We start from the raw sequence: 57,671 nt of genomic DNA, 5'->3' as shown, positions 1-57,671 counted from the left end.
CTTATCCAGGGCTATCTTTTCACGCTTGTCCAGGTCACGGGCTAAAATAGCCTCCCCTAAACGAACCTCCTTAAAAGGAATATTCATTCTATTAAGAATTTCCTCCACGGTCATGATACATCGCTGACACACAACGTTACGTATATTGATCTTCTTTTCTTCCAAGGAATTCATATTAATAAGAACATCCAGACCAGAATCTATCCAGTCTGGATATTCTGAAAATTTATTCTATAGTTTCATCTACTCTACCACATTTCAGCATTTTATCACCAAAATACGGATTTCTGATCTCTTCTGAAGTTGAATACCAGTAATCTCCTTTACCTTCAAAAGCCATTGGGCAGAATTGCTTGTAGATCTTTCCTGAAGAAATTGCTTCTTTTAGTACGGGATCCATCGCCGCAGTTAATTCAGAAAACACTTCTCTTTGCTTGTTTACATCTTCTTCTTTAGCAATGTTCCCTGCAATTCCGGCAAGCTCTGGATTACTCGTTTCAAGATATGCCTGAAGTTCTTTAGCAGCCTCACCGGCAGCTTTAGCATCTGTTTGAACCAAAGCATCCTTTATCGCCAGGTAATCATCAAATGCTATTTTGATAGTATCATTGCTGAATTCAGCATTTGCTACTTCCTCAGTTTCCATTTCTGGAGAAGACTCGGTCATTTCCATATGATCTTCTGATACCTCCTCTTCATTATTTTTCTTATTATCTCCACAGGAATATACTAATAAACTTCCTGCAACTAAACTCATTGTAATTAAACTTCTAACTCTTCTTTTCATTTTTCCGATTATTAAATTATTGATTTTTGACGTATTTAAAGTGTCCTGATAACAGGTTAATTTTTATTCTTTTTAACTGGCTTAAGGATCTTTCTAACTGTTGGTGAAGAAATATACCATAGCAAGAAACCACTTAAGACGGTTATAAGTCCCATTAATGAAAAACCTCTCAACAATAGATTATTGAAATCATCTCTTCCCTCGTAATCCATGGTATGAGTCATCCATAGAAAATCGAACCATCGCCAGTCACGATGTCTTACCGTATTAAAATTCCCGGTGAGCGCTCCTACATAAGCCTTAAGATTCTTATCGGTATCATAGGAGATCACCCAGGCCGGAAGCAACCTTTCCCTGTATTCATGGTGTTTCCCGGTTTCAGTGATCCTTTCTATTCCCGAAACTTTCAGATCTGCTTTCATATGTCGGGAGGCTATATCAAGCGCCTGTTGTTCATTGATCTCTTCTATGATTTCTCCATTAAGGGCATCCATCAGGATCTTTTCATTCACATAATAAAACGGCTGTCCCGAGATCTCCTGTAACTTTACCGAAGTCACATTCAATTCAGGATGCAGTTTCGTGGGACTTTTTAGATCTGAAAATGATGATTGTATTGGTTCTTCTTTTTTGAACTGGTCTCCATGGATCTCATCAAGATCTGTCCAGCTAAAATAAAGACCACTTACCGTCCACATAATGAACTGCAAACCGATAAAGATCCCGAGATATCGGTGGGCTTTTCTAATATTTAAAGCGGTTTTTCTTTTAACCATTATTATTCAATTAAAATCTTATTGTTAATCCTCCTCCAGCACCAAAACGATTATCATAACTACCCATCAGTGAAAAATTCTTACTCAATAAATATTCAAAACCGGCATTCCAGACCTGTTCCTCTTCGAAATTTTTTCCAGGTTCCAAATCGTTCACCCAGCCAAAATCTGCTTGAAATTCATACTCTCCAAACAAGATCAGCCTTGGAAAGATCATGATCTCCCGCTCGAGGCTAATCTGAGGTCTTAATTTATTATCTAATCTCACATCAAGTTGAAACATATATGGAGTAAAATATCGAATCCCTCCAATTGCGGTAGTACTTAATTCATCCAGACTATCTTCCAGTTCGTTTTCCACATTTACCCCTCCAAAAAGACGCACCCAGTCATTGAGGTAATATTCATAAGTAAATTCTGCTTCCAGGTTCTGGTTCCAGCCATATTCGGCGTTGACCATGAACTGATTGCGAATATCTGAACTTGTCACGTTTAACGTGCTCATATGCGAAGCCGCATCCAGGGTTCCCCAGGTATAGAACTGGTTGGTTTCGGCAAGCAAGTGCGAGAGGGGGTACTCATCTAATCTGGGATCCCTATCAGTCTCATAACTCATCACTCTTGCCATTCCTCCCATCATGTGATAAAGAATATGGCAGTGAAAGAACCAGTCACCATATTCATTTCCGTAGAACTCGATCGTAATTTTCTCCATTGGCGGCACATTTACCGTATGTTTTAATGGAGAATATTCGCCATTTTCATTGATCACCCTGAAGAAGTGCCCGTGCAAATGCATGGGGTGATGCATCATCGTTAGGTTATTAAAGGTGATCCTGGTCACCTCATCTCCTTCGATCTTTATTTTATCAGATTCTGAAAGCGGCACCCCGTTCATACTCCAGATATACCGATTCATATTTCCGGTAAGATTCAGCAGTATATTATTTACCGGAATGTCTTCATCATACGTGGTCTTTTCAGGAGACTTTAAATAGTCATAATTATATTCTGAAAACATTTCCATACCATCCATTTTCATATCCTCTTGCATATCCATCCCCTCATGGTTCATCCTGGAATGATCCATTTCAGATTCTTTTTTCATATTCCCATGATCCATTTTTGAGTGGTCCATCTTCATAACAGAATCCTTCGGCATTTCCATTTTTGAGTGATCCATTTTCGAATGATCCATCTGAATACCTTCCATTTCCATTTCCATTTCTTCCATCTCCATTCCCCATTCTTCCATCATTTCCTGCGGATTTTCTTTCCCGGGATGAGATTTAAGTGCGGGAGCACCCATTTTCATATCCATGTTGGCCATTTGCTGCATCATTTCAATTTTATCTGGTCTGGCAATCTCAGGAGCTTTTGCGATTTCCCCTGTTCCCAGATATGCAGAAGCCGTTCCGGAACCATCCTGCGCCGTAATCCTGAACTCCAGCTTTTTATCCTGTGGAATTTCTACAATGAAATCGTAGGTTTCAGCTACACCAATAAAGGTTTTATTATGCTTTACTGGTACCACATTTAATCCGTCGGCAGCTATTAATGTTGGAGTTTCTCCTCCAAAGGTCATCCAGAAAGAAGTAGACGCCGAACCATCAATTATGCGAAGTCTTACTTTCTCTCCGGGTTTGAATTCAGGATATTCGATACTTTCTTCCCCATTAATTAAAAAAGCGGGATAGTAAATATCAGCGATATCGGCACCTTCCATCCGTTGCTTCCAGAAATTAAGCTGTGCTCCAAAGGCTCCTCTTGCTACCACCTGATTTAAAGGCGTGGAAGTTCCTTTTTTGATTCCATACCATTCTGTTCCCCTTTTCAGAAATCGCTGAACATCCTGAGGTTTCTCATTGGTCCAGTCGGACAGTACTAAAACGAGTTCTTTATCATAAACCACGTCAGGTTTCCCCTTTGGTTGAATTACCAGCGAACCAAATACCCCGCTTTGCTCCTGCAGCATGGTATGTGAATGATACCAATAGGTCCCGCTTTGTTTGATCTCGAATTCATATTTAAAGGTTTCTCCTGGTTCAATAGGTGGCGTTGTTAAATAAGGAACACCATCATAAAAATTCGGAAGTAAGATTCCATGCCAGTGAATAGATGTTTCCACATCCATCTTATTATGCACATAGATCACGGCGTATTCTCCTTCAGTAAAATCAAGGGTAGGACCGGGAATTGTTCCATTCACGGTCATTCCCATCACTTCTTTTCCTGCCTTATTCACCATTTCCTGATCTATAGTAAGCGTATACTCGTGTACCGGTAGATCATTTATATTTCCCTCCACAGAAGCTTCCTGCTGTGCCTGAACACTTATAGCGCTTAATAAAACCAGAATGACTGAATATATTTTGTGCATTTTAATTTTGTATCACTTATTGATAGGTTCTGGTTACTTTTTTTCGTTTTCCAGTTTATCGATCAGTTTCTTCATTTCTGCAATTTCCTTTACCTGGGCTTTAATGATTTCATCTGCCAGCTTTCTTACCTCCGGGTCATCTATATCTGCTCTTCTACTGGTTAGGATCGCAATTGAATGATGCGGTATCATTGCTTTCATATATAAAACATCCCCTATGATAGGACGCTGGGCCCGTACCAGACCAAGCGCTCCAACAAAAAGAATAAGACTTCCTGCATAGATCGCGATATTCTTTTTCCTGTTCTTATACATTTTCAGCATAAGCGAAAGCATAATTACTGCCATTGCCGCTATACCCAGACAGGTCATATAAAAACGAGTCAGGCTAAAATATACATGGTCTATTTCATAAGTATTTAAATACATGGTGATGTACATCGCTACGAATGATAACCCCAGCATTAAAAAGAATCTGGTATAATTGCTACCGCTCTTGTCTTCCTGTTTATCGTGTTTAGAATCCATAATTTTGGTTGGTTTTGGTTATGTTGATATTAAAATTAATACTTGCCTATTTTAAGCCTGTTAAAGCCATTATAAATAACACCTTTAGTCTATTTGTGCTGTCACTTCCCCACAAGTTAGCATCGCATCTCCGTAATAGGGATTTCTAACTTCTGAAGAAAGGCTTAGCCAGTCTGCTCCCTTATTAGAGTTTGCCATTGGGCAGTGCTGTATGTAAATTGTATTACCTATACTGTCGATATTGGCAGTAATAGCGATCATATTTTCAGACAGGATCACAAAGTGCGCTCTTTGATTTTCCAGATTCTGATTGGAGGAGATCGCCTCCAACATTTCTTTTACTTTTTTCAAATGAGCTCCTGCCATTCCCTGCAGATCAGCTTCAGGCATTGCTTTTAAAGAAACCTTTGCTGCATCCATAGCCTGGGCAGCATTAGAATTCACAAGAGCATCTTTAAGTTCAAAATAACCGTCCAGAGTTTTTACAAATTTCTTCTGAAAATCTTCCGGAAGTTCCATCTCCATATTCATAGCCTGCTTCTTCTGGTTCTCGGGATTGTTCATCATCGATCTTTTTCCCTGAAGCTGTGCCGCTGCATCTACGGTAAAGGTTCCATTAGTAACAATTTCTTCCCCGCTTTCCAGTCCGCTCAAAACCTGGTAGGTTTCGCCTGAAGAATTCCCCAGAGTAACTTCCCGCATTTCGAATACCGGTTCATTTGGATTTGTCTTCACGTAAACCAAAGAACGTTCACCTGTCCACATAACTGCACTTCTGGGAACCTCCAGAGTTTCCATGTTTGTAACCTGGCTTGTTTCTACTTCTGCCTGGGCGAACATTCCGGGTTTCAGTTTATTATCCTTGTTATTTATCACAACTCTAACTTCAACAGTTCTGGATTCACTATTCAAAATTGGATCTATAAAGGAGATCTTTCCCTTGAAGTTTTCATTGGGAACAGCGTTTACCGAAATATTTAGCGTTTGTCCTTCATCAAGATTTGATATCTGGGATTCATAAGCGTCGAAAACTGCCCATACCGAATTCAGATTTGAAACCTTTAAAATTGGCATTCCATCTACAATATGGGATCCTTCTTCAACCATGATCTGTGTTACGGTTCCATTAACATGTGAATAGATAGGAAAAGAGCTTTTCACATTACCGGTTCTTTCCACCTCGTCCAGAACCTCATTACTAATTTCCCAGTTCCTGAATTTATTTCTAACCGCGTTATATAGTCCCGGTTGGGAATTTTTCAATTTTGCAGCCGTGATCAGTTCCTGTTGTGCTGCAACGAGTTCAGGAGAATACACACTTGCAATTGGTTGTCCCATACTCACCCTGTCTCCTACGGTATTCACGTAAAGTTTCTCTATTCTCCCATCAAAATGAGCTGGCATTGCCGCGTTAAGGTCGTCATTCAACTCTATCTTTCCGGAAAGGGTGATCTTACCATCTATTCCATTACCTGTTCCTACCACCGTGGTTTGAATATTAGCAAGTTTCATGGCATTATCGGTCATACTCAATTCGTTCGCTGCCAGGCCTTGAGAACCACTTTCTGCAGGTATAAGGTCCATACCACAAATTGGGCAATCCCCAGGTTCAGGCTGCATGATCTGCGGATGCATGGAACAGGTCCACATCTGTTCCGTTTCAGCCTCCTGGTGTTCATGGGCTTCCTCAGTTTCATTGTTATTGAAAATAACATATCCCAGTACCAGGCCTGCGATAAGGATCAGTATATAAATTATATATTTTTTCATCTTATAAATTATTAACGGTGAGGTACTCCACGATGGCATCCTTTTTAAACCAGGTGCTTACCGCTTCAATTAAATTCATTTGTATTTGCAATTGTATTTCCTGAATATCCAGAACATCATCAAAATCTATGGTTCCGGTTTCATATTGTTTCAATAACAGGTCTTCAGCATCTTTCGCCTGACCCAAATTGTCGGCCTGGGCTTCAAACTTTATCCTTGCTGAAGCACGCTCATTTAAGGCAGATCTTAAACTGCTTTCCAGCTCATTCAGCCTTAAGTTCCTATTGGAAGATATCTGTTCCTGTCTAAGTTCATTCTGTTTAGTAACAGAGCGATATTTTTTATTGAATATCGGCACCGAAATGGACAGCATAGGCATAAGAATATCTTTTCCGTTATCCGAAAAATTCATGTCGGTCCTTTCTTGAACACTAATGTAATCCACTCCCAATCCTAATTTTGGAGCTGCTTCCTGCAGATTCACCTGCTCTGAAGCTTCAATGCTTTCTGCGAAACGGTCGAATTTCTGTAGTTCAGGATGGATAGAAAGATTTATATTCTCAGAACTTTCAATTGGTATTAGCAAAGTATCCTGCACCAGTATTTCAGCATCATCATTTATATTCAGAAGATTATTGAATTCTGTTTCCTTCACTTCTATATTTAGCTGGAGATTCTTTTTCTTTTCAACAAGGTCATTTTGCCTCATCTTAAGCCGAAGAACTTCTACGGCAGATGCTTTTCCAACTTCAACAGAATTCAAAGCCATGGTCCTGTAGATTTCGAGTAATTGTATATTTTCCTCCAGGACTTCAACCTTTTCCTGCAATTCATAAATTTCATAATACAATTGAGAAACATTCAGCCGCAATTTTCTTCTGGCGATCTCAAGATCGGCTTCTTCCACACTCACCATATAACCTGCATATTCCTTTCTGGAATCTATGGTACCAAACCAGGGCAGCATTTGTTTTACAGAAACCCTTAATTTCTGCGGACCTGTTCTGGTTTCAGGTTCACTTACAAAATATCCAAAACCAAACTCTGTGTCTGGAATCGAATTCACTTCGTTGATCCTTTCCCTGGCGATTTCTACAGAAGAGTTCATAGACTGAATTTCAGGATTATTCTGTAGGGCCTGGTTTTGGTATGTATCAAGGTTTTGAGCATTTACTGAATGAAAAGTGAAAAGTGAAAAACTAAAAACACATAATAAAATCAAGTGTTTTTCTAAGTGTTTACTTTTAAACCCTCCAAACTGATGAACCTCAATAATTTCTATTTTTGAACTTTTCATCTTATTAAATTTTAGACTTGGCTGTTTTTATGGTACTCACCAGCATTGCAACTAGCTCCTTACAATTACTATGAAGTCCTGCATAGACCGTATGCTCTATAAACTCTGAATCTTTCAATAAATCCAACCAATAAATAGTCTCATTTGCTTCTTTTAAAGCGATACTCATTTTATGTATAAAGTCCTTTTTACTTTCGGCAAACTCTGCCTCCCGAATTAGGGCTCCTATAGCCGTCCCACTTCTCAAAACCTGCTTGCTTAAGACAAATTCCTTCTTCTCATTAACAATGGATTTATACCTCTGAATAACTAAAAGGGCAAACGAATAACTTTTATCTCTTAAAATACTTACTCCCATGATTTCAACTTATCGATTATTCACTTTTAGTTTTTCACTTTTAACTTTCAACTGACTTTCCTTCCTCCAGCTAAACAATACGGGTACCACGAATAAAGTGATCAGGGCGATAAGCATTCCACCAAAGGCAGGAATAGCCATCGGGATCATAATATCACTACCTCTTCCCGTTGAAGTTAGAATTGGCAGTAAAGCAAGTATAGTGGTAGCTGTGGTCATTAAACATGGCCTAATACGCATTTTACCAGCTTCGATCACAGATTGTCTTATCTCCTTTTTATTATCGGGAGAATTAGCTTCGAAAGTTTGAGTAAGATAAGTAGCCATCACAACGCCATCATCTGTAGCAATACCAAAAAGCGCAATAAATCCAACCCAGACGGCGACACTTAAATTGATCGTTTTGATCTGAAACAGTTGCCTGATATTCTCTCCGAAAAGGCTGAAATCCATAAACCAACCCTGGCCATACAGCCAGATCATCATAAATCCTCCACCAAAGGCAACCGCGATTCCGGCAAATACCATTAATGATGTTGAGACTGATTTAAACTGAAAGTAAAGGATCAGGAAAATGATCAATAAAGACAATGGGACTACCAGGGAGAGTGTTTTCTCAGCCCTGATCTGGTTCTCATAACTTCCTGTAAATCGATATTTGATACCAGCCGGGACTTTTAGTTCTCCGGAATCTATTTTTTCCTGAATTAATTCCTGGGCATTCTCAACCACATTAACCTCAGCAAAACCATCCAGTTTATCGAACAGCACATATCCGGTCAAGAATGTATTCTCACTTTTTATAACCTGAGGTCCCTGCTCATATCTAATGTCTACCAATTGGCCTAGAGGAACTGGTGAACCGCCTTCTACCGGAACATAAATATCCTTGATATCCTGCGGGCTTCCACGAAGTTCTCTTGGATACCTTACACGAATACCATATCGTTCTCTTCCCTCAACCGTCTGGCTCAACTGCATTCCACCAACAGCGACCTGCAATATTTGTTGAACATCATCAATTGAGATCCCGTAACGAGCAAGGCTCTCCCTTTTTATATCGATTAGTAAATAAGGTTTACCTACGATCCTATCGGCAAAAACAGCTTCATCTTTAACTCCCTCAGCCTCCTTTAGAATATCTTCAAGCTTCATCCCAAAATCCTGGATCTGCTTCAGGTCCTGACCCTGGACCTTGATTCCCATTGGCGCTCTCATCCCAGTTTGCAACATGATAAGGCGCGTTTCAATAGGCTGTAATTTAGGTGCAGATGTTACTCCCGGAAGCTTTGTAACCCTGGCGATCTCATTCCAGATATCATCAGGAGTTTTGATCTCAGGTCTCCAATTCCTGAAATATTCACCATCATCATCAGGAATAAGTTGGGAAGGATTTAATTTCAATGGATTATTTACCAAAGAATCCTTGTACTGCTCTAAATTATCTACTTCTGAATTTGGATTGGCAGCAAGTTTCCCGTTTTTCAGAATAAACAAACCATCTTCATTAACACGGTATTCCTGTTTTTCTCCATCTTCATTCTCCATAAATTCAGTCTTATACTGAATTATGTTTTCGTACATGGATAGCGGTGCCGGATCCAGAGCAGATTCGGTTCTACCCGCTTTACCCACCACGGTTTCCACCTCTGGCAAACTCGCCACAGCCATATCTAACTGTTGTAAAACCCTTTTGTTCTCCTCCACTCCAGAATGGGGTAAAGAAGTAGGCATTAAGAGAAAGGATCCTTCGTTTAAGGAAGGCATGAATTCCTTACCAGTATTTTTCATTATAAAGAAGCCAAGGACGATAATTGCGGTAGGAATAGCCAGGAAAAGTAATTTATTTTCCAGGGTCCATGTTAGAATTCTAACATAATATCTTTTGAAAAGGTAAAAGACCGCCAATAGTCCAAAGGTGATCACTGAAACGAAAAAAAGATTCAAAAAAATACTGTTTTGAAGTCCCAGAGGCCTCCAGTATACAGATAGCAGCATTACGATTGTTGCTACTGAAATGATGATCTTGAACAATTTACTTTGCTTTTCATCAATCTTATCGAATTTCATGAGGAAGTCTATCGCTCCAAAACCAATTAAGGCGAGACCTATCCAGTATCCGAAGAAAATTGCTGCGATTCCTGTAAGGATCAATAATACAGGGAATATATAGCTCGTTCCTTTTCTGAAATTTCGTTTTTTGAATAAAATTGCTGCTATGGGTGGAATTAGAAATAAGGCTACCAAAATTGAAGCGGTAAGTGCCATGGTCTTGGTAAAAGCCAGAGGTCGGAATAACTTCCCTTCTGCTCCTACCATAGTGAAAACAGGAATAAAGCTAATAATGGTAGTTAATACCGCGGTTACGATCGCTCCAGAAACTTCAGCTGTGGCTTCATAGACCAATTGATTAATGGGCCGTTTATCTTTCATATCCAGATGCCTGATGATATTTTCAGACAGGATAATTCCCATATCCACCATGGTCCCAATAGCAATCGCAATACCGGAAAGAGCTACAATATTCGCCGCTACGTCAAAGATCTTCATCGAAATGAACACCATAAGAACAGCCACGGGCAGTAATCCGGAAATTAGAATGGAGGCCCTTAAATTGAATACCATAATAATAATGACCAGAATAGTGATCAAAATTTCCATCGTAAGGGCTTCGTTCAAAGTTTCAAGAGTTTCCTGGATAAGCTCTGTCCTGTCATAAAAAGGAACAATTGTAAGTTGGGATTCGGTACCATCGCTTAGGGTTTTTGAAGGAAGACCGGAACTTATTTCAGCAATTTCAGCCTTTACATTATTGATCACCTCCAAAGGATTGGCACCGTAACGGGCAACCACAACCCCTCCAACAACCTCAGCACCTTCCTTGTCCAGGATCCCACGGCGCGAAGCAGGTCCCATAGAGACGTTAGCAATGTCCTTGATCTTTATAGAAGCATAATCTTCTGAAGTCACCACTGCATTTTCGATGTCTTCCACAGATTTGACGTAACCCAGACCTCGAACCAGATATTCTGCCTGGTTGATCTCCAGAGTTTGCGCGCCTATTTCCCGATTACTTTGCTTGACCGCCATCACAACCTGATCCAGGCCAATTCCGTATTGGCGCATTAGTTCAGGTTTCACATCGATCTGATATTGCTGAACATATCCACCAATACTCGCCACTTCTGAAACCCCACTTGCTCCGGATAGTGCATATTTTACATAGTAATCCTGAATACTCCGCAATTCCTGCAGGTCCCATCCACCGGTAACATTTCCATCTTTATCCCGACCTTCCAGAGTATACCAGAATATCTGTCCAAGACCTGTAGCATCAGGTCCCAGGGTTGGGCTCACGCCTTCGGGTAAAAGGTTTTCGGGTAAAGAATTAAGCTTTTCAAGAATACGACTACGGCTCCAGTAGAATTCTACATCTTCTTCAAAAATGATATAGATACTGGAAAAACCGAACATAGAAGAACTACGAATGGTTTTCACTCCCGGAATACCAAGTAAACTCGTGGTTAAAGGATAAGTGATCTGATCTTCAATATCCTGTGGAGAGCGGCCAGGCCATTCGGTAAAAATGATCTGTTGATTTTCACCAATGTCGGGGATAGCATCTACCGCCACGGGATCATTTGGCAATATGCCGGTTTCCCAGTTGAAAGGTGAGTTCATGATCCCCCAACCAACGATCACCGCTAGTAATATAAAGGTGACCAGTTTGTTCTCGATTAAATATTTGATGCTTTTATTCAGCATTTTTCGGTAATTAAAAATTAGAAATAAGGCGCGTAACGCAAAAAGCCACTGCAAAAAATGAGTGGTTCAAGATCTAAATCTTAATTATCAAATAAGGAATACTTGGTCTTCCAGCTGTATATCTGTGACCAGTATGGGAGGAGAATAATCTTTAAATGGAATGATCTGTTTTGGTAAACTTTCAAACAGATCAAAATAGGCATAAGTGAAAGTAGTAATGAAAAGCTGTTGATGGAAATCGAAAGAATCAAAAGATAATTTTAATTCATCCTGACCTTCAACTGAAACTTTTTCATTGGTACAACAATGTGATTCCGCAGCCGCATTCATTTGCATCCCACAAGTCTTTGCCTTGGAGAAAACGGCTTTATCCACTAAATGACTCCCACAGAAATGCTTATCTACCGTAAAAGACATGGTAGATAACATCACCAGAAAGGCCATGGTCAAGGAAATTATATGTTGCAAAGCTTTTTTCACTGCTTACAAAAATACATATTTTTTAAATATCAGAGTTTTAGACCTTAAAGATCCAAAAACCTGGAGGTAAAATTAGAAAACTTATGGAGTCCATGGTTTCAATTTTCAGGAATAATCTTTCAAAAATTGAATTTTAAAAATTAATCATTTTATACGTACTTTTATGTAAATCAATCACTTAAACAATCATATAAAAATGGGAAATAAAAAAATTATTGCGGTCGTAGGTGCTACAGGATCGCAGGGAGGTGGATTAGTTCGTGCAATTTTAAATGACACGGATGGCGGATTCAAAGCAAGAGCAATCACACGAAATCCATCGTCAGACAAAGCTAAAGAACTTAAAGACCTTGGAGCTGAGGTTGTAGAAGCAGATATAGACAATAAAGAAAGTGTTATTAAAGCCTTCAAGGGCGCTTATGGCGCTTTTTGTATGACCAATTTCTGGGAACATTTCTCTCCGGAAAAAGAACTGGAGCAGGCCAAGAATATGGCTGAAGCAGGAAAAGAGGCAGGCTTAAAACATGTAATCTGGTCTACACTTGAGGACACCAGGAAATGGATTCCTTTAGACGATGACCGCATGCCCACTTTGATGGAAAAGTATAAGGTACCGCATTTTGATGCCAAGGGTGAGGCGGATGAATATTTCACGGCCAGTAAAGTTCCCTACACCCTTCTCTTCACTTCTTTTTACTGGGATAATTTTATCAATTTCGGGATGGGTCCACAAAAGGGCGAAGATGGTGAACTGGCAATTACGTTCCCGATGGATAAAAAAGAACTTCCAGGAATTGCCGCGGAAGATATAGGAAAATGTGCCTACGGAATATTCAAAGCTGGTGACAACTACAAGAATAAGATTGTTGCCATCGCGGGTGAACATCTTACCGGTAAGGAAATGGCTGATATTTTCTCTGAGGTCTATGGCAAGAAGGTAAAGTACAACGCGGTAGAGCCCGAGGTTTACAGGAATTTTGATTTTCCCGGAGCCGATGATCTTGGTAATATGTTCCAATTTAAGGTTGAACAGGAAGAATATTTCTGCACCATTAGAGATGTAAATGCAACCCGAAAATTAAATCCCGAACTGCTTAATTTCAGGCAGTGGCTGGAACAGAATAAAGACAAGATCGATGTTTAGATCCTACTTTTTATATTCTTTCAGTCTATAGTAATAAAAAGCCGGAAGCAGGATCAATAAAAAAAGCGGATGAATTAAAAACCTTCTTACATAAAAGAGGGCCAGATAATGTTCTCTTTCTATATTTAATACCAGAAAAATAAATACGATGGTTGCCAGTACATAAAGAATGGCATATAAAACCGCAGAAAACTTCAAGATATTGAGGTCTCTAAAACTTATATAGATTATAGCTAAAGATATAATTGTATTCAGCCAAAATCTAAGGGTAAGATTGAACATAAGTTTGGCCATGTCCATTGGTGGTATGATGTCCAGTAAATAATCAGATTTAAAGAACTGGATTAACGGATCATAGAACAATTCCTGCTCGAAAAATCTTATAGCCGCAAGCAACAGGACCAATAGACCAATTTCCACTATCCGATACCGTCTTTTTACTGTTTTTTCCATTTTGAATAAATTCTAACCCAGATCAACCAGAGAATTAAAACAGTCCCGTAAATAGCTAATGGGAAAAATATTGAATGCATTATGTTGGCATATTGCGGGTATTCATAAATACTTACCGCAAGTATCACTATTCTAAGAATATTGATCGAGTAAATGATGACCGAGCCGGCCAGAATATATAGTATGGTTGAAACAGTTTTTCCAAAGAATGCCAGAATAAAAGAAGTGAAAAGTATAATTATACTCGCTGAATTACAGCCTTCCACTATTCCGGCTAAAAAATAATCATTGACCATTAATTTCATGGACAAACCGGTATAATGCATCACTACCTCAACATTCTCATAACCTAAACCCTGCATTACTGTTCCGCTTTGACGCGCTACGAGCTGAGTTAAAGGATCTGGAACGGGATGTTCTGTATCGTACAGAATTAGAAATCCGCTATAGAGACTGGAAAAAAGAAAGTAACTACCCAGAAATATAAAGATGAATCTAAGAACAAGACGATATTTCTTAATTAAACTGAGCAAGCGATAGAGGGGTTTTTAACAAATTTATAGAAATCAAAGGCTCAGTTTACATGAGAAATTGAATACTTTTGCACTAAATATTGTTAATATGCCATTTCAGAAATTAAAACCAAGAGTTGAAGAGATCCTTAATAATGAGAATCTAAGCGTGGATAAAAGGCTTACAGAAGTATGTGAGCTACTTGAATCTAATATTCCATATTATGACTGGGTAGGTTTCTACTTTAAGAATGGAGATAAGGAAGAACTTAAATTAAGATCTTTTGCCGGAGAACCAACAGATCATGAAATTATCCCTTTTGGTAAAGGTATTTGCGGACAGGTTGCGGTTTCGAATAAAAATTTCGTGGTACCAGATGTGAAAGCTCAAAATAATTACATAGCCTGCAGTATTCATGTAAAGGCAGAGATTGTTATCCCTCTTTTCAAAAACGGAGAGAACATTGGCCAGATAGATATAGACAGTCATACTGAAGATCCATTCTCACACGAAGATGAAATTTTTCTTCAATGGGTAAATGAAAAAGTATCTGAGATCTTATAGAGGAAAACACATATAACAATAAAACCCTTAGGAGTTCCTAAGGGTTTTATCGTTTTTGGTATAGCTAGTTTTTAGTGATATTTCTTTTTCAAATCTATATTTGAAAGGCTATTGTAAAAAATAAAAGGATAAAAAATCCAATCAATTGTAGAATAGAATTCAAATAGTTTTTTTCAATTTCATTTCCCATTTCCATAGCTTTTGATTCAAACATACACAAGCTTTACCCTGGGAAACAGATCTTTAACGAACTTTAATTCTTTTTAGAATAATTTAAGCTAAAATTGAGGGTAAATGACAACGCATTTAACGAGACCTTTACATTCCAGTTCTAATTGCTTCAACAGGATCTAGTTTAGAAGCAGATATAGCGGGAATTATACCTGAAATTAATCCAATTACTGCAGATACGGCGGTTCCAATTAAAATATTCAGTGGAGAAAGGACGAATTCAAAATCACCAGTAAACTGGGAAGCTACAATAGAAACCAGCCAGACTATAAATAATCCAACCATTCCTCCAATTACTGAAAGTATAATCGCTTCAAATAAGAACTGAGAAAGAATGAACTTGTTCTTGGCCCCCAGGGATTTCTGAATTCCAATTAAGTTAGTTCGCTCTTTTACGCTCACGAACATGATATTTGCGATTCCAAAGCCACCTACCAGCAATGAAAATCCGCTGATGACCAAACCAATGATATTTAACTGTCCGGTAATATTGTCTATAAAATCTGCAAATCCCTGAAGTTGGTTCACAAAAAAGTTATTGATCTCCCCGGGTTTCAGTCCACGCATATTTCTAAGCTGTTGTTCCAGCATCGCTACAAATTCGTCATTATCTACTCCATCTTCTGGCTTCATGACTATTTGAGGGAATACAGTTCCTTTGGTGGTACCATAAACTCGTCGGGCAAAATTTGCCGGCACAAAGGCCTGGCCATCTCTTGAACCTGTAAACAAGGACTGCCCCTGCTTTTTAAGAACTCCAATTACGGTTGCCCGTCTTCCAAAGATCCTCACTTCTTTCCCTAAGCCATTGGAATCGCCAAATAAATTATTCGCGATCTCATGCCCCAGGACAATAACCCCAGAGCCGCTCACAGCTTCGGGTTCATTAAAAAACCTTCCTTCTTCCAGCTCAAAAGCTTCAATATCATAATATTCATGGGTCACTGCACCAATATCTACTCCAGTGCTGGTAACGTCCTGATATTTTATAGAAGAACCCCCGGGAACTCCCAGTGCAAAACTTATAGCTTCTACATCTGGAAGACTCTTCTTCAGATTCTGATATTCTTCATAGGTGACATCTGGAAACTGTTCTCTTTTCCAACGTGGAACTTCAGAAGGTCCAAAATTGAATCTCATAACGATAACCGTGCTGTTATCCAGTGCACTTAAACTTCCGGTAATATCTTTTTTCAGGGAATCTACGGCGGCAAGAACTGCGATAATTGAAAATATACCAATGGTAACGCCCAGCAAAGAGAGAAAAGTACGAAGACGGTTATTTTTAAGAGCGCTTATAGCGAAATTAAAGCTCTCCTTGAGTACGCGTAAATAAATTAGCATGGTATAAAATCAGCTGTTTTAGGTCGATTTAAAGATAGGACGTTCGTTCTAAAAATTCGTTACAAAATTTATTTAGAATTCAGGGATTCCTCCTTCAGATTTTTAGCTTAATTGGTTACTTTTGCAGCTTTAACAAACACAACACAATGAGCGAATTAAAACAAGCAAAATCTGCTTTAATTTCAGTTTTCAGTAAAGACGGGTTAGAACCAATCGTTGAAAAACTTAATGACCTGGGAATCAAAATATACTCTACCGGAGGTACCGAAAAATTTATCAAGGATCTAGGGATCGAGGTGATCCCAGTTGAAGATGTAACCTCATATCCTTCAATTTTAGGCGGAAGAGTAAAGACACTTCACCCTAAGGTTTTTGGTGGAATATTGAACCGTCAAGACCATGAAGGAGATGTAAAAGAACTGGAACAATATGAAATTCCGCAGATTGACATTGTGATCGTGGACCTTTATCCTTTTGAAAAAACAGTAGCTTCTGGCGCTTCTGAACAGGATATCATTGAAAAAATAGACATTGGAGGTATTTCTTTAATTCGTGCTGCGGCTAAAAACTTCAAGGATGTTACCTGTGTTTCATCTGTAGACGACTACCAAGAGTTTCTTGATCTCCTGAATGCAAAGAATGGAGAAACCAGCATAGCAGACAGGAAAAGATTCGCGACAAAAGCTTTTAATATTTCTTCGCATTACGATTCAGCGATCTTCAATTATTTTAATACTGAAGGAGAAGTAAATTCTTTCAAACAAAGTGAATTGAAGGGAAAAGAATTGAGGTATGGAGAAAACCCACATCAAAAAGGGACTTTCTTTGGAGATTTCGATGCGATCTTTGACAAACTTCACGGAAAGGAACTTTCTTATAATAACCTTTTGGATGTTGATGCTGCGGTTAACCTCATGAATGAATTCAAAGGAGAGGCTCCAACCTTCGCCATCTTAAAACATAATAACGCTTGTGGTCTTGCGCAGCGTGACACTATCCACCAGGCGTATGTAGATGCGCTGGCAGGTGATCCAGTCTCAGCTTTCGGTGGGATCCTGATCAGTAATGTGGAAATAGATGCCAAAACTGCTGAAGAAATCCACAAACTTTTCTGTGAAGTGGTGATCGCTCCTTCTTTTTCTTCGGAAGCGTTAGAAATATTGAAAGGAAAGAAGAACAGAATTCTTTTAATACTTAAAGATGTTGAACTTCCAAAGGACCAGGTAAGAACCTGTTTGAATGGAGTTTTGGTTCAGGATAAAGATCTAAAGACAGATAAACTGGAAGATCTTACGCAGGCCACGAACAATAAAGCATCAGATGACGAGTTATCTGACATGATATTTGCATCTAAAATTTGCAAACACACTAAATCGAATACCATCGTTTTAGCTAAAAACAAACAACTTTGTGCAAGTGGTACTGGTCAGACTTCAAGAGTGGATGCCCTAACCCAAAGCATAGAGAAAGCAAGGTCATTTGATTTTGACCTGAATGGTGCCGTTATGGCGAGTGATGCTTTTTTCCCATTCCCTGATTGTGTGGAGATTGCCGGAAACGCAGGTATCACTGCAGTAATTCAGCCTGGAGGATCAATTAAAGATCAGCTGAGCATCGATTATTGCAATGAAAATAATATCGCCATGGTGATGACAGGAACACGCCATTTTAAACATTAATTTTAGTACATTTACCCGAACCTCAATACTTATAAAAACACTATGGGATTTTTCGACTTTCTCATTGAAGAAATAGCAATCGACTTAGGTACAGCCAACACCCTTATAATACATAATGATAAAGTTGTTGTAGACAGCCCCTCAATAGTAGCGCGCGACAGAACTTCCGGCAAAATAACAGCTGTAGGTAAGGAAGCGGCTATGATGCAGGGGAAAACTCATGAGAACATCAAGACCATACGTCCTTTAAAAGATGGTGTAATTGCCGATTTTGATGCCAGTGAGAAGATGCTTACCATGTTCATCAAAGAAATTCCGGCACTTAAGAAAAAACTATTTACTCCTGCCTTAAGAATGGTTATCTGTATCCCGTCAGGAATTACTGAAGTGGAGATGCGCGCTGTTAAGGAAAGTGCAGAAAGAGTTAATGGTAAAGAGGTTTACCTTATCCACGAACCTATGGCCGCTGCCATTGGTATAGGTGTTGACATCATGCAGCCTAAAGGAAATATGATCGTGGATATAGGGGGAGGTACTACAGAAATCGCAGTGATCGCTCTTGGAGGTATCGTGTGTGACAAATCGGTGAAGATCGCCGGTGATGTTTTCACCAATGATATCGTTTATTACATGAGAACCCAGCATAACCTTTATGTAGGTGAGCGTACTGCGGAAAAAATAAAGATACAGATCGGTGCGGCTACTGAAGATCTTGAGGTGCCGCCAGATGAAATGAGCGTTCAGGGTAGAGACCTTCTTACCGGGAAACCGAAGCAGGTAAATATCTCTTACCGTGAAATTGCCAAGGCTTTAGATAAATCTATTTTGAGGATCGAAGATGCGGTTATGGAAACCCTTTCTCAGACTCCGCCAGAACTTGCTGCCGATATTTACAATACCGGTATCTATCTTGCAGGTGGTGGTTCAATGTTAAGAGGCCTGGACAAACGTTTATCTCAGAAAACAGATCTTCCGGTTTATATCGCCGAAGATCCATTAAGAGCCGTAGTTCGTGGTACAGGTATCTGTTTAAAGACATTGAATCGATACAAAGGGATTTTGATCAAGTAGGAGAAGATTAATTTATGCAGCAGATTTTCAACTTTCTTATTCGGAATAAGAATTCGATTTTATTCTTAATCCTGTTCGTTGTATCTGTATTTCTTACAATTCAAAATCACGCTTTTCATAAGAGCCGATTTATAAGCTCTGCCAATATTGTGACCGGTGGCGTTTATTCATGGTCTAATAACATCAATACCTATCTTCACCTGGACGAGTATAATGAAAGATTGCTTGAAGAGAACAACAAGCTTCGTAACATCATTTCAAATATTCACGACAGCATTTCAGTAGAAAAGCAACTGGATAGTACTTCTTTTGAAGGAGATTATTTGTTCAGGACGGCAAGGGTGATCAACAATAACTTCTCAAAAGTTGATAATTATCTTACACTAAACCGTGGAAAAAAATCTGGTATTGAACAGGAATTTGGGGTTATCACCAGTCAGGGAATCGTTGGAATCGTGGATAGGGTAAACGAGAATTACTCGAGAGTAATATCTATTTTAAATAGCAGATCGCGTATAAATGCGCAACTTAATAACACCAATCATTTTGGTAGTCTGGTATGGGATGGAAAAGACCCGAATATTGTACAATTGATAGACGTTCCGAGACAGGCGCCCTTGCAAAAAGGAGATACCATTATTACCGGGGGTAGATCTCTCATCTATCCAAAAGGTCTTCCCATTGGAAGTATTCAGGATTTCACTCTTGACCAAACCCAAAGTTATTATACCATCAACATCAAGCTTTTTAATGATATGACCAATATTGGTTATGTCTACGTGATAGAAAATGTGAACAAGGAAGAAATAGAGAAATTACAGGAGACCAATGAACAATAAGGTTTTTTCAAATATCGCCAGGTTCATCATCCTTGTTTTTTTACAGGTCCTAATCCTGAACAATATCAACTTTGCAGGATATATAAATCCGCATTTGTATGTATTGTTCATATTGCTGTATCCTTTTGCCGGAAATCAGAGTTTATTCCTGTTTTTATCTTTCCTATTAGGATTAAGTATAGATATTTTTGAAGATAGCGGCGGGATTAATGCAGCGGCATGTTTAGTAGCAGCTTTTGTAAGACCTAACTTATTGAGGTTCTCATTTGGAATAAGTTATGACCATCAAAACATCAGGCTTGCGGCAACTCCTTTTGGATCGAAATTAAGCTACGTTTTCTTAATGGTGATACTACATCATTTTGTATTGTTTTCCTTGGAAATGTTCAGCTTAAATCATATACTTCTAGTACTGAAAAAGACATTATTTTCCAGTATATTCACAGTTATCCTAACTCTTTTAAGCCTTACTTTATTTAGTAAAAAATATCGATGAGAAAGATTTTACTATACATAACGATCTTAACCACCGGTTTGATCTTCATAGGAAGATTGTTCTATCTCCAGGTGGTTGATACATCTCTGGCGATAAGGTCACAGGATAATGCGATAAAAGTAGTATATGATTATCCTCAGCGTGGTTATATTTATGACCGTAATGGGGAATTGATGGTTTCTAACCAACCGTCCTATGACGTCATGGTTATTCCTAGAAACCTGAAACCATTCGATACCACAGAATTCTGCCAGATCTTAAACCTCGAACGAGAAGATCTGGAAAAGAAACTGGACAAGGCAAGGATCTATTCTCCTATGTTACCCTCGGTAGTTATTCCTCAGCTTACCAAGAGCGAATATGCAATCCTTCAGGAGAAAATGAGGAAATACGAAGGCTTTTATATTCAGAAGAGATCTTTAAGGGATTACCAGGTAGATCATAGCGCTAATGTTTTAGGATACATAGCCGAAGTTAACCCGAGTATTGTAAGTAAGAATCCTTATTATATTTCTGGTGACCTTATTGGCCGTGCCGGGGTAGAGGAAACCTACGAAGAACTTTTACGCGGAGTAAAGGGTGTAAAATATATTCAGAAAGACCGTTTTAACAGGGATATTGGCCCTTATAAAGAAGGCATTTACGATACACTTCCAGAAAAAGGAAAAGATATTGCGCTAACTTTAGATGCAGCGCTGCAGGATTATGGAACCAAATTAATGAAAAACAAAAGGGGTGGCATCGTTGCCCTTGAACCGGAAACAGGAGAGATCCTGGCTCTAATTACGGCTCCAACTTATGATCCTGCGAAACTTGTAGGGCGTAAACGCTCCCCTAACTTCACCGAATTATATTACGATACTATTGCCAGACCGCTTTACGATCGCGGCCTTTTGGCTCAATATCCACCTGGATCCCCATTCAAGACTCTAAATGCCTTAATTGGTTTGCAGGAAGGTGTGGTGGACACCCAAGATAGCTTTTCCTGTAATCATGGGTACTCCTATGGTAGAGGAAGAAAGCTGGGATGCCATGCGCACAATAGTCCGTTATCCATGGTTCCTGGAATTGCTCAGTCATGCAACGCCTATTTTGCGAATGTTTACAGAAGGATTATCGAAAAATACCCAACTCCACAACAAGGAATGGATGCCTGGAATGCTCATTTAAAGAGCTTCGGTTTAGGGCAATATATGGGTAATGACTTAAGTACAGGTCAACCTGGAAAAATACCAGATTCAGATTATTATAACCAGATCTATGATTACCCAACATATAAGTGGTATGCCACAGCTACCATTTCCAATGCCATTGGCCAGGGAGAGGTTCTAATGACGCCTATCCAGCTAGCTAATATGGCAGCCACGATTAGTAATAAAGGCTGGTATTATACGCCGCATATTCTTAAAGAGATCGAAGGCGACCCTATAAAGGAAGATAAATTCACTAAAAAGAATTACACCTCTATCGAAGCAAAACACTTTGAACCGGTGATAGAAGGCATGCATGAAGTTTATAAAAGTGGAACGGCCTCTACCCTAAGAATTCCTGGTGTAGAAATCGCCGGAAAAACAGGTACTGCAGAAAACTTTGCAAAAGTAGATGGCATAAGAGTCCAATTAACAGATCACTCCATTTTTGTAGCTTTCGCCCCTGTGGAGAACCCAAAAATAGCTATTGCAGTATTCGTAGAAAACGGATACTGGGGAAGCAGATATGCAGGTAGAATGGCCAGCCTTATGATTGAAAAATATCTGAAAGGCACCATCACAAGAACTGATATGGAAAGCTGGATTTTAAGCCACAGCCTGGAAGACGAATATGCAAAACCATTAAGCGGAGAACCTTTTAGAATTAATCAGTAAATGAGTAAAAGCAGCGCAGGATTTGACTGGATAAGCATATTCATTTATTTAGCATTGATCTTTTTTGGCTGGGCCAATATCTATTCAGCCTCCCTGGGATCAAGTTCAGGTTCTTATTTAGACATGAGCCAACCTTACGGAAAACAGGCACTATTTATCGCCTTGAGCATTTTCCTTATTGTCATCATACTTTCTATTGAAGCCAAGTTCTACCAACGATTTTCCAGTGTTATCTATATAATTTCACTGCTCTCACTGGCAGGGTTATTTGTGTTTGGTAAAACAATATCAGGTGCCACCTCGTGGTATTCCTTTGGAAGCTTCGGAGTACAACCCTCTGAATTTGCAAAATTCGCCACCGCCCTGGCCCTGGCAAAATATTTAAGCGATATACAAACCAATATTAAAAGGCTTAGCCACCAGGTTAAAGCTTTTATCATAATTGCTATTCCAGCCATTCTTATTGTCCCCCAACCTGACCCCGGAAGCGCTCTGGTTTATGCAGCTTTCTTTTTTCCACTTTATCGTGAAGGACTATCAGGTTTTTATCTTGTAGCAGGTTTAACGGCAGTTTCAGTATTTATCCTGACCCTGGTTATTGGTCCAATTTGGGTAAGTGTAGCAGCTTTAATAATTGGATTATTGCTCTTCTTTAGAAAAAGAAAAAAACGGCCCGGCCGCGTCCTTATTACCTTATTCGCGCTTATTTCAATAGGTTTAAGTTTTTCTGTAAACTACATCTTTGAAAATGTCTTCGAACAAAGACACCGTGATCGCTTTAACATTGTCCTTGGAAAAGAAGTTGATTCCCGTGGAATTGGTTACAATACAAATCAAAGTGAGATCGCTATTGGCAGCGGCGGGTGGTTAGGTAAAGGCTGGACCGAAGGAACGCAAACGAAAGGTCATTTTGTACCGGAACAACATACAGATTACATCTTCAGTACGGTAGGAGAAGAATGGGGCTTTCTGGGAAGCGCTCTGGTAGTAATATTATTTGTCCTGTTATTAATAAGACTCCTGGTCCTGGCTGAAAGACAACGAAACCAGTTTTACCGGGTATATGGATACTCCGTAATCGGGATATTATTTATTCATTTCCTGGTTAATATAGGAATGGTAATAGGAATCTTCCCTACGGTTGGGATCCCACTTCCCTTCTTTAGTTATGGAGGATCCGGATTGTGGGGATTCACCATTTTACTATTTATCTTTATTAAGCTAGATTCTGACCGACTTTCCTATTAGGAGCATTTATCTGCCATTAAAAGAATTGCGGCTACAACTAAAATCAGAACCGGATAAACATATTTTCTTTTCATAATATCAAACATAAAAAAACCCGGAACCAAAGTTCCGGGTTTTTACTTTTATATATACTCTTAGTTCTTCACTTTATTCTTTCTCTCAACATCTGCCAGTTTATTCTTGGTGATATTGTTCATTTTAATATCTGAAAGCACATTGATCGCTTCTTCAATATAAACATCCTTGCTCAAACTTTCATACCATCTTTGCCTTTTCTCTTTCAGTATAGTGTCTGTAGCGAAAAGCTCTTCTTCATAAGGAAGCGAAGTATACGTTAGATCTGTCTTATAATCTTTAATTGCCTCAAACTGCTTCGCCATTTCCTGGTCTTTTTCAGCCTGTTTTGCATATTCATCATAACTCAATGGATAGCTGCTGTCTTCGCTTTGAGTTTTCACCCATTTAGCATTATCCTCAATAAGTTTTAGCTGATCATTTGTGTCCATCCTGGCTTTACTAGCCTCGATAGCTTCCTCGAAACCTACATATCCATTCCAGATATCATAATCTGCTGCATCTATCTTATCCCATGGTAACGGATTTTCCTGATCCTTTTCACCAATATCCACAAAACTATATCTGTCCGGAACCACTACATCACTCTTCACACCTTCAAGCTGGGTAGAACCACCATTCACTCGATAGAACTTCTGGGTAGTAATTTTAAGCGCTCCCATATCTCCCATATCATTATTTCTAAGCCACCTGTTAAGGTCAATCACGTTCTGCACTGTTCCCTTACCATAAGTTTGCCTACTACCAATGATGATCGCTCTTTTATAATCCTGCATTGCTGCAGCAAGTATCTCTGACGCTGAAGCTGAAAGTTCATTCACCAGGATCACTAAAGGACCATCCCAAACAACCTGAGGATCTTCATCTTTCAGTACTTCTTTACGCTGACCATTAGATTTTACCTGAACAATTGGTCCTTCTTCAATGAACATCCCTGCTATATCCACAACGGTTTTAAGAGATCCTCCACCGTTATTTCTAAGGTCAAGCACAAGACCTTCCATTCCTTCTTTTTTCAGTCTTACAATATCTTCTTTAATATCTGAAGCAGCATTACGATTATTATAGTCTTCCATATCGAAATAGAACTTAGGAAGATTTATAATACCGTACTTTTTACCATCTTTCTTCACCATTGAAGCCTTGGCGTAAGTCTCTTCGATCTCGATAATATCACGGGTTAAAGTAACTTCTTCAATATTCCCCATCACTTTCTTACGAACAGTAAGGGTTACTTTAGTGTCTTTAGGACCTTTGATAAGATCTACCGCATCATCAAGCCTCATCCCAACGATACTCACAGCCTCTTTCTCATCTTCCTGCTTCACCTTTAAGATCACATCACCTTCGCCAATCTCTTCACTTCTCCAGGCAGGACCCCCAGAGATCACTTCAGTAATAGTAATATCATCACTATCCTTGATCAAACGAGCTCCAATTCCCTCAAGCTTACCAGACATGGCTATATCGAACCTATCCTTATCCTGAGGAGCAAAATAGAAGGTATGAGGATCAAATTCCTCTACAATCGAGTTAATATAAACCGAAAAGTAATCCTCTCTCTCAAGGTCGTCTGTAAAATCATAGTACCTGTCTATATTAGAAAGTGTAGTTTCTCTGGCCTCTTTTTCCAATTCGGCATCGGTTTTCATTTCATAAGAAGCATCATCCTCTTTTTTCTGTTTTTCATCCTGCTTAAGATCATAATAAGTAATAAGGGTATTGAACTTCAATTGTTCCTTCCACCTTTTTCTCATTTCCTCTTTAGAGGTAACATAATCCAGACTATCATAATCTGTATTAATTTTTTCATCCTCACTAAAATCAAAAGGAGTAGCTAAAATTTCCTTATACAGAGATCTGGCTTCTTCCATACGTTCGCCAAGACGGCCATAGGTAAGGTTGAAAAATTCTATATTCTTCCCTTTGATCTGGTCGTCTATCTTATCTTTAAAAGCATCGAATTCCTCAATATCCCTGGCATAGAAAAATCGTTTTGAAGGGTCTAAACCTTCAAGGTAATCTTCATATACATTTGCTGAAAAACTGTCATTAATTTCCTTAGCATCATAATGTCCCTGGTTAAGCACATACGTAATGAGATCTATAAGAAGTTTATCCTTGTTGGGGTCTTCGAATTTCTTGGTAGTAAAACTACATGAGGCAGCAGCCATTAGAAGAACGACTGCTAAGATCTTAATATTCCTTTTCATAACTCGTTTTAATTTCGTCATCGTTTGGTTACCATAATTATAGTAAAAACTGTGCCAATAAGTTAAATCACCTGCACTAATTTGTGATACCACTAATATAAGCTTTCCTTATTTAAATTCTTATTTTAGCAGAACCAAATAATTATGCATGAATAAGAAAAAACCCCTGATCCTGGTCACTAATGATGACGGGATAACTGCACCCGGTATCAGGACACTGGTAGAGGTCATGAAAGAGCTTGGAGATGTTATCGTGGTCGCACCAGATAGCCCTCAAAGCGGAATGGGACATGCGATCACCATTAGTGATACACTTTTCTGCGAGCAGGTAACCATCAAAGAATCCTACAAGCATAAAGAATATAGTTGTTCTGGAACTCCAGCTGATTGTGTGAAAATTGCCACTCAGGAAATACTCCACCGCAAACCAGATCTATGTGTAAGTGGAATAAATCATGGATCTAATTCTTCCATTAATGTCATTTATTCAGGCACCATGAGTGCAGCGGTAGAGGCTGGTATAGAAGGTATTCCTGCCATTGGATTTTCCCTGCTGGATTATTCACTTAATGCCGACTTCGAACCAACTAGGAAATACGTAAAAGCGATCACTCGTAATGTTCTAAAGAACGGACTTCCAAAAGGTGTTGTTCTAAACGTAAATATCCCAAAACTCAAAGCTGAAGAAATTAAAGGCATCAAAATTTGCAGGCAGGCGAATGCCCACTGGGAAGAGGAGTTCGACAAAAGAACTAATCCTCAGGGTCGTGAATATTACTGGTTAACAGGAAAGTTCGTGAATAAGGATGACGGTGACGATACAGATGAAAAAGCATTGGAAAAAGGCTATGTATCTGTGGTTCCTGTTCAATTCGATCTTACGGCCCATCATTTTATAAAAGATTTAAGCAGCTGGTCTCTGAATGATTAAACAAAATTTACTCACCGGATTTTTAACAGGAATAGCGGCAAACATCGCTGGGGTAATTTTATATATCACACTACTTTCAGAAGCCGATATAGATACAACTCTTAAGAATGCAGTCGCGAACGATTATCTTGGAAAGATAATAGCTCTTGGAGCCATCCTGAACTTCATTCCATTCTTTGTTTTTCTGAAAAAGAAACAGAATTACCATGCAAGGGGAGTATTACTGGCAACCGTATCTGTAGCAGTTGCCGTAGCAATCTATAAATTCATTTAACATGAAATATTACATCATCGCTGGCGAAGCTTCCGGAGATCTACATGCCTCCAATTTAATGAAGGCACTTAAGGAAGTAGACACTAACGCTGAATTTCGCTTCTGGGGCGGTGATCTAATGCAGCAACAGGGCGGGACCCTGGTAAAACATTACAGGGAACTTGCCTTTATGGGATTCTCTGAAGTGATCATGAATCTTAGGACCATTTTTAAAAATATCAAGTTCTGTAAGGAGGATATTAGCGGTTTTGATCCCGATGTGATCATTTTTGTAGATTATCCCGGCTTTAACATGCGTATCGCTGAATGGGCCAAAAAAGAAGGAATAAGAACCCATTATTATATCTCTCCACAGATCTGGGCCTGGAAAGAGAACAGGATCAAGAAGATAAAGCGCGATGTTGATGAAATGTATGTTATCCTGCCTTTTGAAAAGGATTTTTATACCGAAAAACACGATTTTCCGGTTCATTTTGTAGGTCATCCTCTCCTTGATGCCATAGATAACCGGCCTCCTGTTGATATAGAATCTTTTAAAAGAAATAACGGTCTGGATTCAAGACCAATCATTGCTTTACTTCCGGGCAGCAGGAAACAGGAGATAGAAAAAATGCTGAAGGTAATGCTAAGTATCACTTCAGATTTCGAAGATTACCAGTTCGTGATTGCCGGCGCTCCAAGCCAGGAAGAAGAATTTTATCAGACTTTCATGAAAAAATCCAATATCAAACTTATCATGAACAAGACCTATGATGTTCTGGGTATTTCTCATGCGGCACTGGTCACTTCTGGAACTGCAACACTCGAAACGGCCTTATTCAAAGTACCGGAAGTTGTATGCTACAAGGGTAGTTATATTTCTTACCATATCGCAAAACGTATAATTAACCTTGATTATATTTCGTTAGTAAACCTGATCATGGACCGGGAAGTGGTAAAAGAACTAATCCAGAATGAATTCAATGCGAAAAATTTAAAGATCGAACTGAAAAATATCCTTGATGAAAAGAAACGGAAAAAGATCTTTGGAGATTATTTTGAACTGGAGCAGAAACTTGGCGGGAAAGGAGCCAGCAAGAAAACCGCTGAACTCATCTATGATAAGATCTCTGAATAAGAGAAATCAATTAATTGACCTAATCAGATGAAAACAAAGAGTCTTTTTAAATTTTCGATCATTCTGTTAATGGCAGCTTTTCTCACTTCCTGTGGATCTTCCAGAAAAAGGGTAATTACAACCAAAGAGGAATACAACAAAACTGAAGGAAACGCCCCTGTTTATGAGCGTACTGAAAAGGCTGAGCCTGAAGATAAAAGAGCTTCCAAGGTTGTTCGCACCGCTAAAAAATTTGAAGGTACCCGCTATAAATACGGCGGAACCGATAAAAAAGGTATGGATTGTTCAGGCCTTATTTATGTTTCCTTTCTGGAAGAAGGCATTTCACTTCCAAGAACCTCCAGGGATATGTCTTTACAAGGTGAAAGATTATATCTAAAGGAGGTGAATGTGGGTGATCTCCTTTTTTTTGAGACCAATAAGAACAGGAAAGTCATTAATCATGTAGGCCTGGTAGTGGAAGTGAATAAAGACGGGATCTATTTTATCCATTCTTCAACATCCCGGGGAGTCATTATCTCTTCACTTTCAGAATCTTACTGGTATAATAATTTTGTGATGGCACGCAGAGTCATCTGATTTTTATCTACCTTCAGAAAGTAAATCACTTCGAGTGAAAAACTTTCAATTCATTTTCCTGCGCTTATGCATTTACCTCATTGCAGGTATATTTTTGGCATTCTACATTAATATTAGTTTTGAAATCCTTGCAATATCCGGCGCGGTTATTTTATGCTTTTTCCTTTTCTCCTTTTACCGTTCCAGAACACGTCTTTTCCCAGATGCCTTGCTCGGAATAGCTTCCTTCTTACTGATCTTTTACCTGGGATTTTTATCCACTTTCTTTAGTATTCCGAACAATCAGTCCAATAATTATTTAAATAAAAATATAGAGCCAACCGATAGTTGGATTATTTCAGGCAAGATCTCAGAGGAATTAAAACCAAAAGCTTTTTCTGAAAAATTTATTCTTGAAGCCGAAAGTCTAATTTTGAAAGATTCAAAACTTGAGACACAAGGAAAAATACTATTAAACGTTTACCATGATTCCCTTCAGAAATTAACGCTAAGACCAGGAACCCGGGTCATGCTTACATGGACTCCCGAAATGATCAAAGAGCCTTTAAATCCTTTCCAGTTTAGCTATAGCAGGTACATGAAACAATTGAAGGTGGAACGCCAACTAACACTGGGGCCTTCAGAAATTTTAATAACCGGTTATGATCCAAACTTAAGAGAGTACGCCTGGAATTTAAGGGAGCAGCTAATTCTTAATTTGAAGGAGTATGATTTTGGCAATAATGAATTGGCCGTTTTTCAAGCGTTGATCCTAGGGCAACGTAGGGATATTAGTAATGAACTTTATAAAGATTATGCTGCGGCTGGAGCTATTCATATCCTGGCTATATCAGGTCTGCATATCGGGATCCTCCTCCTCTTCCTGAATTTCTTGCTTAAACCAATAGAAAACTTAAAATATGGGAGGTTTATCAAGTCCGTTTTAATAATAATTCTTCTTTGGAGTTTCGCTTTTCTTACTGGACTAAGCGCTTCAGTAGTTAGAGCTGTATTCATGTTTTCGTTCCTTGCAGTAGGCCTTCAGCTAAAAAGAAAGACGAGTAGCCTGAACAGTTTATTTCTCTCATTATTCTTTTTACTGCTCCTTGATCCCTATTATCTGTTCCAGGTTGGATTTCAATTAAGCTATTTAGCAGTTTTCAGCATTATCATTTTCCAGCCGTTGATCTACCAGTTATTTTTACCAGGGAATAAGATCATTGATTATTTCTGGAAGATTATCTCAGTGAGTCTAGCCGCGCAGATTGGAGTTATCCCTCTAAGCATTTATTATTTTCATCAATTTCCCGGCCTGTTCCTGTTCAGCAATCTTGTAGTACTACCCTTTTTAGGAATTATCCTGGCTATTGGTATTTTTGTTATAATCCTGGCAGCATTTCGGCTACTCCCGAATATTTTAGAAGAGTTATTTGGAAGCATTTTACAAAGCCTAAATATCTTCATTGAAAAGGTAGCGACCATAGAATCATTCGTAGTGTCGAACATTCAGCTAAGTCTGCTTCAAACCACCTTATTATATCTGATTATTCTGGCAGGACTATTCATGATCAGGAAGATTGATTATCTCCGGATCAGCTTTCTCCTTATTACAATAATTCTATTTCAGGTTATAACTCTTTACTCCAAGGCAGATATTCCAGCTACGGAAGCGATAGTTTTTCACCGGTCTAAACACTCTGTAATAGGAATCAAAGAAGAGGGAATTTTTCGGGTTTATTCAGGCGAGAAAGTTGACTCCACTTTTTTGAACGATTACCTGAGGGAAAGAAACATTCAAAAATTAGAAAATCATCAGATTTCAAAAATCATGAACTTTTCTAACCGGCTGACTTTGGTCATAGACACCTCCGGAAATTATAATTTAAGGGGGTTTGACCCTGAATTTCTAATCCTGAGAAATTCCCCAAAAATTAACCTGGAGCGTCTTCTTGATTCGATCTCACCAAACCATATTATCGCCGATGGTAGCAACTATCATAGTTTTATTAACCGATGGCAAAAAACAGCTGAAAACAAAAAAATCCCTTTTCACTATACAGGCGAAAAGGGAGCTTATATTTTAGAAAAGAAAAAACTGGATTAGCTTGAAAAGGTACTTTCAAATTCTTCCTGGTATTTTTTCCAATCTTCGTCGGTTTTTACCTTCTTATAATCGTCTGTTGCAAAGATCTTGAGGAAGATCTCTAATTTCTGGGGCGTTAAATAACCTTTTACAGGGGTAAGAAAACCCGCATTCTCATCAAAGAAAACCATGGTTGGATATGCCGAGACTCCCATAGCCTGGGTGAATTGGTGAATGGCATTCCTACCCTTTTTTTCAGGATCATAACCAGGATTCTTAAAGACCTTATCTTTAAAGTTTATCACCTCATTTCCTTCGGCATTGAACTTAACAGCATAATAATGCTTATTAATATAGGCCGCAACATCTTTATTTGAAAAGGTATTTTTGTCCAGCATTTTGCATGGCCCACACCAATCTGTATAGGCATCCACAAATATTTTCTTTGGTTCCTTCTCTTGGGCTTTCAAGGCCTCGTTCATACTCATCCACTTGATTTCCTGAGCCTGAATAGCGGAAACAGCAAAAACAAATAATATAAGAAATAGCGATTTTTTCATGATATAAATTTAACTAATCCCGGTTAAATCAAAAAGCGTTCCTAGATTTTGGGAACGCTTTCTATTTTTTATTTGTATTACTATCTAATGCCGTGCATCAATTTCTTTAAAATTGGATTCAGTAAAGCTACCAATACACCTCCTGCGATAGGCACTATAGTAAAGATCAGGAAGAAAGTTGATAGATCATATTGTCTGGTAACCTCTTCGATCATTCCTCCAAGAGACCCGGCAAGTTTATTACCTATGGCAATCGCCAGGTACCACATTCCAAACATAAAAGCGATCATTCTTGCCGGCACCAGCTTACTTACATAAGATAGACCCAACGGCGATAAACAAAGCTCTCCCAGGGTATGTAGCAAATAAGCCAGGATCAACCAGATCATACTTACTTTTGCTCCTTCTGCAACGCCACTTGATCCAAGGGCAAGTAATCCAAAGCCAAGTCCTAAAAGAATTAGTCCAAAACAATACTTGAAAGCCGCAGATGGATTGTATTTACTTTCCCACCATTTAGAAAAGAACGAAGCAAATACAATTATAAAAAAGGAGTTCAGTATGCTAAACCATGAAACTGTGATCTCGGTGGTATCTGCTGAAAACTCTCTGACCAGCATCCATATTACCAGCCCCCATATTCCAGCGAAACAAATACCAAGAATAATATTAGAACCCGGAATTCTTGCAAACGTCTGTTTCCATAATAAATAAAGCACCCAGGTAATGATCGCAAGCGGAACTACAGTTAAGAGAGCATTTACAACATTGAATATATTAGCCGAATTACCAGTTAATATCCTATCTACATTATCACGGGCAAATATGATTAGAGAAGAAGCTCCCTGCTCAAATGCCATAAAAAAGAACACCGTAAAAACAGCAAATATGATCACGGCTATAAGGCGGTCTCGTACGATCTTAGTATATCGGGAGATCCTTGAAATAACGAGTATTAAAAAGAGGATAAGACCTAATACAGCCATCCCTATGGGACCAGAAAGTGGATCACCACCAAAGTCAAACGGCATTACTACCGGTAATAGATTGATATCAGCGATCTTTGACATAGGATCATTGATGAGATAAGCAAAACCAATAACTGCAGAAGCTACCACTAGTATCTTATCAAGAAGGGTAAAGGGATTCGGTTTATGAGAAACTCCAGTTTCTTGCTCTTCTTTCAGATGTTTAGCCTCAAGTTCCTTATCTGGCACCCCTCCTATTTTACCAAACAGAGGTTTTGCCAGCCAGAACTGCAAAGTTCCAAGAAGCATAAAGATCCCCGCCAGACCAAAGCCCCAGCTCCAGCCTATCTTTTCAGCGAGATAACCACATAGCATCATTCCGAAGAATGCACCTGCATTAACCCCCATATAAAAGATAGTGTAAGCCCCATCTTTCTTATCTGGTTTTCCCTCATACATTTCAGAAATGATAGAGGTAATATTTGGTTTGAAAAAGCCCGTTCCTATTACGAGAAGTCCTAATCCAAAATATAAAGACAGCTCTGTTTCCAGGGCCATGGAAGCATGACCAAGGGTCATGATCGCAGCACCAATAATTACTGCCCAGCGGTATCCCGTAAGCTTATCTGCAATTAAACCACCTAAAATTGGAGTTAAATATAGAAGCCCAGCATAAGTACCAAATAGCGCACCAGCATTCTCGGCAGACCAGCCCCAACCGGGGTTATCTACACCAACGATGGCCATGGTAAGGAAATTAACTAGAAGAACCCTCATCCCGTAGAACGAGAACCTTTCCCACATTTCGGTAAAGAAAAGAACAAATAACCCAGCCGGATGGCCAAAAACTTTACTTTTAAAAAAATCTTCCTGAACCGGTGTTGATCCTAACGCACTCATGTTTCAAAAAATTAATTTTCAACATCAGCAAGTTCATACTCTTCCTGCTCTGGCAGATCAGACTCGTTATCCTCAACACCATGAGTAAGTCTTTTCAATGGCTTCAGAAGCAAAATAACTATGAGCCCAAAAGCCGAAGTAAAGATAGTGATACCCCAGAAAGTTTTGTATTCCATATCTGTTTGCACTTCTTCGATGATAAAATCTCCGCTAAAACCGCTATTATCTTCTGCCTGTTTGAAATCTATCATCACATGATAAGGATCTGATGCTGTAACACCTTCCTCTTTAAGCGTTTCAACCACTTCATTAGCTCTCTCTTCATCTTTAAAATTGATGAAATCCAGAACAGATTCTTCATTGTTGAGTGTCTTCACATGAAGCTCTCCATTTTCCTGGTATACATTTCCGCTGAAACGGAAATCTTCATTATTAGAAACCACAGAATCATTGATCTGTAAGTTTTGAGTAAGCTGATTGCTATCAGCGTTCAGGTTAACCACCAATGGTTCTCCCTGAGAAAATTCTCCAATCTCTCCTGCCACTTTATTTCCAAGACCGGTAGCTGCAAAATATACACCCATCATTAAGGAAGCGTATTTTGCAGGAGCAAGCTTTGTAATAAAAGATAGTGCCACTGGAGAAGAACATAACTCCCCGATAGTATGTAATAAATAAGCCAAAACCAGCCAGTACATAGCCGATTTGTGATCGTAAGGAACATAACTTTTAGCAGCCATGGCCATAAAAACGAAACCAAGACCCATAATGATCACCCCTGTAGCCATCTTAAAGATAGAGGATGCTTCTTTATTTTTTAGTTTTCTCTTAGCCCAGAAATTAGCAATGATAACCCCAAAAATGATAATGAAAAGTGCGTTTAAAGATTGGAACCAAGTAGCTGGTACTTCATCCCCTATTAATGGAAGAGTAAAGGGAATAGACCTGTTCGTTTTATCTAAAGCATAAATATTCATCAAACCACCGGCCTGTTCAAAAGCTCCCCAGAATACTACTACTAAAAGGAAAGAAAGTATCATCACTACATAACGATCTTTCATTACCTGTGTAGTAAGGTCTTTATAAACCATCAGCATTAATGCGGTCACCAAGGTCAAAAAGATATAAAGAAGCCCATAAGGTAAGGACTCGAATATAAGATAGTAAACAGATCCTATCATTAAAATAGACGTGATGACCAGCTGTAAAGGAGACTTTAGAAGTTCACTGAACATATTTCCTAAGGAAGCACCTTCGCTACGTTCAACTTTAGAAAGCAGGTTCCCAACATTACGTAAATATTTTTGTCCCCACAGGTAAACTAAAAGTCCAAGCGCCATGGCTATACCTGCAAGACCGAAGCCCCAGTGCCAGCCAATTTCTTCTCCAACATAACCTACGATCAAACTGGAAAGGAAAGCACCTAAATTAATACCTATATAGAATATGGTAAAACCTTTATCACGACGGATATCGCCTTCTTTATAAAGTCCTCCAACCATGGTGGAGATATTAGGTTTTAGCATTCCTACACCGGCAATGATCAAAGCAAGACCAGAATAAAACGCCCACATCTCTTCTACTGCCAGGATACCGTGACCTGCAACCAGAACTATACCACCTACCAGAACCGTTTTCTTCTGACCCAGTAATTTATCTGCAATTATACCTCCAGGAATAGAAGCCACATAAACCAGCATAGTATACCAACCATAAAGCGCGATAGCTTCACCACCAGTCCATCCTAAACCGGCATTTCCTCCTGTTGTGGCACTTACAAGATATAATACCAAAATTGCACGCATCCCGTAATAGGAAAAGCGCTCCCACATTTCAGTAAAAAATAAAATATAAAGCCCTACCGGGTGCCCGAAAAGCTCTTTTTGTTTTACACGTACGTCTCTAGTTCCCATTTATTCTAGGTTAATTAAATTATAGTTTTTCAAGTATAAAATCTGTCATCAGGTTATAAAGGTGCAATCTGGTATTACCTCCATAAATACCGTGATTTTTATCTGGATAGATCGCCCAGTCGAATTGCTTGTTGGCCTGTATTAGCTCTTCCACCATTCTCATGGTATTTTGTAAATGCACATTATCATCTCCACCACCGTGAATGATCAAATAATCACCCTTAAGTTTTTCTACATGGCTTAAAGGGGAATTATCATCGTATCCAGAAGGGTTCTCTTGCGGAGTTCCCATGTATCTCTCGGTATAAACAGTATCGTAAAATCTCCAGCTGGTCACCGGAGCCACGGCAATTGCCATAGAGAAAGTGTCGTTCCCTTTAAGGATCGCGTTGGAAGACATATAACCTCCATAACTCCATCCCCAGATCCCTATTCTATCGGCATCTATATAATTTCTATCACCAAGTTTCTGAGCTGCTGCAATCTGATCTTCTACTTCATATTTACCAAGCTCCTTATAGGTCACTTTTTTGAAATCTGCTCCTTTAAATCCGGTTCCTCTACCATCTACGCAAACAACTATATAACCTTTATCGGCTAATAGCTGATACCAGTAATCGTTCGTATTATAATAGGAATTTGAAACCGACTGTGAACCTGGACCGGAATACTGGAACATCAATAATGGATACTTTTTGTTCTCATCAAAATCTGAAGGCTTGATCATCCACATATTAAGATCGTTTCCATTGATCTCTATAGTTGAAAGCTCCTTTGGAGAAAACTCATAACCAGCAACCTTATCTAAAAGCTCCCTGTTATTAAGTATCTCACGAACCAGTTCGCCATCTTTAGCTCTGTGCAAAGTATAAACATGCGGTGTGGCCACATTGGTAAATGAATTGATAAAGTAAGTATAATCAGCGCTGAAAGAAGCCGAATTCATACCTGTTTTATCGGTAAGTCTTTTCTTGTTTTTCCCGTTTGGTTTAATAGAGTAAACATCACGATTCACACTTCCGTTCTCTGTACTTTGGTAGTAGATCTTATCATCTTCAGCATCATAACCGTAATAATTGGTCACTTCCCAGTTACCGCTGGTTACCTGATCCAAAAGCTCCCCGTCTTCATCATAATGATAAATATGGTTATAGCCATCCTTTTCACTAGTCCAGATAAAACTATTATCTTTTAAAAATGTTAGATTATCAGTAATATCTACGTAAGCCTCATCGGTTTCATTTAAAACCACTTCGGTATCGTTATCTTCAGCATCAACGAAAATAAGATCAAGATCATTCTGAGCTCTATTCAACACCTGCACGCTTAATAACATTGGATCTGCCGTCCACTTAATTCTCGGAATGTAGATATCATTCTTTGCTCCAATTTCAATTTCTGAAGATGATGAAGCGACATCATATTTATCACCAAGATCGATCTCACTGGATTCTTCAGATTCCACATCATACATATGCAGGCTTACTTCAGAATTTGCTTCACCTGCTTTTGGATATTTAAATACATGCTGACTTGGATAGAGATCCTTACCAAACATATCCATGGAAAATTCCGGAACTCTGGATTCATCAAATTTGATATAAGCTAATTTTTCACCGGTTGGATTCCATTCGAAAGCCTTTACGAAAGAAAATTCCTCCTCATAAACCCAGTCCGTAACTCCGTTGATGATCTTATTCATCTCACCATCCTTGGTAACCTGGGTGGGATTATCATTATTAAGATTAAGAATGTAAATATTATTTTCAAATACGTAAGCTACTTTTGAAGCATCTGGAGAAAAGGAAGCTTCTTGGATTTTCTGCTCACTTACTTTTTTAAGATCTTTAGACTTTACGTTATAAACATAAAAGATCTCTTTTGAAGACCTTCTGAAAATTGGCTCAACCTCTGTTGATAAAAGGATCTTATCCTCTTTTTCGCTGAATTTAAAATTATCAAAAGCTTTGATCTCAGCGAGATCTGCAGTGTTCACAATAGTCCTGGTCTTCTTGCCAGTTTTGTAACTGTAAACATCGATACTGGTATTTCCAGTTTCTCGATCCTGGTTGAGGATCACATATTCTTCGCCATTTTTTAAGGATTGTAGGGATTGTAGTCTTTGCTCTCGGAATGTACCACTCCATATTTCTTCAAGACTTACTTCTTTATTTTGTGCCGTTAGCACAGAAGATGCTGCCAAAATAAAAGCAACCAGTATTGTAGGGAACTTCATAAAAATTTAAGAATATTTAATGCAGGCCAAGTTTACTAAAATTTAACCAAAAAATGACCATGCTGGTTTGTTAAATGCTAACAATTTGCTAATAAAAGTTCAGCTTTATGTACTTCATCCAGACTAATTTATAAGCCTTTAAAAAATATGCTTTGTATCTTTGACCTCCTGAAATACCTAAAAAATGACAAAGCCCGTAAACGGATTTTCGAAACTTAACAAAACCGAAAAAATAAATTGGCTGGCGGAAAATTATTTAAACAACAATGATACCGCCGTCTCAGTCCTGAAGCAGTATTGGAATAACAATAATGAATTGCAAAAGCTTCATGATGAATTCATTGAAAATACGGTTTCAAACTTCTACTTACCATTAGGTCTTGCACCAAACTTTTTAATAAACGGCAAATATTATGTTTTGCCTATGGCCATAGAGGAAAGCTCCGTTGTCGCCGCAGCCAGTAAGGCCGCCAAGTTCTGGAACGAAAGAGGAGGTTTTAAGGCCACTGTGATCAATACGAAAAAGATCGGGCAGGTACACTTCCTGTTCCAGGGAGATTTCTCCAGGCTCGACCAATTGGTAACAAATATTAAGCCGAAACTTAGAGAAGCTGTAAAACCCATCACCAGGAATATGGAAAAAAGAGGTGGTGGAATTCTGGATATAGAGCTGATCGATAAGACCGAAAAACTGGAAAGCTATTACCAGTTGTTCGTAAAATTTGACACCCGGGATTCTATGGGTGCGAATTTCATTAATTCCTGCCTGGAAAAATTTGCTGAGGTTTTACAGGAAGAAGCCAATAAAAACCCAGATTTCAGCAAGGAGGAAAAAGACCTCCAGGTAATCATGAGCATACTTTCCAACTACGTACCCGAATGTATCGTACGAGCAGAAGTCTCCTGCCCTGTAGACCAACTCTCTGAAGATGCGAACATGAGGGGTGAGGAGTTCGCAAAGAAATTCATCCAGGCCGTTAAAATAGCCGAAATCGAACCTTACCGCGCGGTAACCCATAATAAAGGTGTTATGAATGGTATTGATGCTGTAGTTCTGGCTACTGGAAATGACTTCAGGGCTGTAGAAGCAGGTGTGCATGCATATGCTTCTAGAAATGGGCAGTATTCAAGTTTAACCCACGCTAAAATTGAAGACGGAATATTCAAATTCTGGATGGAAATTCCACTAGCCCTGGGAACTGTGGGCGGATTAACAAGTCTACACCCATTAGTTAAACTTGCTTTGGATATATTACAAAGACCTTCGGCCAACGAATTAATGGAGATCACGGCCGTCGCCGGACTCGCACAAAACTTTGCCGCCTTAAGATCTTTGATCACCACTGGCATCCAGCAGGGGCATATGAAAATGCACCTGATGAATATTCTAAATCAAAATCAGGCGACCGACAGGGAAAAAGAAGAAATGGTAGAATTCTTTACACATCATACTATCACTCACAGCAGTGTTATAGAGCAATTAGAAAAAATGAGATCTTAATGCAGATATTTAAAAGCAATGGAAAACTATTATTAACAGGAGAATATGCCGTACTTGATGGTGCGAAATCTCTAGCCGTCCCTACCAAAAAAGGGCAAAGCATGGAAGTGTCAGAAAACGAAAACGGCCTGATCTCCTGGAAAAGCCTTGATGAAAATGGTAACGTATGGTTTGAATCTCATTTCCGGATCGATAGGGGTGATTTTCAACCAATCCTTACTTCACAGAAACCGGAAGACCAGGAAACTGCAAAAAGACTTCAGCAAATATTAAGATCTGCCTTTAGGTCCAATCCTGAAGCGTTTTCAGAAAAAGGCTACACTGTTATCACGAAACTGGATTTCAACAGAAAATGGGGGCTGGGAACTTCTTCAACGCTTATAAATAACCTGGCGCAATGGCTACAGATCGATGCATACAAATTACTGAAGGATAGTTTTGGAGGCAGTGGTTATGATATCGCTGTAGCAGGAAGTGATCTGCCTATCACTTACCAGATCACTAAAAACGGACCGGTAGCTTATACTGCAGATTTCGATCTGCCATTTAAAGACCAGCTATTCTTTGTTTACCTGAACAGGAAACAGAACAGCCGCGAAGCTATAGCTCATTACCGTAATACACTCCAGGAGAATAGACACGGCCTAGTAGAAAAGATCTCCGGAATCACAGAACAGATCATCAGTTCTGAAGATTTCGAGGAGTTCAGAATGTTAATGCAGGCACACGAAATGCTAATTACAAAGGCAATCAATATTCCGAGGATAAACGAAGAGCTTTTCCCGGATTATTCCGGCTTAATTAAAAGCCTTGGAGGCTGGGGAGGCGATTTTATTCTCGCAACCGGAGGTGAAGCTGAAAAGGAATATTTCAGAAAGAAAGGTTACGATACAATTTTAGATTATCAGGAACTCATCAAATAAAAAAGCCTCACTTATAGGTGAGGCTTTTTTAATTATAAATTTAAAGGTCTAGTAAAATTTAGACCTGTTATCTTCAATATCAGCTTTCTTCTTAAGAGCATCAAATACTCTCATTCCTGCCTGAGCTCTACGAGCAGCACTTTCCTGCTGAGCATATCCTTTGTAAGAGTCCATTGCCGGAGCTTCAAACTTACTTACAAGTTCTGCAACATACACTCCTTTTTCACCTGCAATTGGCTCACTAAGGCTTCCTGTTTCCATAGAGAAGACAGCTCCAACAACTTCCGGCTCTTCACCAGCACCTGCTAAAGTAGGACTGCTTAAGTTAACCGCATCTGCAGTTTGAATGCTTACCCCCTGATTTTCTGAAATCTCTTTCAAGCTATTTCCTTTAATTCTTGATTTGATGATCTCAGCTTTCTTCTCCTTTTTAAGGATAGGTGTAACGGTAGCAGCAGCTTCCTCTACACTCATTAATCCTTTATCTTTTTTAGCAGTTAACTGAGCTACGATATAACCATCGTTAGTATCGAACCTTCTTACGTCTCCAACTTTAGCTTCATCTTCAAAAGCCCATTGTACAACTCTACGCTGTGCACCTGCACCAGGAATATTCTCTTCAAGAGCTTTGATATCCTTTACAGTTCGCACTTCGTAATTACTTTCTTTTGCAATATCTGCAAAATCACCTTCTGAAGCAGAGATCTCGAATTTAGTAACCTCGTTGAAAAGATTATTCATCGTCTTCTCTGAAGCGTCTATTTCTCTGGCAATGGTCGCAACCTTAACCGCTCTGGCGGCTTCAGTCTGATCTTCAATAGAGATCACGTGGTAACCGATTGGTGTTTCTACAACCCCGATATCACCTGTTGAGTTATCAAAAACATAGTTTTCAAAAGCAGGGATCATCATTCCTGGAGTAAAATATCCAAGATCTCCAGCCTGCTCTTTATTTGAAGTATCTGCAGAAAACTCTGAAGCAAGTTCAGCGAATTTATCCTTATCTGCTCTGGCAACACTTGCAATACTATCTGCAAGCTCTTTAGCCTCTTCTTTTGTTCTGTCTAAACCGGCACCTAACTGAGTCCCCTGGTAAGCGATCAAAATATGACTCGCCTTAACTGAATCTGGAATTGTCTTGGTCTCTACAACCTTGCTTAATTTCCAGTATCCATTTTCCTCATATGGTCCAAAGGTCTCACCTTCGTTAAGATTGAAGATAGCCTCTGCATTCTCACCTGTAAAATCGTTTCTGAACTTGAATCTGTTCTCAAAAGGAAGATCTGAATTATTGCTGATGAAATCAGCATAGTCATCTGTATTGTCAAATCCAGCAATGGTATCATTTGCTCCGATAGCCGCATTATATTCTACACGCTCATTTCTTAAAGCATTGATCGCCTCTTTAGCTTCAGATTTATCTTCGTTAGAAGCGGTTTCGTTAAAGATCACATACTGGATGCTTCTAGCAGCATCGGTTTCAAAACGCGCTTTATGATCTTCGATATAAGATTTGATATCAGATTTGGTCACTTCAACTTCACTATCTGGAATTGAAGAATAAGGGATCTGTACAAATTTCATATTAATGTTATCATTCTGAAGTCTGTAAGCCTGCTCTCCTTCTAATAGCGTTGCTCCTACACCGGCACTTACCATATTGTAGTAAGTATTCAATTTAGCAGTGTTAGCCAGATTAGAAGTGAACTGCTGCCATTGCTGATAAGCTTCCGGAGAAGTTTCCTTTAAATTAGCAACATATTCTCTAAGCCTGTTCTCGTCGAACATTCCAGCTTCATTGGTGAAATTAGGATTTCCAGCCATTTGAGATCTCACAAGACTTGTGATCTGTCCTTCACCGGCTCTAATTCCCAGTTCCTCAACCTGCTCATTCAGGATCACTTCTCTTAACTTCTGATCCCAAATACGGTTTACTGCCTGAGTAGTGCTGGTATTCCTACCCATATTTCTTTCAAATGCTTCTACTTCACGAGCGAACTCTTCCCGGCTTATTTCATTACCATTTACGGTAGCGATAACATTCTGAGAATTTTGAGAGCTTAAGCCTCCGTTTCTAATCACATCGGCCAATACGAAAGAAAATAGGGCCAATGCAATGATGATAATCAAGAAAACAGACCTTTGTCTGATTTTGTTTAATACTGCCATTTGAATGTATAATTTGTCAAAATATAGGGGGCGAAAATAAGGTTTTTAGGCTAATAATAAAATTTAAAATTAGCAAATTCTTAACTTTCAAGCTTTAATCTTCAGGATTGATTTTTAGCTCTACCAATTCGATTTTGGTATTGGAAGTTTCAATGATTTTTATTTCGAAATCTTCAATGTGAATCACCTCTCCCTGCTGCGGAATTTCTTCGGTGTGATTTACAATAAAACCACTAAGGGTCTCATAATTTTCACCTACCGGAATATCAACTTTATAATTTTCATTAAGATAGTCTACCTCGAGTCTTGCTGAAAACCTGAAATACCCATCCTCCAGTTTTTCCTCAATGAGCACGGCTGAATCATGTTCGTCTTCAATTTCCCCGAAAAGCTCTTCCACTATATCTTCCACGGTCATCATTCCGCTGGTCCCTCCATATTCATCGATCACTACGGCGATACTCTTCCTTTTCTTAATCAAAATATTCAGCACATCCTTGATCCACATGGTCTCTGGCACAAAAATGACCGGAAGCAGAATAGATTTTATAGATTTTGGTCTTTTGAACAATTCAAAAGAATGCACATATCCAATAATATCGTCTATAGTATCATTATAGACCAGCAATTTTGAAAGCCCTGTTTCTGTAAAGGTTTCTATAAGATCATTCGGAGCCTGGTTCTGGTCCACCGCAATGATCTCTGTTCGCGGGATCATCACTTCCCTCGCTTTAATGTCTGAAAACTGCAGTGCATTCTGAAAGATCTGGATCTCGCTATCCACATCCTCATGCTCCTCCACCGTTTCCATTTGCTCACTAATAAAATTTCCCAGCTCCACTTTACTGAATGCTAGCTGAACTTCATCCCCATCTGTCTTAAAGAATCGTTTCAGGATAATGTCTGAAATCCAGATAATAAAGGAAGACACAAAACTAAAAAGTATATAAAAAATGTAAGCCGGCACCGCGAAGAATTTCAACATGGTATTCGCATAGATCTGGAAGATCACTTTTGGAAGAAATTCGGCAGTAAGTAAAATAATAAGGGTAGAAATAACCGTTTGAGTAAGGAGACTCAGGTCTGTAATAATATAATTCACGAATCCGCTTTGGGAATCTATCCCGGTCAACCAGGTCATTAAAAGATCTCCCATAAAAAAACCATACACAACTAGGGCAATATTATTCCCTACGAGCATAGTCGCGATAAATTTTGAAGGCTTTTTGGTAAGTCTTTTCAGGACTTTAGCAAGAAAATCATTCTGCCTTTTTTCGATCTCTATAAAGATCTTGTTCGAAGAAACGTAAGCGATCTCCATTCCAGAGAAGAAAGCGGAAAGCAGCAAAGAGCAAATTATAACAAGTATATCAACCTCCATTTAGGCTATTTATTACGATCTTCATATTTGCGCCTGAAACGTCTTTTAAAGAAGAACATAAAGATGGCGATAGCAACAAAGAACAGGAACAAATATGCTCTATTTCTTTCAGTATTCCATATCCTGATAGCTTCAAAAATAAAGAACGCTGCAAAGAACAGGTAGGCGTATTCAAAATATCTAAAAAATTTATTCATCCTTTTCTTCTTCTATTATCTGTATCCCCGTATTGGTTCTAGATCGAAAATTACTGAAATCCTGATTAGAATCAAAACCAAGATCATCTGTATAAGAACCGTCTGGAAATCTAATTGTATTGGGCTTATCTGTAAAGATCCAGTTCCTTTCCTGATCCCAGAATATCTGGCTGGCCTCTAATTTAGTGCTATCTGCGGTAAGTATCACCACATCCCCCTGGAGATCTATAAGCTGAGTGTTTTCGTAAACAATACCGTAATCTGCGGTTACCGTATTCTTTTTGTTCTCCTCGTCGAAGAACTCAACTTCTAAACCATCTGGAAATTCCCGATAAGGAAAAGATTTATTGGTAAAGTCCAGCATCTTAGGACTCTTGAGAGTAGCCACTAACCTACCGGAATCTGTGAATTTTAAATTAATGCCTTCGGCTACTGCCTGAGGTGCATCTTCCTCTAAACTGAAGGCTCTTACTTCCTGCAGATTACCTTCGCATGAAAAAAGCATTGTCACGCCTATGAGCGTGACAATGCCTGAAATTATATTACTATATGTGAGTTTCATCTTATAGACTCGGGATACGAACAGTCTCTCCTATCCAGCATCCAATTGAAATCGCATCTCCAGCATTTTTACTAGACTGGAATACATCTGACTTCTGCGGAGCTCTACCTTTATAAGCTGCAGCAGCCTGATTTGCGTTACTTGCAATAGATGGATCTACTCTCGCAGCTCTGGAAGCATAATCTGCAGCTAACCAGTATACCGCTCTTTTACTAAATGCATCTTCACCACAGTTGTTTGCACTCTGAGCATACATGCTGGCGATCTGTAGGTAAGCACTACCTAAAGAAGGCTTAGCCTGAAGTGCTTTGTTGTAAAAGTTTCTAGCCTGACCGAAACTACCTTTTTCCTTGTAGTTGTTCGCGATTCTATAATAGATCTTCGCTTTATCAGACTTGTTAGTTTCAAGTTCAGCAGCTTCGTTATAGTACTCAAGAGCTTTGGTTCTGTCTCCTTCAGCTTCAGCTAACTGACCTAAAGAATAAGCAGACTTAGCAGATGGCTCTAATTTATGAAGAGCTTCTGATACCTGGATGAACAATGGATCTTCTGTACAATCCTTAGCTGAAAGTCTGGCGTTGGCGTTCTTCAACCATGCAACATCAGATTTTTTATCTTCAAAATCCTTCTTGTATAAAGGGATAAGGTTATCACAATCTGCTCTAGCACCAAGCTTCGCATTAATTGCCTCTTTTACTTTACTATAGTTAGCAAGGTTGATCTCTGCATACTTGATCTGTTTTTCTTCTTTGGTAGTAAGATCTTCTCCTTCTTCCTGTTTCTTCAATAATGGAGCAAGGTTTTCTGCAGCTTCGTTCTCCTCTTCTTCGATCTTAGTGAAAACTCTATCGTAGTTATCAAAAACGTCCTGAAGTGTTTTTTCACCTTCATCCTGCATCTCTGCCATTAAATCGAAATAAGCATAAAGACCTTTTGGACTCTTAAAGTTCTCCTTGTCTTCAGTATATGCCTTATCAAAAGCCATATATTGCTCTTCTTTATCTCCGATCTTATTATCGAATTTCAACAAAGCGATATCTGAATAGATCTTACCTTTTGAGGTCTTACCAGGATAAAGTTCTAATCTGGTCTCCCAAACACCGATCAATTCTTCAACAAGTTCCTTTTTATCTCCCTGCTCAGCTTTCTCGATCTTATACTCTAAAGCTCTTTCAAGGTATTGATATGTAGCTAGGCTATATTTAGGACATTCCTCTTTAACTTTCATTAAAGCCGGATAAGCCGCTTCATAATTTTTCGCTTTTGCATCATCATAAGCAAGTGCAGCCATTGTCGCACAATCCCCAGATTGAGCGTTTACCGTTCCAAGACCTGACAAAGCAATCGTTAGTAGTGCTATAAATCTTTTTTTCATTTTATTGTTTATTGTAGTGGTTAATCAAATTTTCTTTTTGTGAACCATTTATCGTTTAAAGAAAGTCCTATTGACAGTCTTAAAAAGTTCTCCTGAATTAATCCAGAATCTTTGGTACCTCTTTGTCCAAGCTCGATTCCAAGATTAATGTTGGAGAAGTTTGATCCAACTGGCAAACCTAGTCCAAAAGATATGCCAAACTCATTTATAGGCTCTTCATTTACTATTAAACCAGTCTCATCAAACCTGAATCCAGCCCTGTAAACCATTCGCTCAAAGTAACTTGAGAACGAATTGTATTGCGGAATATAAAATCCTCCAAGCGAAAATTGTGAAGCATCTTGATAATCCCCATTATCTCCTCTAAAACTAAAGCTATCTTCATAAGAAGAAGACCCTACGCTGGCATACTCTGCCCCGATAAACCATTTATTTTCCTCACCCAGACCAGCACCGATGCTAAGTTTAGAAGGAAATTCAAACTGAGTATCACTAAGGTCTAGCTCTCTAAAATCTATAATACGACCCGAACCGCTGGAAAAATCAACGGTAGATATAGCCCTGGAATTCTCAGAATCCAGATCCATTGCCGGTGCATATGTGGAAGAAATGTGCAATTTCAACGTTTCAGTTAGATCTTTTTGGTAATTAGCCCCAAAGTTAAAGGTAAATCCTTTAATATCAGACCTATTTACATCTGTAGTTCCATATTGCAGATCTTCCCTGTTTATACTTTGAGAATTTTGAAAATTCCCGAAGTTATAATTGGCATCCACACCTATACTTAAATCCTTGGTCACAGCCCATCCAGCAGAAAGAAATACTTTGTTCATTCCACCTCTACCATTCAACAAACTGGCAGAACCTTCTTCCATATCTAAAATCCTATACCCCACCGAGGTATAAGGAAGCACTCCTACCCCAATACCTACTTTATCGCTAACAGGAAATGCTAACGAAAGATAATCAAGGGACGTGATTTTTGCATTATCACTATCACTATCGGTTTCAAGGCTTATCCTGTCATGACTGGCACCTACCGCATAATTTGTAAGTTTCAATCTACCATAACCGGCAGGATTCTGCATATTAATATGAATGCTGTCTGCAAAGATACTTAATCCTCCCATAGATCTATTCTCTACGGTACCCTTAAAGTTAGTTAAACCAATGCCGTAATATGAATAAGGCGAAGAAACGTTTTCCTGTGCTTCGGCTATAAAAGCTGAAAATAAAGCTACGATTACTATAAATCGTTTTATCATTGAGTATTGTTAAATTCTAGAATGAAATTAAGTCCTTCTAACAAAAAATTTGAGTTGGCAAATATGCTATTTTTTAATGGTATAGACAAAATTTGGCTATCCCCTCCTGTAAAAATAACTGTTAAATCTTCAAATTGAGAGCGGTAGGATTCTATGGTTCCCGTTAATTCCATTTTTATTCCATTAATAATTCCGGATAAGATACTGGTTTGAGTAGTATTACCTATTAATTCGGCTTCCGGCTTCGGAATAACTAACGGTAAATTTGCGGTAAACTTGTGCAGACTATTAAATCTCATATTTAAACCTGGAGAAATCGCACCTCCTAAATAGACCTCTTCAGCCGTTTTGATATCATAAGTAATGCAGGTACCGGCATCGATGATCAAAACATTCTTTCCTGGAAATGAATTTACCGCGGCAGTTACCAGGGCAATTCTGTCTTTTCCTAAAGTTTTGGGAGTGGCATACCTGTTTTCGAAAGGAACCGGTGTAGAATTATCCAATTCCAGGACCGGGAATGACTTTTTTAGCTCTGAAATCATTTCAATCCCTCCAGAAGTGACACTGGAAATTATAGATTTGGTGATTTCGGGAAAGTTTTTCCGGATCTTTTGAAATTCTTTTGAAAAATTTTCCTTTTTGAAATTCTGCTTTTCCAGCAACCTATTGTTTTGAAAAACAGCAGTCTTTACTGAAGTATTTCCGGCATCAATTACTAAATTCATTCAGATTTTCTTAGAAAAGCTAAAATACAAAAGCATTTTTTTAAAATTTCCTTTGTGAGTTCCTAAAAATGAAATTATATTTGCCACCGCTTAACAAAGCAACTGGTGCCTTAGCTCAGTTGGTAGAGCAAAGGACTGAAAATCCTTGTGTCCCTGGTTCGATTCCTGGAGGCACCACCTTTAAAAAGCCCGCTATTTTTAGCGGGCTTTTTTTATACCTCAATTTAAAACTAACCGATGATCATGGTAAATAGGACAAACCACGTTTCGTTTTCCACATAAAGTATTTCTCAAATAGTACTTTAGAGAAATCGTAAAGCACATTAGGGATCATTACCGCGAATTTTCTGGGTTTAAAAAGTGTGTCAGAAAGAATGATCACTTCTTTTTTACCTGCATCCATAACGCATATTCCAGGAATTTTACCCCAGGCTTTTTCTTTAAGCTTAGTTTCTCCCTTAGACAATCTGATTATATTCTCTGCCACGATCTTACCAGTTTCATCTGAAGGATAACCTGTTTTAGGACCAGAGAAAGGTATCTTTCCAGGTGTAAAGGGCAATTTCACATCTACCGCAATTCCCGCTGCCCAGACATTGGGATAATCCACATGCCTGTAATCATTGGTTACCGGGATATATCCAGCTTCGGTTGCGTGGAGGCCAGGTGAATTGGTTACAAAATCAACTCCAATAAAAGGTGGCATTAACATGGTAAACTTACTCGGTAGAATTTCACCGGTAGTCAGTTCTACCCTGTCTTTAAAAACCTCTTTAACCCCTACCTCTGTTCTGTAATGAATATGAAACATTTTCATGAAGGATTTCAACATGGTTTCCCCACCTTTTATTCCGTCAATTCCAAAGTGACCTAAAAAGGTTTCTGGAGTGATCCAGTACAGATCGACTTTTTTACGAATCTTCTGCTCGCGAAGCCATTTTTCAATATTGAACAGAAATTCGTAAGCCGCTCCCATACAACCCGCATTTTGAGTTGCTCCAATAACCACAGGGCCAGGATCTTTTTTAAATTTTTCAAGAGCTTTTCGTGTTTCCATCGCACCTTTGGGTGTGCCAATATAATGAGCATACTCCTTAACACCGGGAGCAACATCATATTTTACCTTTGGCCCGGTGGCAATCACCAGCTGATCATAACTTACATCACCTTTACTAGTAACTACAATATTTTTGTCTGGATCTACCTTAATTGCTTCGGCATTAATGAACTCAACTCCTTTCTTTCTTAAAAGTTCATCTTTACGGAAAGAAATATCCTTAATCTCTCTTCTTCCAAACGGAACCCATATGAGGGATGGAATAAAAAGGAATACAGTAGATTTATCAATAACGACAACTTCCTGCTCTTGTTTTCCTTTTCTCTTTAATTCCAGCGCAGCAGTTAAACCGGCAAAATTCCCTCCAATCACTACAGTTTTCATGGCTTCAAATTTTATATATTGAATTTACGCCATAAAGGAAATTTGCACAGTAACCATGGTTACATAGCAGGGTGATATTTTAATAGTGGAATTTAATTAATGAAAATTTGACCAATAAAAAACCTGTTCGTTTATGTAGAAGAAAACGAAATGGTCAACGGGGGATGAGAGTAAGTTTTCAATAATTCAAAATTGAATTAGACGTTAAGCAGGATCACATTAACAATTGCTCCAATAATAGCAACAAAGATCATTGCCAAAGTGAGGGTAACCAGGATTTTGCCCCAGATACTAAGACCTCTTAAGGAATTATTGTAATTGTGAATAAAATCAGTAAAAATCTCCATAATCTCCTTCTTTAATATTAATACTCAATTCTCTTAAATATAAGGAGTTACAGAAGTTTTTCAAAAATTAATCGTTGAACTAACAATATTATAGGCGTAGAACCAATGGCTCCTTTTCATCCTCTTATAATTCGATATTTTCCTTCAAATTAAGGCTAGTAACTGGTGTCAGAAAGGATGATATCAAGCTGACAAGGTTGATATTATTCAAATTACACCCATTTAAAATGAGCTAGGAAATTTTCAGAATTGGCATTAAATAAATCACCCGGTAATTTGCAGAACAAATTACAGGGTGATTATATGATAAAAGGCTTAATTTACTTTGTAAGGACTTCCTATTTCTTTCTAAAGAAAATTGAAATTGGAACACCTTCAAAATCGAATTCCTGCCTCAATTTATTCTCTAAAAACCTCTTATAAGGATCTCTTACATATTGCGGAAGATTACAGAAAAAAGCAAATTGTGGATGCGGTGTTGGTAACTGCATACAGAATTTGATCTTTACATATTTTCCTTTATAAGCCGGCGGCGGATTTTTCTCGATAATTGGAAGCATGATATCATTAAACTCACGGGTTTTGATCTTCTTACTTCTATTCTCAAATACCTTAACGGCCGTCTCAATTGCTTTAAAAACTCTTTGCTTGGTCAATACTGAAATAAATACGATCGGTACATCGGTGAAAGGTTCGATCTCACGACGTATCATCGCCTCGTACTCTTTCATGGTATTGGTTTCCTTATCTACAAGGTCCCACTTGTTCACCAGGATCACGATACCTTTATGATTTCTCTGGGCAAGCCAGAAAATATTCTGAACCTGACCATCAAATCCACGGGTTGCATCCAGAACTACTAAACATACATCACAGTTCTCGATAGCCCTAACAGATCTCATTACCGAATAGAACTCAAGGTTTTCCTTAACCTTAGATTTTCTCCTGATCCCGGCAGTATCCACCAGGTTAAATTCAAAACCGAAACGATTATACCTAGTATCGATAGAATCCCTGGTTGTTCCAGCAATATCGGTTACGATATATCTATCCTCACCGATAAGTGCATTTATAAATGAAGATTTCCCAGCATTTGGTCTTCCAACCACGGCAAATCTTGGTAATTCAGATTCTTCTTCTTCTTCGATCTCTGGCAAGGCTTCGATAAGCGCATCCAGAAGATCTCCCGTTCCACTACCATTGGTACTGGCGATAGGGAAATATTCTCCTAAACCAAGTGAATAGAATTCCACCGCATTGGCCAGGCGTTTATTATTGTCCACTTTATTTACCGCAAGTAGAACAGGTTTATTCACTTTTCTAAGCAAATTGGCAACCTCTTCATCCATTGAAGTTACTCCGTCCTCCACATCTACCATAAAAATGATGGCATCTGCTTCATCAATAGCAAGTTCAACCTGCTTGTCGATTTCAGCTTCAAAGACATCATCACTACCTTTTACATATCCACCGGTATCTATTAATGAAAATTTCTTCCCATTCCAGTCAGACTTTCCATAATGCCTGTCACGAGTAACCCCGCTCACAGAATCAATAATGGCTTCACGACGCTGTATAAGTCGGTTGAAAAAAGTTGATTTACCTACGTTAGGCCTACCCACAATGGCGACAATATTGCCCATAACTATATATTAATTTCAGGCAGCAAAAATAGTGGTTTTTAACCAATTAGCTTCACTCCTGTATTATGCTGAAAAGTTTATTTTTTATCGTTGTACCCGAATCTACGGAGCTGTTTTGAATCACTACGCCAGTTTTTGTTCACTTTTACGTACAATTCAAGATGCACCTGTTTTCCGAAGAATTTCTCCAGGTCCTTTCTGGCTTCCACTCCTACTCTTTTTAGAGCAGCACCTTTATGTCCAATAATAATCCCCTTCTGAGTTTCGCGCTCTACCATGATCACACTTCGCATCCTGATGATCTCATCTTCTTCAAAAAACTCACTGGTTTCGATCTCTACACTATAAGGGATTTCTTTTTTATAATGGATAAGGATCTTTTCCCGAATGATCTCGTTTACAAAGAATCTTTCCGGTTTATCGGTAAGCGTATCTTTTGGATAGAACGCCGGGGATTCTGGCAACAATTCTATGATCCTGTTGAAAACTTCAGAAACATTAAAGCCTTCTAAAGCCGAGATCGGATGAATTTCTGCTGTAGGAACTTTTTCTGACCAGTATTTAACCTGCTCTTCCAGTTGTTCCTGGTTAGATTTATCGATCTTATTCAGTAATAAAAGAACTGGCACTTCAGAATGAGCGATCTTATTGAAAAATGCTTCATCTTTTAATCCCTGTTCTCCAATTTCCACGATATAAATAAGAACATCTGCGTCTTCAAAAGCAGATTTCACAAAATCCATCATAGAAGCCTGTAATTCATATGCAGGCTTAATGATTCCTGGTGTATCACTCAAGATCACCTGGAAATCTTCCCCGTTCACGATCCCAAGGATACGGTGACGGGTAGTTTGCGCTTTTGAAGTGATAATGGAAAGTCTTTCACCCACAAAAGCGTTCATCAAAGTTGATTTTCCCACATTGGGATTACCAATAATATTTACAAATCCGGCCTTATGCGCCATAATGATAATTTTTGCAAAGGTATTTCATTTGGATTCTGTTACCTAATCTTTATTGAATTTCTAACAATTGAGGCTCAGCTACTTCCAAAACTGAACTTTTCATTTGCATAATTGCCAAAAAAAGAAATATAAGTAGCTGAAAATCATAATTTAATAATTTTTTGAATCTAAATTCCAATCGGGTTGTGCTTCTATTTTTAATAACTATTTTTGCCGCTTCTTAAAATCAAGCTGAAAAAGACTGATTATGAAAAAAGTTTTGAACTTATTCGACTTTAAACAAGAAGTTAATTACAAAACCGAAGTACTTGCCGGTTTGACCGTAGCGATGACCATGATTCCTGAATCTTTATCGTTCGCTATTCTAGCTGGATTCCCTCCTCTAATGGGATTATACGCTTCATTTATCATGGGTCTGGTTACTGCAATATTCGGTGGAAGACCCGGAATGATTTCCGGCGGAGCTGGGGCAACGGTAATTGTGTTAATTGCCTTGATGAAGTCTAATGGTTTAGAATATGTACTTGCAGCGGTAGCCCTGGCAGGTGTAATTCAGATTGCAATTGGAGTCTTCAGGCTTGGAAAATTTATTCGTTTAGTGCCTCACCCCGTAATGTTTGGATTCGTGAACGGGCTTGCTATAATAATCTTTATGTCGCAGTTGGATCAGTTTAAAACTGTGGTTAACGGTGATATTGTATGGCTTTCCGGAACTTCACTGTATATCATGGCAGGGCTGGTCGCATTAACCATAGCTATTGTGGTGTTATTGCCCAAACTAACCAAAGCTGTGCCTTCTTCTCTGGTTGCAATTATCGTAGTTTTTATACTGGTTTACTTCCTGGGAATAGACACTAAAACCGTAGAAGACATTGCCTCAGTAAGTGGAGGATTTCCACCTTTTCATATTCCAAATATCCCTTTAACCTGGGAAACTTTAGAAACCATTGCACCATATTCAATGATCATGGCTGCTGTGGGATTAACCGAGGGTTTACTTACTTTGAACCTGGTAGATGAAATTACCGAAACCAAAGGAAATGGTAACAGGGAATGTGTAGCACAGGGAGGTGCGAACTTACTTAACGGTTTCTTCTTCGGAATGGGTGGTTGCCCAATGATAGCTCAAACCCTGGTAAACTTATCTGCAGGCTCCAGAGCCCGACTGTCTGGAATAATTGCAGCTTTTACCATTCTAGCAATCGTACTTTTTGGTGCACCTATAATTGAACAGGTCCCAATGGCTGCACTCGTGGGAGTAATGATCATGGTGGCAATTGGAACTTTTGAATGGGCTAGTTTAAAGATCTTTAATAAAGTACCTAAGAAGGATATTTTCCTGGTTATTATAGTTGCGTTAATAACAGTCATCCTGCATAATTTAGCCCTTGCCGTTCTGGTTGGAGTGATACTTTCTGCATTGTTCTTTGCATGGGAAAGCGCCAAGAGAATTAGAGCACGAAAGTCTATAGATGAAAATGGAGTGAAGCACTATGAAATTTACGGGCCCTTATTCTTTGCCTCCACCACTAACTTCCTGGAAAAATTTGATGTAATAAACGATCCTGAAGAGATAATAATCGATTTTAAGGATAGCCGTGTTGCCGATATGTCTGCCATTGAAGCTCTAAACAATGTGACTCAGCGTTACAGCAAGGTTGGCAAAAAAGTGCATTTAAGACATCTAAGCAATGACTGCAGACGATTACTGCAGAATGCAGACGCCCTTATCGAGGTGAATATTTTGGAAGATCCAACCTACAAGGTAGCAACCGATAAGCTCTAAAGACTGCCGTCATTGATCTCGATCCAGTATCCGTCAGGATCCTGGAGATAGATCTGTTTGACCCCATCTGGGCGTGTATTCGTGGTATTTGGCTCTCCAGGCCAGTTCTCAAAATCTATATTTTCAGAAATTAGAAAATCCATGAGTTCATTGAGTTTATTGGTACTCAAACTCATATGCACTCCTTTGTTTATTTCGGGAACATATTCGCTTTCTATCAGATGGATCTGAACTTTATCACCAAGCTGAAACCACCGAATATGATCTGGAAGCCCTCCATTAGGGATTTCTTCCAAACCTAATACTTCACCGTAAAATTTTGCTGAAGTATCCAAATCCTTTACCTGGAGGGCATCATGATCTTTCATTAACTGAAACGGATTGGATTGCGCATTAGAATTAGCCATAATTAAAATAAAGAGTATACAGGAATAAAAAGTTTTCATTAGGAATAGTTATTATCCCTTGAAAATAGTTCTTTTTTTCCAGGCTTGATATTTATTTCGATTCGATTGCAGTAAATTCTTTTATGGCAGAATTTGGTTCCATGATATTATAGCCATCCCAGAAATCTGGATCGTATTTTTTAAGGGTTTGATATTCAAATTCATTTGAAGAGCTTTCATCTATCGCTACCGCATTTTCTTCATCAAAGTGATAGAAGAAAATAAGTTGATATTTGTTTCGCTGACTCACGTTTATAAGAATATCCAGATCCAGCTCATTTTGCTTCCGCTTGCCAATCACATTTTTATTCTTTTCAATCATTTTCAAGGGTCGGTCTATTCCAAAACTTTCACCCGCTTCCCTTTCCATATATCTGGGCAGATAATGTCCCGAAGCATTCTTTGTAAAGATCATTTTTCCCCGAAACACATCATCAATGCTGCTTATTCCTAATAATTTGAATTTTTTCAGTGGTTTCACATTCTCGTAATCCAATCGATGAACTCCATAATCTTCAGTATCTACATAGACCTGTCCCTTAAAATCTGCGTTGCCTTTGGGTTCAAATTTTATAATATACACCAGGCTGGATTCAAGATATGTATAGCCCTCAACTGTAAATCTGTACTTATTGAGTTTGTCAAAAAGATTAAAAGTACCCTCCTCATTCCAGAAAGCATGATTCAATAATGATTCCACATAAGTATTTGTAGTCTCCACCACAGATTTCTTCTTCCTGGCTTCGGTTTCTGCAATTTCCTCCTCGGTAGGCTCATTTTCAGGTTTCTCATTCTCCTCAATAATTTCATCCACATCAACTTTAACCCCAAGCAGGCCAGATTTGATCTTCAGGTAGGAATCTGGTTTTACATTCTCTTTGAAAAGATTATCCATCCTATCGAGAAGTTTATCGAGGGAAGCGGTGCTCTGCGGATTATAAAGGTTAGCCCCTTTGATAAGCTCCACTTCCTGAGACTTATAATTTCCCTTAAAATCTCCAAGCGCTTCGATATAAGAATTCACATTTTTCGGAATACTTTCAGAAATACTGTCCATCAAATTTTGATCTATATCTGCGATACTGCTTTCCTGAACATCAAGATCGAATCTCTTTACGGCATTGAGATTAGACTCCCTGAAAAAAAATCGCTTCTTAATTGTTCCAATATCATAATTCTCCTCAACCCTTTCTTTCGCTTTCTCCATGATCTCCTTACCGGTTAATTTTTTATCACTAATAAAAACATCGTCCAACTGTATCACCTGTGTTTTTAGATAAAAAATATTATTTCCGGTATCTAAAGTCTTAACTTGATTTGGTTCATAGCCAACAGAGGAGATCATAAGCTCCTCAATTTCAGAAGCAGGTCTGTTAATAGTAAAAAAGCCTTCATCATTTGTAATTACACCACGGTTTTTAGCAAACTGTACTGTAGCAAATGGAATAGGCTTTTTAGTTTTTTCATCCAAGACTTTTCCTGAAAACTCCTGAGAAAAAACCGAGGCAGAAACAAGCAAAAGAATGAAGCTAAGAAGAAATGAATTTTTCATTTTGATGGTTTTCAGATGAAACGATTTAACAATCAAATTGTTACAAAAGTGGCATTTAAAAGAAGATATTTCATCTACTTGATTACCCGTAAAACTTGAAAAATTGTTTTAAACATTACTTAAAATGTAGGACAGGCACATATAATATTCCTAACTTTCAGTGACCAAAAAAATCAACCCCTATGAGTGCTTTAAGTGAAGATGAATTTGAAAATATTCTATCCATTCAGAATAAATGTACAAGACTGAATCTGAATGAGAATATTTACGGAACCTTCGCAGAAATTGGTGCGGGACAGGAAACGGTTCGGCATTTTTTCAGGGCTGGGAATCCAAAAGGAACCATAGCCAAAACTCTTAGTGCATATGATAAAGATTTTAGTGATGCTATCTACGGTTTAGATCCACAGAACCGATATGTGACCGTGGAACGCCTGAAAAGGATGATAGATTATGAAGCGGAACTTATAGAACAGCGACTTTCCAGAAAAAAATATCCAGATAAATTATTCTTTAGTTATGCTAATACAGTAGCTACTATAGACTGGGCAAAAAAATATAAAGGTCATGGCTGGTTAGGAATTAAATTCCAGAGAGAACCTAAACAAGAGTATAGTGAGATCATCCTGCATGTTCAGTTTCATGAAAACAATGCTTCACAGCAGCAAATAAGCCTGGGTATTATGGGGGTGAACCTTATATATGCCGCTTTCTACCAAAGTGATGATCCCAAGGAACTAATCAAGAAATTATATGATCATTTAAGCAAGGACAAGATCGAAATTGATTCGATAAATTTTAAGGGTCCTGTGTTCGAAAATGTGGATAACAGGTTAATGAGCCTGGAACTGGTTAAAGAAGGAATCACCGAGGCCGTGATGTTTTCTCCTGAAGGGAATAATATTTTACCGGCAAATGTACTTTACAAAAAACATATTCTCACTCTTAGAGGTAGCTTCAGACCAGTTACAAATCTGAATTTAAATATGTTCCTGAGTGCACGAAATCTTTTTTTGAACCAGGAAAATGTAGATCCAGACAAAACGGTGATCATCTTCGAAATGACCTTGAGCAATTTAAAATCTGAAGGAGATGATGAAATAAATGAAAAGGACTTTTTAGATCGCGCAGACCTGTTATGCGCTTCCGGGCAAACCGTTATGATCTCCAATTTCCAGGAATATTATAAGGTGGTGGAATATTTCGCCCAGCATACCAAAAAAGAACTTGGACTTGTCATGGGTGTAGACAACCTCATCGATATATTTAATGAAAGATATTACCGTCATCTGAGCGGTGGAATCTTAGAAGCTTTCGGAAAACTATTTTTCAAAAGCCTGAAAGTTTATTTATATCCTGTAAAGGATGAAAAAACAGGTGAGATCATTACCAGTAAAACTTTAAAAGTACATCCTAGAGTCAAAGAGCTTTATAAGTTCTTTGTGGATAACGGAAAGGTGATCGATATTGAGGATTATGATGAAGAGTCTTTAGATATTCACCCGAGAAAGGTATATGAAATGATCCTTGATGGTAATAATGAATGGGAAAAAATGGTTCCTGGATTAACCGCCAAAATGATCAAGGAAAAGAAAATGTTCTCAAAAGAAAAGGCTTCCCACAGCTAGGCTCAGGTAGAAAAATCTGTTTTTAGACCGCGATCATACATAACTATACTTCCGGCTACAGATACATTCAGACTAAGAGTAGATTTAAATTTGACCAGGTAATGGGCCTTTTCGATAGCCGCATTAGATAATCCATGATCTTCAGCTCCCAAAAGATACACACAACGCCTTGGATGTTTAAAGTCCTCCAGTGGCTGTGCATCTTCGGTTAGCTCTACCCCAACCAACATAGCACCTTTGGGTAGATGAGCATAAAAATCTTCAAAGGTTTTATAATGAAAATAAGGCATGGCTCCTACTGCTTTATGAGTATCACAAGCCTGTTTTGAATAGCGATTACCTATAG

Annotated in this window: 49 protein-coding genes and 1 tRNA gene (2 of these 50 cut by a window edge); 18 read left to right on the top strand and 32 right to left on the bottom strand. The window is 38.7% G+C overall.

The window, feature by feature from the left end; all coding sequences use genetic code 11:
- From G3I01_RS07250 to G3I01_RS07205, 10 genes are all read right to left on the bottom strand, one after another.
- Positions 1 to 165, bottom strand: partial view of an AraC family transcriptional regulator gene (locus G3I01_RS07250; protein ID WP_257710827.1) — the 5' end (the start) only. The gene continues 402 nt to the left of window position 1, outside the view; the window shows 165 of its 567 coding nt (coding positions 1-165); it begins with the start codon at positions 163 to 165; its stop codon lies beyond the left edge, outside the window.
- 61 nt (positions 166 to 226) lie between these two features.
- A complete protein-coding gene (locus tag G3I01_RS07245; RefSeq protein WP_219552367.1) occupies positions 227 to 787 on the bottom strand; it encodes a DUF3347 domain-containing protein in 561 nt (186 codons plus the stop codon).
- Positions 788 to 843: 56 nt separating this feature from the next.
- Positions 844 to 1,563 carry a PepSY domain-containing protein gene (locus G3I01_RS07240; RefSeq protein WP_219552365.1) on the bottom strand — a complete coding sequence of 240 codons (720 nt, stop codon included), beginning with the start codon at positions 1,561 to 1,563 and terminating at the stop codon, positions 844 to 846.
- A 10-nt stretch (positions 1,564 to 1,573) separates the two neighbouring features.
- Complete coding sequence (locus G3I01_RS07235; RefSeq protein ID WP_219552364.1) at positions 1,574 to 3,943, bottom strand: multicopper oxidase domain-containing protein; 2,370 nt, start codon at positions 3,941 to 3,943, stop codon at positions 1,574 to 1,576.
- 33 nt (positions 3,944 to 3,976) lie between these two features.
- Positions 3,977 to 4,471 carry a DUF305 domain-containing protein gene (locus tag G3I01_RS07230; RefSeq protein ID WP_219552362.1) on the bottom strand — a complete coding sequence of 165 codons (495 nt, stop codon included), beginning with the start codon at positions 4,469 to 4,471 and terminating at the stop codon, positions 3,977 to 3,979.
- 84 nt (positions 4,472 to 4,555) lie between these two features.
- Positions 4,556 to 6,241 carry an efflux RND transporter periplasmic adaptor subunit gene (locus G3I01_RS07225; protein WP_219552360.1) on the bottom strand — a complete coding sequence of 562 codons (1,686 nt, stop codon included), beginning with the start codon at positions 6,239 to 6,241 and terminating at the stop codon, positions 4,556 to 4,558.
- 1 nt (position 6,242) lies between these two features.
- On the bottom strand, positions 6,243 to 7,538 hold the full coding sequence (locus G3I01_RS07220) for a TolC family protein (protein ID WP_219552358.1): 1,296 nt from the start codon (positions 7,536 to 7,538) through the stop codon (positions 6,243 to 6,245).
- Positions 7,539 to 7,542: 4 nt separating this feature from the next.
- Positions 7,543 to 7,896, bottom strand: a complete 354-nt coding sequence (locus G3I01_RS07215) for a four helix bundle protein (protein ID WP_219552356.1) — start codon at positions 7,894 to 7,896, stop codon at positions 7,543 to 7,545.
- 9 nt (positions 7,897 to 7,905) lie between these two features.
- Positions 7,906 to 11,661 carry an efflux RND transporter permease subunit gene (locus G3I01_RS07210; protein ID WP_219552354.1) on the bottom strand — a complete coding sequence of 1,252 codons (3,756 nt, stop codon included), beginning with the start codon at positions 11,659 to 11,661 and terminating at the stop codon, positions 7,906 to 7,908.
- Positions 11,662 to 11,748: 87 nt separating this feature from the next.
- Positions 11,749 to 12,129, bottom strand: coding sequence for a hypothetical protein (locus G3I01_RS07205; RefSeq protein ID WP_347709006.1), 381 nt, complete (start codon positions 12,127 to 12,129; stop codon positions 11,749 to 11,751).
- A gap of 208 nt (positions 12,130 to 12,337) precedes the next feature.
- On the opposite strand from G3I01_RS07205, the gene G3I01_RS07200 reads away from it, so the two are divergent.
- The gene (locus G3I01_RS07200; RefSeq protein WP_219552350.1) at positions 12,338 to 13,285 is read left to right on the top strand and encodes an NmrA/HSCARG family protein; all 948 of its coding nucleotides are present in this window, start codon (positions 12,338 to 12,340) and stop codon (positions 13,283 to 13,285) included.
- Positions 13,286 to 13,288: 3 nt separating this feature from the next.
- Here G3I01_RS07200 and G3I01_RS07195 read toward each other — a convergent pair whose 3' ends face one another.
- Both G3I01_RS07195 and xrtF read right to left on the bottom strand, forming a co-directional pair.
- The gene (locus G3I01_RS07195; RefSeq protein WP_219552348.1) at positions 13,289 to 13,738 is read right to left on the bottom strand and encodes an exosortase F system-associated protein; all 450 of its coding nucleotides are present in this window, start codon (positions 13,736 to 13,738) and stop codon (positions 13,289 to 13,291) included.
- Positions 13,723 to 14,271, bottom strand: coding sequence for an exosortase family protein XrtF (gene xrtF, locus G3I01_RS07190; RefSeq protein ID WP_219552346.1), 549 nt, complete (start codon positions 14,269 to 14,271; stop codon positions 13,723 to 13,725). The genes G3I01_RS07195 and xrtF overlap by 16 nt, the downstream gene beginning before the upstream one ends.
- A gap of 88 nt (positions 14,272 to 14,359) precedes the next feature.
- Here xrtF and G3I01_RS07185 point away from each other — a divergent pair, with 88 nt between their 5' ends.
- Positions 14,360 to 14,815 carry a GAF domain-containing protein gene (locus G3I01_RS07185; RefSeq protein WP_219552344.1) on the top strand — a complete coding sequence of 152 codons (456 nt, stop codon included), beginning with the start codon at positions 14,360 to 14,362 and terminating at the stop codon, positions 14,813 to 14,815.
- Positions 14,816 to 15,133: 318 nt separating this feature from the next.
- Here the strand turns inward: G3I01_RS07185 and G3I01_RS07180 are convergent, their stop codons facing one another.
- Positions 15,134 to 16,390: an ABC transporter permease gene (locus tag G3I01_RS07180; RefSeq protein WP_219552342.1), complete on the bottom strand. Its 1,257-nt coding sequence runs from the start codon at positions 16,388 to 16,390 to the stop codon at positions 15,134 to 15,136.
- Positions 16,391 to 16,536: 146 nt separating this feature from the next.
- Between G3I01_RS07180 and purH the strand changes: the two genes are divergently transcribed.
- The 6 genes from purH to rodA are packed head-to-tail and all read left to right on the top strand — an operon-like array spanning position 16,537 to position 23,588.
- Positions 16,537 to 18,069 carry a bifunctional phosphoribosylaminoimidazolecarboxamide formyltransferase/IMP cyclohydrolase gene (gene purH / locus G3I01_RS07175; RefSeq protein ID WP_219552340.1) on the top strand — a complete coding sequence of 511 codons (1,533 nt, stop codon included), beginning with the start codon at positions 16,537 to 16,539 and terminating at the stop codon, positions 18,067 to 18,069.
- A gap of 42 nt (positions 18,070 to 18,111) precedes the next feature.
- A complete protein-coding gene (locus tag G3I01_RS07170; protein ID WP_011710806.1) occupies positions 18,112 to 19,140 on the top strand; it encodes a rod shape-determining protein in 1,029 nt (342 codons plus the stop codon).
- A 14-nt stretch (positions 19,141 to 19,154) separates the two neighbouring features.
- Positions 19,155 to 19,979: a rod shape-determining protein MreC gene (gene mreC / locus G3I01_RS07165; RefSeq protein WP_219552338.1), complete on the top strand. Its 825-nt coding sequence runs from the start codon at positions 19,155 to 19,157 to the stop codon at positions 19,977 to 19,979.
- Positions 19,969 to 20,475, top strand: coding sequence for a rod shape-determining protein MreD (locus G3I01_RS07160; RefSeq protein ID WP_219552336.1), 507 nt, complete (start codon positions 19,969 to 19,971; stop codon positions 20,473 to 20,475). The genes mreC and G3I01_RS07160 overlap by 11 nt, the downstream gene beginning before the upstream one ends.
- Positions 20,472 to 22,340 carry a penicillin-binding protein 2 gene (gene mrdA / locus G3I01_RS07155; RefSeq protein WP_219552334.1) on the top strand — a complete coding sequence of 623 codons (1,869 nt, stop codon included), beginning with the start codon at positions 20,472 to 20,474 and terminating at the stop codon, positions 22,338 to 22,340. The genes G3I01_RS07160 and mrdA overlap by 4 nt, the downstream gene beginning before the upstream one ends.
- Entirely contained in the window at positions 22,341 to 23,588 is a 1,248-nt protein-coding gene (gene rodA, locus G3I01_RS07150) for a rod shape-determining protein RodA (protein ID WP_219552332.1), read from the top strand.
- A 134-nt stretch (positions 23,589 to 23,722) separates the two neighbouring features.
- Here the strand turns inward: rodA and G3I01_RS07145 are convergent, their stop codons facing one another.
- Positions 23,723 to 25,876: a carboxy terminal-processing peptidase gene (locus G3I01_RS07145; RefSeq protein ID WP_219552329.1), complete on the bottom strand. Its 2,154-nt coding sequence runs from the start codon at positions 25,874 to 25,876 to the stop codon at positions 23,723 to 23,725.
- Positions 25,877 to 26,024: 148 nt separating this feature from the next.
- Here G3I01_RS07145 and surE point away from each other — a divergent pair, with 148 nt between their 5' ends.
- Genes surE through G3I01_RS07120 form a run of 5 tightly spaced genes read left to right on the top strand, consistent with a single transcriptional unit; the run spans position 26,025 to position 30,860 of the window.
- Positions 26,025 to 26,807: a 5'/3'-nucleotidase SurE gene (surE, locus tag G3I01_RS07140; protein ID WP_219552327.1), complete on the top strand. Its 783-nt coding sequence runs from the start codon at positions 26,025 to 26,027 to the stop codon at positions 26,805 to 26,807.
- Complete coding sequence (locus G3I01_RS07135; RefSeq protein ID WP_219552325.1) at positions 26,800 to 27,081, top strand: hypothetical protein; 282 nt, start codon at positions 26,800 to 26,802, stop codon at positions 27,079 to 27,081. Before surE ends, G3I01_RS07135 begins: the two co-directional genes overlap by 8 nt.
- 1 nt (position 27,082) lies before the next feature.
- Complete coding sequence (lpxB, locus tag G3I01_RS07130) at positions 27,083 to 28,198, top strand: lipid-A-disaccharide synthase (RefSeq protein ID WP_219552323.1); 1,116 nt, start codon at positions 27,083 to 27,085, stop codon at positions 28,196 to 28,198.
- Positions 28,199 to 28,225: 27 nt separating this feature from the next.
- Complete coding sequence (locus G3I01_RS07125) at positions 28,226 to 28,777, top strand: C40 family peptidase (RefSeq protein ID WP_219552321.1); 552 nt, start codon at positions 28,226 to 28,228, stop codon at positions 28,775 to 28,777.
- Positions 28,778 to 28,811: 34 nt separating this feature from the next.
- Complete coding sequence (locus G3I01_RS07120) at positions 28,812 to 30,860, top strand: ComEC/Rec2 family competence protein (protein WP_219552319.1); 2,049 nt, start codon at positions 28,812 to 28,814, stop codon at positions 30,858 to 30,860.
- On the opposite strand, the gene G3I01_RS07115 is transcribed toward G3I01_RS07120, so the two are convergent.
- From G3I01_RS07115 to G3I01_RS07100, 4 genes are all read right to left on the bottom strand, one after another.
- Positions 30,857 to 31,399 (bottom strand): thioredoxin fold domain-containing protein, encoded by a 543-nt coding sequence (locus G3I01_RS07115; protein WP_219552317.1) that lies wholly within the window; start codon positions 31,397 to 31,399, stop codon positions 30,857 to 30,859. The genes G3I01_RS07120 and G3I01_RS07115 overlap by 4 nt on opposite strands.
- 80 nt (positions 31,400 to 31,479) lie before the next feature.
- Positions 31,480 to 33,267: an oligopeptide:H+ symporter gene (locus tag G3I01_RS07110; RefSeq protein WP_219552315.1), complete on the bottom strand. Its 1,788-nt coding sequence runs from the start codon at positions 33,265 to 33,267 to the stop codon at positions 31,480 to 31,482.
- Positions 33,268 to 33,278: 11 nt separating this feature from the next.
- A complete protein-coding gene (locus G3I01_RS07105; RefSeq protein WP_219552313.1) occupies positions 33,279 to 35,180 on the bottom strand; it encodes a peptide MFS transporter in 1,902 nt (633 codons plus the stop codon).
- A gap of 19 nt (positions 35,181 to 35,199) precedes the next feature.
- Positions 35,200 to 37,416, bottom strand: coding sequence for a S9 family peptidase (locus G3I01_RS07100; protein ID WP_219552311.1), 2,217 nt, complete (start codon positions 37,414 to 37,416; stop codon positions 35,200 to 35,202).
- Positions 37,417 to 37,600: 184 nt separating this feature from the next.
- On the opposite strand from G3I01_RS07100, the gene G3I01_RS07095 reads away from it, so the two are divergent.
- Together G3I01_RS07095 and G3I01_RS07090 are read left to right on the top strand one after the other, a co-directional pair.
- A complete protein-coding gene (locus G3I01_RS07095; RefSeq protein WP_219552309.1) occupies positions 37,601 to 38,917 on the top strand; it encodes a hydroxymethylglutaryl-CoA reductase, degradative in 1,317 nt (438 codons plus the stop codon).
- Positions 38,917 to 39,840, top strand: a complete 924-nt coding sequence (locus tag G3I01_RS07090) for a GYDIA family GHMP kinase (protein WP_219552307.1) — start codon at positions 38,917 to 38,919, stop codon at positions 39,838 to 39,840. Before G3I01_RS07095 ends, G3I01_RS07090 begins: the two co-directional genes overlap by 1 nt.
- Before the next feature lie 48 nt (positions 39,841 to 39,888).
- On the opposite strand, the gene G3I01_RS07085 is transcribed toward G3I01_RS07090, so the two are convergent.
- The 7 genes from G3I01_RS07085 to G3I01_RS07055 all read right to left on the bottom strand — a co-directional run bounded on the left by G3I01_RS07085 (position 39,889) and on the right by G3I01_RS07055 (position 47,517).
- Positions 39,889 to 42,009, bottom strand: a complete 2,121-nt coding sequence (locus G3I01_RS07085; protein WP_219552305.1) for a peptidylprolyl isomerase — start codon at positions 42,007 to 42,009, stop codon at positions 39,889 to 39,891.
- A gap of 94 nt (positions 42,010 to 42,103) precedes the next feature.
- Positions 42,104 to 43,390 carry a hemolysin family protein gene (locus tag G3I01_RS07080; RefSeq protein WP_219552303.1) on the bottom strand — a complete coding sequence of 429 codons (1,287 nt, stop codon included), beginning with the start codon at positions 43,388 to 43,390 and terminating at the stop codon, positions 42,104 to 42,106.
- A gap of 5 nt (positions 43,391 to 43,395) precedes the next feature.
- On the bottom strand, positions 43,396 to 43,587 hold the full coding sequence (locus G3I01_RS07075; protein WP_219552301.1) for a hypothetical protein: 192 nt from the start codon (positions 43,585 to 43,587) through the stop codon (positions 43,396 to 43,398).
- Entirely contained in the window at positions 43,580 to 44,149 is a 570-nt protein-coding gene (gene lptC / locus G3I01_RS07070; RefSeq protein WP_219552299.1) for an LPS export ABC transporter periplasmic protein LptC, read from the bottom strand. The genes G3I01_RS07075 and lptC overlap by 8 nt, the downstream gene beginning before the upstream one ends.
- Position 44,150: 1 nt before the next feature.
- The gene (locus G3I01_RS07065) at positions 44,151 to 45,524 is read right to left on the bottom strand and encodes a tetratricopeptide repeat protein (protein WP_219552297.1); all 1,374 of its coding nucleotides are present in this window, start codon (positions 45,522 to 45,524) and stop codon (positions 44,151 to 44,153) included.
- Positions 45,525 to 45,544: 20 nt separating this feature from the next.
- Complete coding sequence (locus G3I01_RS07060; protein ID WP_219552295.1) at positions 45,545 to 46,789, bottom strand: outer membrane protein transport protein; 1,245 nt, start codon at positions 46,787 to 46,789, stop codon at positions 45,545 to 45,547.
- Positions 46,786 to 47,517, bottom strand: a complete 732-nt coding sequence (locus tag G3I01_RS07055) for a type III pantothenate kinase (RefSeq protein WP_219552293.1) — start codon at positions 47,515 to 47,517, stop codon at positions 46,786 to 46,788. The genes G3I01_RS07060 and G3I01_RS07055 overlap by 4 nt, the downstream gene beginning before the upstream one ends.
- Positions 47,518 to 47,621: 104 nt before the next feature.
- Between G3I01_RS07055 and G3I01_RS07050 the strand changes: the two genes are divergently transcribed.
- Positions 47,622 to 47,694, top strand: a tRNA-Phe gene (locus G3I01_RS07050).
- Between the two features lie 64 nt (positions 47,695 to 47,758).
- Here the strand turns inward: G3I01_RS07050 and G3I01_RS07045 are convergent.
- The 4 genes from G3I01_RS07045 to era all read right to left on the bottom strand — a co-directional run bounded on the left by G3I01_RS07045 (position 47,759) and on the right by era (position 51,913).
- Positions 47,759 to 48,958, bottom strand: coding sequence for an FAD/NAD(P)-binding oxidoreductase (locus G3I01_RS07045; protein ID WP_219552291.1), 1,200 nt, complete (start codon positions 48,956 to 48,958; stop codon positions 47,759 to 47,761).
- A 197-nt stretch (positions 48,959 to 49,155) separates the two neighbouring features.
- Positions 49,156 to 49,305 carry a hypothetical protein gene (locus G3I01_RS07040; RefSeq protein ID WP_219552289.1) on the bottom strand — a complete coding sequence of 50 codons (150 nt, stop codon included), beginning with the start codon at positions 49,303 to 49,305 and terminating at the stop codon, positions 49,156 to 49,158.
- A gap of 338 nt (positions 49,306 to 49,643) precedes the next feature.
- Positions 49,644 to 50,948, bottom strand: a complete 1,305-nt coding sequence (gene der / locus G3I01_RS07035; RefSeq protein ID WP_219552287.1) for a ribosome biogenesis GTPase Der — start codon at positions 50,946 to 50,948, stop codon at positions 49,644 to 49,646.
- A 77-nt stretch (positions 50,949 to 51,025) separates the two neighbouring features.
- Positions 51,026 to 51,913 carry a GTPase Era gene (gene era / locus G3I01_RS07030; RefSeq protein WP_219552285.1) on the bottom strand — a complete coding sequence of 296 codons (888 nt, stop codon included), beginning with the start codon at positions 51,911 to 51,913 and terminating at the stop codon, positions 51,026 to 51,028.
- 247 nt (positions 51,914 to 52,160) lie between these two features.
- Here era and G3I01_RS07025 point away from each other — a divergent pair, with 247 nt between their 5' ends.
- The gene (locus G3I01_RS07025) at positions 52,161 to 53,699 is read left to right on the top strand and encodes a SulP family inorganic anion transporter (RefSeq protein ID WP_219552283.1); all 1,539 of its coding nucleotides are present in this window, start codon (positions 52,161 to 52,163) and stop codon (positions 53,697 to 53,699) included.
- Here the strand turns inward: G3I01_RS07025 and G3I01_RS07020 are convergent.
- Positions 53,696 to 54,145, bottom strand: coding sequence for a VOC family protein (locus tag G3I01_RS07020; RefSeq protein WP_219552281.1), 450 nt, complete (start codon positions 54,143 to 54,145; stop codon positions 53,696 to 53,698). The two genes, G3I01_RS07025 and G3I01_RS07020, sit on opposite strands and share 4 nt — an antisense overlap.
- Positions 54,146 to 54,197: 52 nt before the next feature.
- Positions 54,198 to 55,697: a carboxypeptidase-like regulatory domain-containing protein gene (locus G3I01_RS07015; protein ID WP_219552279.1), complete on the bottom strand. Its 1,500-nt coding sequence runs from the start codon at positions 55,695 to 55,697 to the stop codon at positions 54,198 to 54,200.
- Positions 55,698 to 55,879: 182 nt separating this feature from the next.
- On the opposite strand from G3I01_RS07015, the gene G3I01_RS07010 reads away from it, so the two are divergent.
- A complete protein-coding gene (locus G3I01_RS07010; protein WP_219552277.1) occupies positions 55,880 to 57,325 on the top strand; it encodes a TonB-dependent receptor in 1,446 nt (481 codons plus the stop codon).
- A gap of 2 nt (positions 57,326 to 57,327) precedes the next feature.
- Here G3I01_RS07010 and G3I01_RS07005 read toward each other — a convergent pair whose 3' ends face one another.
- Positions 57,328 to 57,671 carry the 3' portion of an RNA methyltransferase gene (locus G3I01_RS07005; RefSeq protein WP_219552275.1) on the bottom strand. The gene runs 121 nt beyond the window's last position, so the window shows 344 of its 465 coding nt (coding positions 122-465); its start codon lies beyond the right edge, outside the window; it ends in the stop codon at positions 57,328 to 57,330.

Origin of the sequence: Gramella sp. MT6 (assembly GCF_019357415.1) — a bacterium.
Lineage (GTDB): Bacteria > Bacteroidota > Bacteroidia > Flavobacteriales > Flavobacteriaceae > Christiangramia.
The sequence above is the reverse complement of the archived record's forward strand: the minus strand, read 5'-3'. Positions and strand labels throughout refer to the sequence as shown.

Bases quoted from the DNA above. Each gene is read 5' to 3' on its own strand.
- G3I01_RS07245 (WP_219552367.1), bottom strand. From the start codon at position 787: ATGAAAAGAAGAGTTAGAAGTTTAATTACAATGAGTTTAGTTGCAGGA.
- G3I01_RS07240 (WP_219552365.1), bottom strand. From the start codon at position 1,563: ATGGTTAAAAGAAAAACCGCTTTAAATATTAGAAAAGCCCACCGATAT.
- G3I01_RS07235 (WP_219552364.1), bottom strand. From the start codon at position 3,943: ATGCACAAAATATATTCAGTCATTCTGGTTTTATTAAGCGCTATAAGT.
- G3I01_RS07230 (WP_219552362.1), bottom strand. From the start codon at position 4,471: ATGGATTCTAAACACGATAAACAGGAAGACAAGAGCGGTAGCAATTAT.
- G3I01_RS07225 (WP_219552360.1), bottom strand. From the start codon at position 6,241: ATGAAAAAATATATAATTTATATACTGATCCTTATCGCAGGCCTGGTA.
- G3I01_RS07220 (WP_219552358.1), bottom strand. From the start codon at position 7,538: ATGAAAAGTTCAAAAATAGAAATTATTGAGGTTCATCAGTTTGGAGGG.
- G3I01_RS07215 (WP_219552356.1), bottom strand. From the start codon at position 7,896: ATGGGAGTAAGTATTTTAAGAGATAAAAGTTATTCGTTTGCCCTTTTA.
- G3I01_RS07210 (WP_219552354.1), bottom strand. From the start codon at position 11,661: ATGCTGAATAAAAGCATCAAATATTTAATCGAGAACAAACTGGTCACC.
- G3I01_RS07200 (WP_219552350.1), top strand. From the start codon at position 12,338: ATGGGAAATAAAAAAATTATTGCGGTCGTAGGTGCTACAGGATCGCAG.
- G3I01_RS07195 (WP_219552348.1), bottom strand. From the start codon at position 13,738: ATGGAAAAAACAGTAAAAAGACGGTATCGGATAGTGGAAATTGGTCTA.
- G3I01_RS07185 (WP_219552344.1), top strand. From the start codon at position 14,360: ATGCCATTTCAGAAATTAAAACCAAGAGTTGAAGAGATCCTTAATAAT.
- G3I01_RS07180 (WP_219552342.1), bottom strand. From the start codon at position 16,390: ATGCTAATTTATTTACGCGTACTCAAGGAGAGCTTTAATTTCGCTATA.
- purH (WP_219552340.1), top strand. From the start codon at position 16,537: ATGAGCGAATTAAAACAAGCAAAATCTGCTTTAATTTCAGTTTTCAGT.
- G3I01_RS07170 (WP_011710806.1), top strand. From the start codon at position 18,112: ATGGGATTTTTCGACTTTCTCATTGAAGAAATAGCAATCGACTTAGGT.
- mreC (WP_219552338.1), top strand. From the start codon at position 19,155: ATGCAGCAGATTTTCAACTTTCTTATTCGGAATAAGAATTCGATTTTA.
- G3I01_RS07160 (WP_219552336.1), top strand. From the start codon at position 19,969: ATGAACAATAAGGTTTTTTCAAATATCGCCAGGTTCATCATCCTTGTT.
- mrdA (WP_219552334.1), top strand. From the start codon at position 20,472: ATGAGAAAGATTTTACTATACATAACGATCTTAACCACCGGTTTGATC.
- rodA (WP_219552332.1), top strand. From the start codon at position 22,341: ATGAGTAAAAGCAGCGCAGGATTTGACTGGATAAGCATATTCATTTAT.
- G3I01_RS07145 (WP_219552329.1), bottom strand. From the start codon at position 25,876: ATGAAAAGGAATATTAAGATCTTAGCAGTCGTTCTTCTAATGGCTGCT.
- surE (WP_219552327.1), top strand. From the start codon at position 26,025: ATGAATAAGAAAAAACCCCTGATCCTGGTCACTAATGATGACGGGATA.
- G3I01_RS07135 (WP_219552325.1), top strand. From the start codon at position 26,800: ATGATTAAACAAAATTTACTCACCGGATTTTTAACAGGAATAGCGGCA.
- lpxB (WP_219552323.1), top strand. From the start codon at position 27,083: ATGAAATATTACATCATCGCTGGCGAAGCTTCCGGAGATCTACATGCC.
- G3I01_RS07125 (WP_219552321.1), top strand. From the start codon at position 28,226: ATGAAAACAAAGAGTCTTTTTAAATTTTCGATCATTCTGTTAATGGCA.
- G3I01_RS07115 (WP_219552317.1), bottom strand. From the start codon at position 31,399: ATGAAAAAATCGCTATTTCTTATATTATTTGTTTTTGCTGTTTCCGCT.
- G3I01_RS07110 (WP_219552315.1), bottom strand. From the start codon at position 33,267: ATGAGTGCGTTAGGATCAACACCGGTTCAGGAAGATTTTTTTAAAAGT.
- G3I01_RS07105 (WP_219552313.1), bottom strand. From the start codon at position 35,180: ATGGGAACTAGAGACGTACGTGTAAAACAAAAAGAGCTTTTCGGGCAC.
- G3I01_RS07100 (WP_219552311.1), bottom strand. From the start codon at position 37,416: ATGAAGTTCCCTACAATACTGGTTGCTTTTATTTTGGCAGCATCTTCT.
- G3I01_RS07095 (WP_219552309.1), top strand. From the start codon at position 37,601: ATGACAAAGCCCGTAAACGGATTTTCGAAACTTAACAAAACCGAAAAA.
- G3I01_RS07090 (WP_219552307.1), top strand. From the start codon at position 38,917: ATGCAGATATTTAAAAGCAATGGAAAACTATTATTAACAGGAGAATAT.
- G3I01_RS07085 (WP_219552305.1), bottom strand. From the start codon at position 42,009: ATGGCAGTATTAAACAAAATCAGACAAAGGTCTGTTTTCTTGATTATC.
- G3I01_RS07080 (WP_219552303.1), bottom strand. From the start codon at position 43,390: ATGGAGGTTGATATACTTGTTATAATTTGCTCTTTGCTGCTTTCCGCT.
- G3I01_RS07075 (WP_219552301.1), bottom strand. From the start codon at position 43,587: ATGAATAAATTTTTTAGATATTTTGAATACGCCTACCTGTTCTTTGCA.
- lptC (WP_219552299.1), bottom strand. From the start codon at position 44,149: ATGAAACTCACATATAGTAATATAATTTCAGGCATTGTCACGCTCATA.
- G3I01_RS07065 (WP_219552297.1), bottom strand. From the start codon at position 45,524: ATGAAAAAAAGATTTATAGCACTACTAACGATTGCTTTGTCAGGTCTT.
- G3I01_RS07060 (WP_219552295.1), bottom strand. From the start codon at position 46,789: ATGATAAAACGATTTATAGTAATCGTAGCTTTATTTTCAGCTTTTATA.
- G3I01_RS07055 (WP_219552293.1), bottom strand. From the start codon at position 47,517: ATGAATTTAGTAATTGATGCCGGAAATACTTCAGTAAAGACTGCTGTT.
- G3I01_RS07045 (WP_219552291.1), bottom strand. From the start codon at position 48,958: ATGAAAACTGTAGTGATTGGAGGGAATTTTGCCGGTTTAACTGCTGCG.
- G3I01_RS07040 (WP_219552289.1), bottom strand. From the start codon at position 49,305: ATGGAGATTTTTACTGATTTTATTCACAATTACAATAATTCCTTAAGA.
- der (WP_219552287.1), bottom strand. From the start codon at position 50,948: ATGGGCAATATTGTCGCCATTGTGGGTAGGCCTAACGTAGGTAAATCA.
- era (WP_219552285.1), bottom strand. From the start codon at position 51,913: ATGGCGCATAAGGCCGGATTTGTAAATATTATTGGTAATCCCAATGTG.
- G3I01_RS07025 (WP_219552283.1), top strand. From the start codon at position 52,161: ATGAAAAAAGTTTTGAACTTATTCGACTTTAAACAAGAAGTTAATTAC.
- G3I01_RS07020 (WP_219552281.1), bottom strand. From the start codon at position 54,145: ATGAAAACTTTTTATTCCTGTATACTCTTTATTTTAATTATGGCTAAT.
- G3I01_RS07015 (WP_219552279.1), bottom strand. From the start codon at position 55,697: ATGAAAAATTCATTTCTTCTTAGCTTCATTCTTTTGCTTGTTTCTGCC.
- G3I01_RS07010 (WP_219552277.1), top strand. From the start codon at position 55,880: ATGAGTGCTTTAAGTGAAGATGAATTTGAAAATATTCTATCCATTCAG.